Source organism: Flexivirga meconopsidis, from assembly GCF_026162425.1.
GTDB classification, from domain to species: Bacteria; Actinomycetota; Actinomycetes; order Actinomycetales; family Dermatophilaceae; genus Flexivirga; species Flexivirga meconopsidis.
This window is the reverse complement of the sequence record NZ_JAOBQJ010000003.1, coordinates 226,627-283,241: the sequence shown is the minus strand read 5'-3', so window position 1 is coordinate 283,241 and position 56,615 is coordinate 226,627. Positions and strand designations below refer to the sequence as shown.

The following is a 56,615-nucleotide window of genomic DNA, read 5'->3' as shown; positions in this document are numbered from 1 at the left end:
TCATCTTCTTGTCGACGCCGTTGCACCGGCACACAGTTGCTGCCGACGGCATCGTGGTCGGGTTGTCGCTGATCGGCACAGCTGCCGTGGTGGCAGCCGGCACGAGCAGCAGTGCCGGGTCGACGGGTATCACCGTGGCGCGCTCGTAGCTGAGCGTCAGCTCTGCCGCGACCTTCGGCGCACCGACACACACCGCGGCCACCACTCGACCACCGTCCACGGTGACCTGGACGGACCGGCCGCCTTGAGGGTCGTGCAGGCTGACCGTGCGGGCACCGGGCATCGGGAGGGACGTCTCACCGACCGTCAGGACGTCCAACCCCACTGCCTTCAGCTTCACGATCATCGGATCTGCTTGCCGGGCAGGAGGATCCGGCTGGCCGAGCAAGGATCGGGCAAGTCGGTCGGCCTGCTCCCAACCCGGCGCGAGCAGACCGGGACAGCCGTCGGCTGTCTCGGCGCAGTCACCGATCGCGGCCATCGATGGATCGGCTGGGCTGCAAAGGTCGTCACCGACCACGATGCCGTCACGCACCGGCAGCCCTGCCTCCGCGGCGAGCGCGGTGCGAGGTTGCACACCGGCGCTGGCGACGACCAGATCGGTCCGGTGCTCGGTGCCGTCGGACAACAGGACTGAGCTGAGCCGGTCCTGCTCGTGATGCGCGGTCGTGTCCTCGATGCCGGTGTGCACGTGAATCCCCAGCTGTGACAGCTGATCTCGCACGACGGTCGCCGCATCGGCGGGGAGTTGCCGGTCCATGAGGTGCTCGCCGCGGTGCACGAGTGCCACCTCGAGACCGCGGGTGCGCAAAGCACAGGCCAACTCAATGCCGAGCAGGCCACCGCCGACGACCGTGACGTGCCGCAGGTGCGCGGTCGCGGCGAGCAGCTCGCGACAGTCGTCGAGGTCGCGCAACGCGCGCACTCCTTGTGGCTGCGAGGTGTTCACCGGAATGCGTGGTTCAGCGCCGGTCGCGAAGACGACGCGGTCGTAGGGGTGGACGCTGCCGTCGTCGGCATACACCAGCCGCGCGGTCCGATCGATGCGAACTGCGGTGACACCGCGGCATACCCGGAGTGTGATGCCGTCGTGGATCGTCGGATCGGGCAGGGTCAGCCCGCCGAGGTCGGTCCGTCCGGCGAGCACTTCGCCGAGCAGGAGCCGGTTGTAGGGACGGTGCGGTTCCGCGCCGAGGACGGTGATGCCGAGTTGCGTGTGTTCGGTTGCGTCCCGGCCTATTTGGTCCAGCAGCCGAGCGGCGACCATGCCGTGTCCAATCACCACGATGCGCTGCGTGCACGTGCTCATGCGGGAACGACCTGGACGGCGCAGACCTTGAACTCCGGCATGCCGGAGATCGGGTCGGTGGCGGGATTGGTGAGCAGATTGACGCTCTGCTCACCGGGGAAGTGGAACGGCACGAAGACGCAATCCGGTCGGATGTCGGTCGAGAGCCGGGCGGGTGCGGTCACTGTGCCACGGGATGAGGTGACGCGCAGATCGGCGCCCTCCTCGACACCGAGCCGTTCGGCCAGCACGGGATGCACCTGCACGAATGCCCTCGGTTCGCCGCGCATGAGCTCCGGCACCAGCCGGGTCTGCGCGCCCGATTGGTAGTGCTGCAGCAGACGCCCGGTGATGAGATGGACCGGTGCGTCCGGCCGCAGGTCGTCGTCGACCGGTCGGGGCGTGACCGCGACCATGCGAGCACGCCCGTTGGGCGTCGCGAAGCGGTCGAGGAACAGGCGCGGGGTGCCAGGATGGTCGAGGTCCGGGCACGGCCAGAACACCGGCTCGCCGCCGTCCAATCGGCCGTGGGCGACGCCGCCGTAGTCGGCCACTCCCCCGCTGCTGGCGCGGGCGAGCTCGTCCATCACCCGGTCCGGATCGGTCTCGAAATGGGCTGGCGATCCGAGCAGTTGGGCTAGGTCGTGCCAGATCTGCAACTCGTCACGAACCTCAGGGGGTGACGCTGCAGCACGTCGTCGGCGCAGCACCCGACCTTCCAACGAGGTCATCGTGCCCTCTTCCTCGGCCCATTGCGGCACCGGTAGCACCACATCGGCCAGTTGCGCCGTCTCTGACAACACGAAGTCGGCGACCACCAGCAGGTCCAGTGCGGCGAGACGCTCCCGCACGTGGCCGGCGTCCGGGCCGCTGACGGCGGGGTTTGCGCCGTGCACGAACAGCACGCTCGGGCCACCGGGCAGGCCGAGGGCATCGAGCAGTTCGACGGCCGGAAGCCCCGCTCCTGGCAGGGCCTCCTCCTCCACGCCCCACACCGCCGCGACGTGTGCTCGCGCCGCCGGGTCGTCGATCTTGCGATATCCCGGCAGCTGGTCGGCCTTCTGACCGTGCTCTCGGCCACCCTGACCGTTGCCCTGTCCGGTCACGCACCCGTAGCCGGATCCGACTCGTCCGACGAGTCCGAGCGCGAGCGCCAGGTTGATAGCCGCGGTGACCGTGTCGGTGCCATGAGCGTGCTGCTCCGCGCCGCGACCGGTGAGCAGGTAGGCGCCGGCACCTCCGTTGCCGGGCGCCGCCGCGGCGAAAAGTCTTGCAGCCGCTCGTAGTTCGTCAGTCGGTATGCCGGTGACCCGCTCGACCCGTTCGGGCCACCAGAGAGCACAACTCGCCTTCACCTCCGCCCAACCGTCGACACGACCGGCCAGATAGCCCTCGTCCGTGTCGCCCGCCGCGACCAGTAGGTGCAGCAGGCCGAGCAGCACGACGATGTCCGCGCCCGGCAGCGGCTGCAGATGTATGCCGCCGCCGTCCTCGGTCAGCGCAGCCGTTGCCGATCGCCGCGGATCGACGACGATGAGTCCGCCGCGCCGGCGCACGCCCGCCAGATGCTGCACGGATGGCGGCATCGTCTCGGCGAGGTTGCTGCCGACCAGCAGCACGCTGGCCGCGCCACCGAGATCGGCGAGTGGGAACGGCAGACCCCGGTCCAACCCGAAGGCCCGACCGCCGGCGGCCGCGGCGGACGACATGCAGAACCGGCCGTTGTAGTCGATCCGAGAAGTGCCGAGCGCGGCGCGGGCGAATTTGCCTATGGTGTAGGACTTTTCGTTGGTGAGCCCACCTCCGCCGAAGACCGCGACCGCATCCTTTCCGGCAGCCTGCTGCGCAGCGCGGACTCCGGCCACGATGCGCTCGTAGGCCTGCTCCCAGCTCGCCTGGGTCAACGCGCCGTGAGCGTCCCGCACCAACGGCGTGGTGAGCCGGTCGGGGCTAGTCAACACCGTGGCAGATGTCCAGCCCTTCTGGCAGAGGCCACCACGATTGGTCGGGAAGTCGCGAGGAGCTACCTCGACCCCGCCGCCAGTCGTTGGCGTGAGCGTCATCGCGCATTGCAATGCGCAGTAGGGGCAATGGGTTTCGACAGGCATCAGATGCGTGCACCCCTGAGGTAGGCGCGCTTGCCGCCGTAGACGGCCCAGGTGACCAGCGCCATCACGGCATACAGCACGACGAGGAGCCACAGCGCCGGGATGATCGTGCCGGTGGGGTGCGCCGCGTCGATGCTGTGCGACTTCGCGATTGAGAACGCCTGCGGGATCACGAAGCCGCCGAAGGCACCGATCGCTCCGACGATCCCGATGGCACCCGCCGCGACCTTCCGAGCCGTATGGCGGGCAGCCACGCTCGAATCGGTTGCGGTTGCTGCGAATACGGCCGGGATCATCCGGTAGATGGACCCGTTGCCGATGCCGGTGAAGACGAACATCCACAGGAAGGTCACCATGAACCAACCGAAGCTCTTCGCCTGCAACGCTTCGATCACGCCCAGCGCACCGACGCCCATCGCCAGGAACGACACGACCGTGACCAGCCAGCCGCTCAGCCGATCGGCAACGACACCGCCGAGCGGTCGGGACAGCGACCCCACGAACGCGCCGAGGAAGGCGAGGGTGACTCCGGCGCCGAGGATCACGTAGCTGCCCCTGCCCGGGAATGCGTCGTTCATGATCTTCGGGAACGCGCCGGCGAAGCCGATGAACGAGCCGAACGTGCCGAAGTAGATGAAGGACAACACCCAGGTGTGTGTGGCGCGCACTGCCGCGGCATACGTGCCTGGCTCGGAGCGTGCCTCACTGAGGTTGTCCATCCGGCGCCACGCCCAGACCGCCGCGATCAGCACGAGGGGGACGAAGAGCCACCCGGCGACCGGCAGGTTGGGGCGGCCGGTCGAGTAGGCCGCGCCCAGGGTGATCACGACCGGCACTGCGAACTGCACCGCCGCCGTGCCGATGTTGCCGCCGGCTGCGTTGATGCCCAACGCTTTTCCCTTCTCCGCGTCGCGGTAGAAGAAGGAGATGTTGGTCATCGACGAGGCGAAATTGCCACCGCCGAAACCGGCGAGCGCCGCCATCGTCAGAAGGATGGGGAAGCCTGCGTGCATCCCGATCGCGAGCGCGAGACCGATCGTCGGCATCAGCAGGAGCAACGCAGAGACGATCGTCCAGTTGCGGCCGCCGAAGCGGGGAACAGCGAGCGAGTAAGGAATCCGCAACGCTGCCCCGACCAAGGTCGGGATCGACAGCAGCCAGAACTGCTGGCTGTCGGTGAGCGCCGATGCGCCGGTGTAGCCGTACCTGGGCAGCTGGGGCACGACGATGCTCCACAGCGCGAAGACGCCGAAGCCGAGGAACTCGGCGTAGACCGAGGCGGTCAGATTGCGGCGGGCCGTGCGGCGACCGGCCGTCTCCCACTGGCCGCGGTGCTCCGGGTCCCAGCCGCTGATCCAGCGGCCCGGGCCGTGCACCAGACCGTGGTCGGTGGGCGGTGCCAGCGTGCGCGTTTGCGCCGTCGCAGCCATGTGGTCCTCCGTGAGGCAGGCGCCCGCCGGGTGACGGGCTCTTGCCGGACGAAGGTAGGAACGACGTGTTTCGGCGGGTGTCGCGCCCGTGTTACCTGGACGTCACCGCTGCCTCACGGCTGTGCCGCGCGGCGTGTGAGACGTCGGGCAGCAGGGGCGTTGACCTGCGCAAACGCGGCAGGTCAGGCCAGTCCGAGCTCCGACAGGCCGTATGCCGTGAGATAGGTCACGCCTTCGGCCTCGATGCGCTCGCGCGCGCCGGTGTCGCGGTCGGCGATGACCGCGACGGCGACCACTTCACCGCCCGCCTCGCGCACGGCCTTCACCGCTTCGAGCGCGGATCCGCCTGTCGTGGAAGTGTCTTCGACGACGACGACGCGCCGGCCCTTGATCGACGGGCCTTCGATGCGCTGCTGCAATCCGTGCGCCTTGCCCGCCTTGCGCACTACGAACGCGTCCAGGGAGCGACCGTCGGCCGCGGCGGCGTGCAACATCGAGGTGGCAACCGGGTCCGCGCCCATGGTCAGGCCGCCGGCCGCGTCATACGACAGGTCCTTGGTGAGGTCGAGCATCACCTGACCGACGAGCGGCGCGGCGACTCCGGAGAGGGTGATGCGGCGCAGATCGACGTAGTAATCGGCCTCTTTGCCCGAGGAGAGCGTCACCCGCTGGTGCACGACCGCCTGCTGCTTGATCAGCTCGAGCAGGGTGTCGCGGATGGTCTGGATCGCGTTGTCGGTCATGGCTGCATCATGTCCTTCCATTACTTGGGACGGTGCCGGCGGACCAGCTTGCCGGTGCGCACGATCGGCCGTGGCAGCACCCGCAACGCCCCGGCAGCGAGCTTGTACTGGATGCCCGGGATCGACACGACCTTGCCCTTGTCGACGTCGTCCAAGCACTCTTTCACCAGCGAATCCGCCTGCAACCACATGAAATCGGGTGCGCCCTGGCCCTTGATGCCGGCTCGGTCGTGAAACTCGGTGCGGGTGAAACCCGGGCACAGCGCGGTGACGGTGACCCCGCTGCCCTTGAGCTCGCCGGCGAGCGACTCGGAGAAGACCGTGACGTAGGACTTGGCCGCCGAGTAGGTGCCGGACGCGAGGAAACCGGCGACCGACGAGACGTTGATGATCGCGCCGTGGCCACGTTCGCGCATGGCGGTGGCGGCGGCGTGGGAGAGCACGACGACGGACCGGACGAGCACGGCGAGCAACTCCTCCTCGTCGCGAATGTCGTTCTGCAGGAACGACTTCTTCAATCCGTATCCGGCGTTGTTGACCAGCAGGTCGACCGGTCGCGCCGGGTCGGCAAGCCGGTCGGCCACCAGTTGCACGTCGAGTCGCTCGCTGAGATCGGCCGGCAGGACCTCGACCGCGACGTTGTGTCGCTGCTCAAGCTGCGCCTTCAGCTCCTCGAGTCGTTGCTTGTTGCGTGCGACAACCACCAGGTCGTGTCCGCGGGACGCGAGTTCGGTGGCGAAGGTCTTGCCGATGCCGGCGCTCGCGCCGGTGACGAGTGCGGTGGCCATAGGGATTTCTCCGCCCATCTGTCGGGTCAGCGTAGATACGCCCGGGAGTCTATGCGGAAACGTCGTCGAATCCCTCGCGGTGCGCGACCACCGAGGCGATGTGCTGCTCCGCCCAGTCGCGCAGCACGTCGATCGGCTCGCGCAGGGACCGGCCGAGGTCGGTGAGTTCGTATTCGACGTGCGGCGGCACACTCGGGCCCCCGATCCGGTCGTCCAGCGCGGTGAAGCGCATCGGACCATCGGCCAGGGCGCTGACGACCAGCACGGTCCACTTGTCTCCGACTCGGTCGAGCACCGCCGGACGCGGGTTCACCGTCGCCAACTAAAGCCACGTAGGTTGGGGCCGTGCGCATCGCGACCTGGAACGTCAACTCCATCCGCTCTCGCATCGACCGCGTCGTCGAGGTGCTGCAGCGGCACGACTTGGACGTGCTGCTGCTACAGGAGACCAAGTGCCGCGACGACCAGTTCCCGGTGCTGCCGCTCAGCGCTGCCGGCTATGACGTCGCGATGCACGGCCTCAACCAGTGGAACGGCGTCGCGATCGTCTCCCGCGCCGGGCTGGACGACGTCGAGGTCGGTTTCCCCAACATGCCGATGTATGGCGACCCGGCAGTCGCCGAGGCGCGCGCGATCGGCGCAACGGTCGACGGCATGCGGGTGTGGTCGCTCTACGTGCCCAACGGTCGCGAGGTCGGACACCCGCACTACGCCTACAAACTCGATTGGCTGGCCAAGCTGCGGGACGCCGCGGCGGGCTGGCTGGCCGAGCAGGACGACGCGCAGATCCTGCTCGCGGGCGACTGGAACATCGCGCCGACCGACGAAGACGTCTGGAGCGTGGAGTTTTTCGAGGGCAAGACCCACGTCACCGCGCCGGAGCGAGCGGCATTCCGCGCGGTCGTCGACGCCGGCTTCGCCGACCTGGTCCGGCCTTACACACCCGGCCCTGGCGTCTACACCTACTGGGATTACACGCAATTGCGCTTCCCGAAGCGACAGGGCATGCGCATCGACTTCGCGCTCGGCTCCCCCGCGCTGGCCGAGCGCGTGACACACGCCGAGATCGACCGCGAGGAGCGCAAGGGCAAGGGCGCCTCCGATCACGCCCCGGTGCTGGTCACGCTGGACTGACCAGGTGGAGGTCGTTGGCGGCCCGGCGCCGGGGGTGTTCTGGGCACCCTCGGCGACCGACCCGTCGGCTCCTCCCCCGCCGGTGGTGTTGCTCGGTCACGGTGGCAGCGGTCACAAGCTGTCGGCGCGCAACCTGGACCTCGCCAATCGCCTTGCGCGAGAGGGCGTTGCGTCATACGCGATCGACGGGCCATTGCATGGCGAACGCGCGGCCGCACCCGGGTCCGGCGACTACCAGACCCGGCTGGCGCGCACCGGCATGGACGTCGTGCTCGACCGGATGACCGGCGACTGGCTGACCGGGCTCGACCTGCTGGCCGCACGCGGCAGCATCGACCCCGACCGAGTCGGCGTCGTGGGGCTCTCGATGGGTGCGCGGTTCGGCATACCTCTTGCGGCTGCCCTCGAACAGCGCTTGCGTTGCGCGGTTTTCGGCAAATTCGGCCTGCGTGCAGCTCCACCGTCTTTGGCAGCTCTCGACACCCCACGGCGGCACGCGGAAGCCGCCACGCGGATCACCGCACCGGTCCTGTTGCACGTGCAGCAGGACGACGAGATCTTTCCGCTGGAGGGTCAGCTGGCACTGTTCGAGTGCTTCGGGGGCAGCGGCAAACGCGCGATCCAGGCCGCCGGACGGCACGCGACGCCGATCGCCGAGTCCGAGATCGCCGACTGGATCAAATGGCTCGCTCGGGAAATGCTGACTCCATAGGCTGGCGAGCATGAGTCCCGTGCAGCTGATCCGTTCGTCGGCGCTGTCCGACACCGCCCCCTACGCGTATGCCGCGACAACCGAAACTGCTTCTCGTCCAGTCTATTTCGCCGGTGCGTGCCCTCTCGATGCGGACGGCGCAACAGTGGCGATCGGTGACGTGGCCGGTCAGGCGCGGCAGTGCGTCGCCAATCTGTTGACGGCGATGCAGGACGCCGGTGCCACCCTGCAGGACGTCATTTACACCAGAGTCCTGGTCGCGACGACTTCTCGTGACGATCTGGTCAGCGCTTGGGACGTGGTGGCGAAGGCGTTCGGTGACCACGACGTGCCCAGCACGCTCACCGGCGTGAGCGTGCTCGGCTATCCGGACCAGCTGGTGGAGCTGGAGGCAGTCGCGGCGCTACCTGCCTGAGCTTCACCAGGGGACGGGGCCGTCGGCATCGACGAACGTCCCGCTCTCCGCTTCTGCCGGCAGTGTCGCTGCCCGTATGACGATCTCGGCCGCCTGCGCAGCAGTGAGCGGCGCCTGGCTGCGGTTCATCGGGGTGAGGTCGGTCTGCACGAACCCCGGACAGACCGAGGTGACCTTGATGGGCGTCTGCACCAGTTGCTTCGCCAACGCGATCGTCACGTTGTTCAGCGCGGCCTTCGACGCCTGGTAGGCCGGCATCGTCAGCGCGTAGTAGGGCGAGCTCGGATCGGTCTGATCGGTCAGCGAGCCCATGATCGTGCTGACATTAACGATGCGGCCGGCATCGCCAGCTCGTAGTAGCGGCAGAAATGCCTCGGTGACCGAGACGGCGCCGAAGAGGTTTGTTTCGAACGTCTCTCGGAACAGCCGCACGTCGATAACTTCCGCGGCATCGCCACGGGCTTCCGGCAAGACACCTGCGTTGTTCACTAGAACGTCGAGTCGACCGTGCGCCTGCCCGATTCGATCGGCAGCAGCAGTGACCTCCGTCGCATCCGTCACATCCAACTGGACTGCACCGGCCGAACCTGCTTGCTTCACAATGTCGTCCGCGACGCACTGACCCGTCGCACGGTTCCGCGACCCGATCACAACGTGATGACCGGCAGCAGCTAGACCCCGCGCCACCTCCATCCCGATGCCCCGATTTCCCCCGGTTACCAACGCAACTCGCACAGCAGCCTCTCCGTGGCCGGCCGACCCGGCACCAACTAGCGACGATGGAACCCGATCCGACGGCGGAGCGCTGGCACGAATGCGACGTGACGCTCCGGAAGGATTCAACCGCGCTGCGAGCGCCACTTCTCCAACAGCGCGCACAACCCGCAACCGTTTCGACTTATGCACGCCCCCACCCCCAACAGCACGCACAACCCGCAACCGTTTCGACTTATGCACGCCCCCTGCCCCCAACAGCACGCACAACCCGCAACCGTTTCGACTTATGCACGCCCCCTGCCCCAGCAGCGCGCACAACCCGCAACCGTTTCGACTTATGCACGCCCCGTCCGACTCAGCCGCGCTGCGAGCGCCACTTCTCCAGCAGCGCGGGCATCTCCACCTGCAAGAACGCGAAGAAGTCGGCCATCTGCGCAAGTCGCTCGCCGGCAGGAGTGTCCGCGCCGAGTTGCACCGCGCCGTCGGACATCACCTCGTGCCACCGGTCAATCACCGATCCACGGTGCAGCAGGCCTTCGTACCAGATGTCGTCGGCGACGCTGAATTCGTCGCGGCGGCTGCCCAATGGCCGCGAGCGCTCGACCATGTGCACCTGCTCGAGATAGCGCACCGCCCCGGAGATCGCGCCGGCGCTGGCATGCAGCGACTCCTGCAGGTCGGCGGCGGTCAGGCGTCCTTCGTCCGTCGAGACGAGAGCGGCGAAGACCCGGGCCGCCATACGGTTCATGCCGGCCCTCGTGAGTTCGTCACCGAGTGTCTCGACGAAGGCACGGCGCGCTGCAGCCGGTGCGGGCGATCGGCGGCTGCGAGGCGTCATACCTGCGGAGGATAGGTCATGTTTTGCTAGTTTTCTATGTTTCACAAATTACTGAAACTTAGCTACAGTCGGGAGTATGACGACAGCAATCGACGTGCAGGGCCTCGTCAAGAGATTCGGCCGCACCACCGCCCTGGACGGCCTCGACCTCCAGGTGAGCACCGGCGAGGTGCACGGCTTCCTCGGACCCAACGGCGCGGGGAAGTCCACGACCATCCGCACCCTGCTCGGGGTGAGTCGGGCGGACGGTGGGACCGCTACCCTGCTCGGCGGCGACCCGTGGCGGGACGCCGCCTCCCTCCACCGACGCCTGGCCTACGTCCCCGGCGATGTGAACCTCTGGCCGAGCTTGAGTGGTGGAGAGGTGATCGACGTGCTCGGTCGGATGCACGGCAGCCTCGATCGCGACCGCCGAGCACAGCTGATCGAGCGATTCGAGCTCGATACACGCAAGAAGAGCCGGACCTACAGCAAGGGGAACCGGCAGAAGGTCGCACTGGTCGCCGCCTTCTCCTCCGATGCCGATCTGCTCATCCTCGACGAACCCACGAGTGGCCTGGATCCGTTGATGGAGAAGGCTTTCAGCGACACGCTCGCCGAGGAGAAGGAGCTCGGCCGCACGGTGCTGCTCTCCAGCCACATCCTCTCCGAGGTCGAGCGGCTCTGCGATCGGGTGACGATCATCCGGGCCGGTCGGACGATCGATTCCGGCACGCTCAGCGACTTGCGCCACCTCGGGCGCTCGAAGGTCGAGGCGGTCGTGCGCAAATCCCCGGACGAGCAAGCACTCCGCGGCCTCGTCGGGGTGCACGAGCTCAGCACCGCACCCGTCGACGACGGCACTCAGGTCGCGGCTCAGGCCGACCCGACCGCAGTCGGACCGCTCGTGCAACAACTCGGCGCGCTCGGCCTTGAGAGTCTCACCTGCACACCACCCAGCTTGGAAGACCTCTTCCTCACCTACTACGAGTCGGATTCGACACGATGACAACCGGTTTGCTGCCCTACTTGCGACTCGAGCTGCGCCGCGACCGCATCTGGTGGCCACTCTGGACGGCGATCCTGATCGCGATGCCCACCGCCACGGTCGGCACCTACGAAACCGTCTACCCGACCGCCGCCGAACAGGCGTCGGCCACCGCGACGGTGAACGCCAACCCCTCCCTGCTCGCGCTCTACGGACCGGCCTTCGACCTGTCCAACGCGGGGGGCTTTCAGGCCTGGAGGGTCCTCGGATTCACCTGCCTGCTCGCTGGATTCGTCGGTGGCTTCACCCTGCTGCGGCACACCCGCGCCGAGGAGGAAGCCGGGCGCACCGAGTTGCTGCGTGCGGGCGTGCTCGGCCGCCATACTGCGCTCGCGACAACGGCCCTCGCCAGCCTCGGCTGGTCCATCGTGATCTCCGTCATCACGGCGGGATTGCTTGCGGCACAGGGACTTTCACTGAGTGGCTCGTTAATCACCGGAATGGGTGCGGCCGGTTGCCTACTGTTCTTCGCCGGCGTCGGCGCCGTGGCCGCGCAGGTCTTCGAACGCGTCGGTCCGGCACGCGGCGTGGTCGGTGCGACGCTTGGCGCGGCATACCTGCTGCGGGCGATCGGCGACAGCAACGCGCGTTTGGGCTTCCTGTCCTGGTTGTCCCCCATCGGCATCGCCCAGCAGGCCGGACCGTATGCCGACGAACGGCCGCTCGTGCTCCTGCTTTTCGTGCCGACGACCGCGATCCTTTTCGTCATCGCACTCGCGCTGGAGTCGCGGCGTGACCTCGGCGCCGGTGTGGTGCAGCCGCGGCTCGGCCCGGCCACTGGCAACCTCTCCGGCCTCGCCGGACTGACCGCCCGCTTGCAGCGCGGATCGCTGATCTCGTGGATGATCGGGGCGCTCGTCGCCGGCATCACCCTCGGCGCCATCACCTCCGGCCTGCTCGACCTGCTCAAGGACTCCGGCTCCGCGGTGGACATGCTGCGCCGGATGGGCGGTGGCTCAACTCTGCTCGACGTCTATTTCGCCGCGATCATCCCGATCGCCGCCGTCGTGCTGGCCGCACACGGCGTCCTGGCACTCGGCGTGCTCAGCCGCGAGGAGGCGACGGGCCGGGCGGAACAGCTGCTGGCGGCTGCCGTACGACGAGAGCAGCTCATCCTCGGGCATCTCACCTGGGCGCTCCTCGGGGCCGTCGCCCTGCTGATGCTCTTCGGCGCCGGCCTCGCCGGTGCCTACGTGCTCGCCGGTGGCGCACGCAACGACGTCGGCGCCATCCTCGTGTCGTCGATCGGCGCGCTGCCGGCGGTGTGGACCGTCATCGGCGTCGCCGCACTGGGAGTCGGTCTCGGCGGCGCGTGGAGCCGCCTCGGTCTCATCGTGCTCGGCGTGCTGGTCGCACTCCAGTGGTTTGGTGCGGTGATCTCCTTGCCTGACTGGCTGCTCGACCTCTCGCCGTTCCGGCAGCTGCCTCCGGTGGGCGGCGCGTCCACCGACGATCTGCTGCCGCTCGGCCTTCTCCTGGTGGTCGCGGCGCTGCTCACGACGGTGGCGGTCGCGCTGTTCAGGCGCCGCGATGTCACCCCTGAGGGCTAGAGTCACGGCACACGACAAAACAGCCAGGGGGCATCACATGTCGTATGACGAGCCACACCCGACACAGGCACACGCGCCGGTCGCGCCGACGCAGCATCTTCCGCAACAGCCACCCAAGCAGCACGAGCCCTACCCGCAGCCTTACCCGCCGCACGCCGTCGCGCCATACAACGGCCCGCAGCAGCAGCAGGGCTGGCCGCAGCAGCAGTACCCGCCACCGGCATACCTGCCCGCACCGATGGTGTCGACGGCCCGGCCGCCGGTGTCGACCGGTCTGGTGGTGTTCGCCTGGATCCTCGCGGTCATCACCTTCTTCTACCTGCTGCCCTGGGCGGTCGCGGTCACCCGCAACCGGTCCAACATGGGCGCGATCTTCCTGCTCAACTTCCTGTTGGGCTGGTCGTTCATCGGCTGGGTCGTCTCGCTGGTGATGGCGTGCGGTGCCGACCAGCAGACCAACGTCCTGGTGGTCAACCAGGCGCCATACGGGCCGCCGCCTCGCTGAGGGCGGCTCTCCCGCAGTCAACCCGCCGCGAAGTAACGTTGGCGTCATGAGTGCGCGCGTCGACCACGACCTGGTCATCGTCGGGTCCGGTTTTTCCGGCATCGGCATGGCAATCGCCGCCCAGCGATCCGGACGGGACTACGTCATCCTGGAGAAGGCCGACGAGATCGGCGGCACCTGGCGGGACAACCGCTATCCGGGCTGCGCGTGCGATGTCCCGAGCCACCTCTACTCCTTCTCGTTCGAACCCAACCCCTACTGGTCACGCGCCTACGCGACCTCCGACGAGATCCAGGACTACCTGCTCTACTGCGTCGAGAAGTACGGCCTGCGTGACAGCATCCGGTTGCGCAGCACCGTCCAGCGGATGACGTTTGACGAGGGTCTTGGCGCATGGCACGTAACCGTCGGCACCCCGGACGGCGACAGCTATCAGCTAGTCGCCGGCGCCGTCGTGCTCGGGGTGGGCGCACTGCACGACCCGGTGCTGCCCGACATACCCGGCATCGAGTCCTTCCAGGGCGAGGTGATGCACACCGCCGCCTGGGATCCCGGCGCCACCATGATCGACAGACGCGTCGGCATCATCGGCACCGGATGCAGTGGGGTGCAAGCGATTCCGCACCTGGCTGAGGATGCCAAACACCTGACGGTCTTCCAGCGCACACCGATCTGGGTGCTGCCGAAGGTCGACCCGGCCTATCCGGAGTGGCTGGTCGACGCCTACGAGAAGCGCCCGTGGCTGATGAAGGCCCACCGGGCAAAGATCAAGGCGGCGAACGAGCTGCGCGTGCTCGCCTTCACCAAACAACCGCTCCTGCTGAAGGCAGCCTCGAAAGCCGCTCTGGCACATATGCGTTCGGCGGTGAAGGATCCGCAGCTACGGGCCAAGCTGACGCCGGACTACACGATGGGCTGCAAGCGCATCACGATGTCCAACACCTACTTCCCGGCGCTGGCCCGTGACAATGTCTCGGTCGAGACCTCGTCGATCACCGGCGCGGACGCGACCGGGGTGACCACGGCCGACGGCGCACACCATGACCTCGACGTGCTCGTGCTGGCAACGGGTTTCGACGTCAGCGGCTCCTACCGGCACCTCAATGTGACCGGCCTCGCGGGGCACACCCTGGAGGCCGATTGGGATGCCGGCATCGAGTCCTACTACGGCGTCACCGTGCCGCACTACCCCAACCTGTTCCTCCTGCTCGGCCCGAACACCGGGCTCGGGCACACCTCGGTGGTGCTGATGATCGAGGCGCAGATCGGATTGGTGACAAAGCTGCTCGACGCCCGCGACCACCGCGGCGCGACCGCCGTCACGGTGCGGCCGCAGGTGGTGCCGGCACACATGGCGCAGCTCGATGAGCGCAGCAAGGCGACCGTCTGGCAGTCCGGTGGCTGCACCAGCTGGTATCTCGACGAGGAGGGTCGCAACCGCACCCTCTGGCCGGGCTCGGTCGTGGAATACGAGCGCAAGCTCGCCGGGCCCGAACTCGTCGACTACGAGTTCACCGGCGCGCTGGACGGCTGATCGTCAATCGTCGAGCGCGACGTCCCCGATGCCGCGCGCCGCGGGCTCGTCGGCCACCTCGCTCACCTGGCGACCGAGCAGCAACGCCACAGCAGCCGCGACGAGCGCGACGATCGCCGCGCCGAGGAAGACCGTCTGCACCTGCACGATGCCCGCAGCAGTCACCGTCTCCTCGCTCGGGTTGCTGAGCGACTGCACCCGCGCATAGAAGCGGTGCAGCCCGATCGCGGTCAGCAGCGCGAGGCCGACGACCATGCCGATCATCCGGGCGACGACCACCAATGACGAGGCGACACCGTGCGCGGAGCGCGGCGCGTCATACAGAGCGGCGTCGTTGACCGGTGCGATCGCGACGCCGACACCAAGACCTGCGAGCGCGAGCATCGTGGACGGAAGCGGCCAGGAGTCAAGGGTATTCGCGCCCCAGGTGGACATCTGGAAGAGCGCCAGCGCGCTGATCAGCAGCCCCGGCGCCGCGACGTATGCCGGGCCGAGCCGCCGCAGCAGCCAGCCCCCGAGGAGCGCACCGACCGGCACGGCCACCAGGAAGCGCAGCAGGATCAGGGCCGCCTCCGTCTGCGAGGAGGTGACGGTCAGCCGGGCAAGCACCGGGATGTCCACGACGATCGCGACGATCGCGGTGCCGACGCACAGTGACACCAGCAGCGCCGGACGGACCCGACCGACGACCACGCCACGCGCGATCAGCGGCGAGGCTGCCGTCCGTTGCCGCCACGCGTAGAGCGCGGCGGCGATCACCGCGACCGGCAGCAGCCAGTAGCCCATCGGCCCCACGACCTGCTTCTCCGGGTTGGACGCGGCGAAGGTCAGCACCAGGGCGCCGAGCGCCAGCGCGATCAGCAGGGCGCCCAGCACGTCGATGCGGCGCACCGTGCGCCACCAGTAGCGCACCGAGAGGGCGATCAGGACGGCCAGCGCGATCAGACCCCACACGCCGATCTGGGTCATCAGGCGGGCGGAGCTGTCGCCATACGGGACGAACGGACCGCCCCACCGGATCGAGGTGGTCAACGAGTCGGGGGCCCACAGGGCGAGGCCGAGCAGCACGAAGGCAGCAAGGGCGGCGACCGCAGTGAGCAGGGACCACCACCACGGCACGCGTGGACCGTCATCGGCGGAGGGCGCTCCGTGGCCGCCGACGACGAGGATCGCCGCGGCGAGCGCCAGCCCGGCAAAAGTGTTGAGCCAGAAGATCATTCGCCAGTCGCCGATCGCCAGGACCAGCGCGCCGAGCAGCGGGCCGATGACGCTGCCGATCTCCTGGACGGCACCGACCACCCCGAGTGGCGTGCCGCGCTTGCCCGGTGGCCAGAGATCGGCGACGAGTGCCAGCGTGGCGGGCACCAGACCGCCGCCGCCGACCCCCTGCAGGAACCGCCCGGCCACCATGACCGACAGGTCGACCGAGATCGCGGTGACCGCCGAACCGACGACGAAGAGCAACAGGCAGCCGATCAGGATCCGTTGTCGTGCAACGAGATCCGCGAGTCGCCCAATGAGCGGTAGCACGGCGATGTAGCCGAGCAGAAAGCCGGAGATGATCGGCGTCGCCTTCTGCAGCGCATCGACGCCGAGGCCGACACCGCTCATCATGTCCTGCAGCGCGAGCACCACGACATACGTGTCGGCGGCGGCGAGCGCCACGGCGACAGACGCGGTCGCCAGCAGCGCGCGCGGGCGTGCGGAAGTTGGTGATTGCATCGGCGGGGTCCCCGAGATCGTCGATCAGGACGGCGGCGTGACCGTGACCTTCTCGCCGTACTTCGTCAGGTCGACGGTGTATGACGTGTCGGTCGACTGGCTGTAGAACTGCCCGGTCAAGGTGGCGGAACGCAACTCGCCGCTCTCGGTGATCAGGTAGGTCGTGTCGTAGGTTTCGGCCTCGACGCCGATGGTGAGGTTCTTCTTCACGACGCTGCCCGGCAGCGATCCGGTGACCGTCTGCACGACGTCGCTGCCGCTGCGCTTCTTGGCACCGAACTTCGGGTTCTGCGTCGCGGTGAGCAGTGACGAGAAGCCGCCCTCGGTGGCGAAGATCTGCGCCGGGTCGGGCGCGCCGAACTGCTTGGGGTCCACCGGCGACATCTTGGAGTTGAGCGGGGTCTTGGCCCAGACCTTGCCGTTCACTGCCACCACCGGCACGTCGACGGCACCGGCGACCGGCACCTGCACCTTGATGCTGCCCTTGAACGCGGGTGCGTGGGAACCGTCGCCCTCACCGCTGAGCAGTCCGGTCGCCTTGTCGGGGACCTTTTGCGAGGTCAGCTTGAAGTGCACACCGGCGGTCTCGTCGAGGGTCTTCTTCGCAGTGGCGAGCATGGCCGACGGAGTCGCCGCCGACGCACTGGCGCCGTCCGACTTCTTCTTGCTGCCGGCACTACACCCGGTGAGCGCGAGGGAGGCGGCGACCGCGAGGGACCCGGTGACGGTGAGAGTGCGTCGCATGCAGGGCAACCTATCTTCCAGATGGCGTCGGGTGGTGGGGCCGTCCGTATAGACGCCGAAGATTCACATGCGGTTCCGGCGGCTCATCAGTCGAGACCCGCGGCCGTGCGGGCCTTGGCCACCCAGCGTGGCTCGGCACCGTAGCGCTGGGACGAGATCAGCCGGCCGTGCGCGCAGTCCTCGACGAGGGTCGTCATCCGCCGGTCGCGGGTCGCGGGTTGTTTGGCGCCCAGCACCCAGTGCGTCGCGACCTTGCGGTATCCCGGCGTCGCCGCTGCCCAGAAGGCGGCTGCCCGGCCGTCCGCGGTCAACTGCTGCTGGTATGCCGCAGGCAACTCGTCCGCCGGGCGCTCGTAGGAGTAAGTGCCCGAACGCTCCGGCCTGCGCCGGGCGTAGGCATCGAGACCGGCCTGCGTCATACGGCCTTGGGAGCGCAGCTCCTCGACGGCCGCGATGTTGACCGCGCTCCAGGTGCTGCCGCGTCGTCGTGGGGTCCAACGTTGGCGCCTGCTGTCGTCGTCGATGCGCTCGGACTTGGAGTCGATCCAGCCGAAGCAGAGGGCTTCGCGGACCGCGTCGGCCCATTCCAGGCCACGGTCTGCGACGTGCTTCTTGTGCAGGCCCATCCAGATCTCGTCCTCGCCGGCGTGGTGCAGTGCGAGCCAGGCCCGCCATTCCGCCGCGTCGGCGAAGAAGACCGCGGGCCGGTCGGGTGTGCCGCCCGGACGGCCGGGCGGAGTCGGGCTCACCATGCGACCGATCATCTCGCAATATGGTCGGGTGCGGATTGCTGTTCCCTCCGCTCGCCGTGTCGGCCAGAATGTCGGGATGACGGCACTACAGGTGAAGAACGTGACGACCGACGACGGCGCGCGACTGGCGGTGTACGTCCGGGAGCCGGCCTGCGACGCGGGCGGCACGGTCGTCCTCGGCCACGGGTGGATCCTGGACCACCGCTCCTGGTTACCTGTCGTCGACCGGCTCGACCCGTCGTTGCGGGTGGTGCTCTGGGACCAGCGCGGACACGGTCGATCCACGCTCGCCGGCGGCGGTCACAAGGTCGGCAACGAGTCCATCGAGCGGCTCGGCCGGGACCTGTCGGCCGTCATCGGTCAGGTCGTGCCGGACGGTGAGAAGGTCGTGCTCGGCGGCCATTCCATGGGCGGCATGACGATCATGGCGTATGCCGGGGTCGCCCCCGACGAGTTCGCCGACCGGGTGCGCGGCGTCGCGCTCGTGTCGACCGCCGCCGGCGGGCTACGCGGCACCGGCCGGGCGGGTGAGGCCGGTCTGATGTCGGCGCTACGGCACGTGCCACTGCGGTTGGGGCGTGCGATGACCGAAAAGGGGCAGCGCAGAACGGCGTTCGGCAAGGGCGCGCGTCCGGAGGACGTGCGCGATGCGACGCGCATCGTCCGCGGCACCCGCGCGAGCGTGCTCGGCGGCTTCTACGGCGCGCTCATGCGACACGACGAGATCGCCTCGCTGCCGGCGCTGCGGTCGGTGCCCGTGCGCATCCTGGTCGGCACTCGCGACTTGTTGACCCCGCCCAAGCTCGCCGACCGGCTGGCGCAAGAGCTCCCGGACGCGGAGCTGACAAAGTTTGACGGCCTCGGTCACATGCTCACCTGGGAGGCCAGCGACGACGTTGCGGCGACGGTCACTACGCTCTCACGATGAGCCAGATTGCAGCGCGGACAGTCCAGTCGATGCGTTCGGAAGCCGATCGACTGCTGGACTTCGGCCGCCGGTCGCAGACAGACCGCGGCTTCGGCTGGTTGGACGACGACGGCGCGCTGTCCTCGCGCCCGCTCGAGCTGTGGATCACCTGCCGTATGACGCACGTCGCGGCACTCGGACTACTCACCGGCAGAGCCGAATTCGCCGACATGGTCGATCACGGAGTGACCTCGCTGCTCGACCATTTCCGGGACGGCGAGCACGACGGCTGGTTTGCCACGATCGACGGGTCGACGGGTGCGGCCACCGACTCGGACAAACTCGCTTATGCCCATGCCTTCGTGCTGCTCGCCGCCAGTAGTGCGGTGGCGGCCGGTCGGCCGCGGGCGCAGGAGCTGCTCGCTGCCGCCCGCGCGGTGCATGACGAGCGCTTCTGGATCGACTCGAAACACCTTGTCCACGAACGCTTTTCCGCCGACTGGTCGGACGGCGAGCCCTACCTGGGTGTCAACGCTGCAATGCACACGGTCGAGGCGTTCCTTGCCGTGCACGACGTCACCGGGGACACCTCATATCTGGATCGCGCGGAAGCCACCACGCAGCAAGTGATCTCCTGGGCCGCCCAGCGCGACTGGCGCATCCCGGAGCACTTCGACCTCGATGCCAATCCGCTGCCCGACTACAACCGCGACAAGCCGGCAGATCCGTTCCGGCCGTTCGGCGCGACCGTCGGACACGCGCTGGAGTGGTCGCGGCTGGCCCTCTCGGTGCGGGCCGCCCGGCGTGCGGGAGCCCCGTCATACGACGGTGGGCTGGTGGGCGCCGCAACGCAATTGGCCGATCGAGCGGTCGCCGACGGCTGGGCCGTCGACGGTGCGGACGGCTTCGTCTACACGACCGATTGGTCCGGCAAGCCGGTCGTGCACGCCCGCATGCACTGGGTGCTCTGCGAGGCGGTCGGCGCGGCATACGCGTTGGGCATCGCGACCGGCGAGCAGCGCTGGGACGACGCGGTGACGCAGTGGTGGGACTACGCCGATCGCTACCTGATCGATCACGAAAAGGGTTCGTGGCACCACGAACTCGACGCCCGCAATGCCCCCGCCCACGACACGTGGGTCGGCAAACCCGACGTCTACCACGCCTTTCAGGCCTGCCTCCTCGTCGGCGACCAGTTGCCCCTCGCGCCGTCCTTCGCGACCGCGCTCGCCACCCGCACCCCCTAACCGCCGAGAGGCTCACTTATCGGCGAGGGGCCCACTTATTTCACCGTCTGGCGCGGCCGATAACTAGGCCTGCGGGCGATAAGTGAGCCTGTCGGCGAGCGAACCAAGCGCCTGTGGATAGCCGAACGCGCGCGGGACAGGACAGTGCCACGCTCAGACAGCATGACCACCGACGCCCAAGAGTCGCCGCGACCGGATCTCGAGAGCTGGCGGGCGGAACGATCCGCTCACGTCCATACGCTGCGACGCGGCATCCGCCTGACCTCGGCTTCGAGCCTCGCGGCAGTGCACCCAGCCGACCCGAGCGTTCGGCTCGGCCGGCGCATTCGCCGCGGCGTGCACCTGCCGGCAGTGGCCGAAAGCCGGTCCGTGGACGAAGAACTAATCACGATGGCCATCGCGGTCGACACGGCCGCGGCCGGATCACCGGTGTTCGCGCATGGCACCGCGGCTGCGCTGTGGGGGCTCCCCTCGATCGGCTCCCCACCTACCCGCGTCGAGTATGTCGTGAAGCCTGGATCTCGCGGCCGCAGCCCGCAGGTGACGCGTCGCCGGACGACTCTCCCGGTCTCCCAGGATGACATCGGCGGCTTGTCGGTGACCACGATCGAGCGCACGATTGTCGACCACGCGCGGCATTCCTCGTTGGAGTCGGCTATCGCCATGTGCGACAGCGCAATTCATCACCGACTCACGAGCCGGGCACAGCTTGTGGACGAGGCGGAGCGCCTCCCGCGAGGTGCCCGCGGTCGACGGATGGCAATCCTTGCGGTCCACCTCGCCGACGGCCGGTCGGAGTCGGTCCTTGAGTCGCTCAGTCGTGCTCGGATGTTTCAGCTCGGCATGCCACTCCCCGAGCTCCAGGTCGACTTCTGGGACGACGCGGGGTTTATCGGGCGCACGGACTTCTACCTGCCGCAGCTTCGGATCATCGGCGAGTGCGACGGCGCGGTGAAGTATGCGGTGAGTGCGCAGCAGTCGAGCAAGCAGGTCGTCGATGCGCTGTTGCGTGAGAAGAGCCGCGAGACCCGCCTGCGACGACATGGCGACGTGCGGGACGTTTTCCGCTGGGGCTGGGCGGAGGCGTTCGATCCGAGCAGATTCTTCGACATTCTCGTGGCTGCCGGCATACACCCCGTTGCGGAGGGCGGCTGGCCGTTGCCACCGGGCCCGCTCCCGTCGAACGCCTACTTCGCCGACAGGCTCAGATAATGGCGAGAGGCTCAGTTATTCGACGACTTCTTGCGTCGAATAACTGAGCCTCTGGGCGATAAGTGAGCCTGTCGGCGAGGGGGCGTCAGATGGTGGCCGCGGCCTCCGCCGGGGACTCGAGCTTGAGACCGTCGCCGTCGGGGTTCTTCTCGACGGTCACGATCTGGCCGTCGCGCACCTCACCGCCGAGCAGCGCGCGTGCGAGCCGGTCGCCGATCTCCTTCTGCACCAGGCGGCGCAGCGGCCGAGCGCCGTATGCCGGGTCGTACCCCTCGTCGGCCAGCCATTGCTTGGCCGGGTCGGTCACGTTGAGCGTGATCCGGCGGTCGGCCAGGCGCATCGCGATCGCGTCGACCTGCAGGTCGACGATGCGCGTCAGCTCGTCCTTGCTCAGCGGGTCGAAGATGATGACCTCGTCGAGCCGGTTGAGGAACTCCGGCTTGAACGACTTGCGCACCACGCCCATCACCGCCTCCTGCTTCTCCTTGACATCCATGGTCGGGTCGACCAGGAATTGCGAGCCCAGGTTGGAGGTCATGATCAGGATGACGTTGCGGAAGTCGACCGTGCGGCCCTGCCCGTCGGTGAGCCGTCCGTCGTCGAGCACCTGCAGCAGGATGTCGAAGGTCTCCGGGTGTGCCTTCTCCACCTCGTCGAGCAGCACCACGCAGTAGGGCCGGCGGCGTACCGCCTCGGTCAGCTGACCGCCCTCCTCGTAGCCGACGTAGCCGGGCGGCGAACCGATCAGCCGCGCGACGGCGTGCCGCTCGGAGTATTCGGACATGTCGATGCGTACGACGGCTCGCGGGTCGTCGAAGAGGAAGTCCGCCACTGCCTTGGCCAGCTCCGTCTTGCCGACGCCAGTCGGCCCGAGGAAGAGGAACGAGCCTGCCGGACGATCAGGGTCGGCGACGCCGGCGCGGGTGCGACGCACCGCGTCCGCGACCGACTGCACGGCCTGTTTCTGACCGATGACATGCTCGCCGATCCAGTCCTCCATGCGCAGCAGCTTCTCGGTCTCGCCTTCGAGCAGCCGGCCGGCCGGGATGCCGGTCCACGAGGAGATCACGTCCGCGATGTCGTCCGGGCCGACCTCTTCCTTGACCATCGGTGCTTCGCCACCCGCGGTCGACGACGTCGACTCAGCGGCTTGGGCCTCTTCGAGTTGCTTCTCGAGCGCGGGCAGCTCGCCATACAGGATCTTGGAGGCGCCGGCGTAGTCGCCGTCACGCTCCAATTTGTCTGCCTGCGTGCGGAGTTCGTCGATCTTGCTCTTGATGTCACCGACCTTGTTGAGGCCGGCCTTCTCCTGCTCCCATCGAGCGTTGAGCGCCGACAGCTCCTCTTGCTTGTCGGCCAGGTCAGAGCGCAGTTTGGCGAGCCGATCCTTGGAGGCCGCGTCGGTTTCGTTCTCCAGGTGCAGCTCTTCCATCTTCAACCGGTCGACCGAACGACGCAGCTCGTCGATCTCGACCGGGGAGGAGTCGATCTCCATCCGCAGCCGCGACGCGGCCTCGTCGATCAGGTCGATCGCCTTGTCCGGCAGCTGCCGCGAGGTGATGTAACGGTCCGAAAGCGAAGCGGCCGCAACGAGAGCCGCATCCGAGACGGCAACCTTGTGGTGCGCCTCGTAGCGCTCCTTGAGCCCGCGCAGGATCGCGATGGTGTCCTCGACGGAGGGCTCACCGACATACACCTGCTGGAAGCGCCGCTCGAGTGCCGGGTCCTTCTCGATGTACTCGCGATACTCGTCGAGCGTGGTGGCACCGACCAGTCGCAGCTCACCGCGGGCCAGCATCGGCTTGAGCATGTTGCCGGCGTCCATGCTGGAGTCGCCACTCGCGCCGGCGCCGACGACGGTGTGCAGCTCGTCGATGAAGGTGATGATCTGGCCCTCGGATGCCTTGATCTCCTCAAGCACGGCCTTCAGCCGCTCCTCGAACTCACCGCGGTACTTCGCACCGGCGACCATCGCGCCCAGGTCGAGTGACACCAAACGCTTGTCGCGCAAGGATTCTGGGACGTCGCCGGCGACGATGCGCTGTGCGAGGCCCTCGACGACGGCGGTCTTACCGACGCCCGGCTCGCCGATCAGCACCGGGTTGTTCTTGGTACGCCGAGACAGCACTTGTACGACGCGACGAATCTCGGAGTCGCGGCCGATCACCGGGTCGAGCTTGCCTTCACGCGCAACCGCGGTCAGGTCGGTGCCGTACTTCTCCAGGGCGTCGAACGCGCCCTCGGGCTCGGCGCTGTTGACCTTGCCACCGCCACGCGTCTGCGGGATTGCAGCGGCGATGGCTTCGGCGTCGAGACCGAACTCGCCGGTCCGCGCGAGCGCGAGCAGCAGATGGTCGGTGGACACGAACGTGTCGCCCATCGACGCCATCGCCTGCCGCGCCTGCTCCAAGACGTTGGCAAGCGCACGGGACATGCTCGGTTGGGCCACGGACTGCCCCTGGACACTCGGCAGTGCGCGAATCGCCTTCTCGGCAGTGGCCCGCACGGCCTGCGGCGTGGTGCCGATGGCTTCCAGCAGCGGGCCGGTGGTCGTGTCGGTCTGGTCGACCAGCGCGAGCAACAGATGCGCCGGCTCCACTTGCGGGTTGCCGTTCTTGGTCGCCTGTTGCACGGCGCCGGACAGCGCCTCCTGGGCCTTGGTGGTCAGCTGCAGATCCACGTCTGATCGGTCTCCTTCTTCTCGAACGTCCTGCTTGGAAAACTCCGGTGACGTATGCCGATCGCGGGGCCGCTCGACTGCCCGGCTCCCGCCACCCTTCCGCCTTACCCGGCGGCTGGCAAGGGATCCGCGACAACACACGTCTCTATCCGTTCAACGGTCGTAAAGTTGAGTCTATTCCGCTCAACTTTCGCGTTTCGCCCGTTCGGGGGATTGCGTCATACCGCGGGCGGGGGCAGGTTGGGTTCATGAGCCAAGAAACCAAGATCTCGACCTCGCGGACCATCGACGCACCGGCGGCACAGATCTTCGACGTGCTCACCAATCCCGACAACCATGTCCGACTGGATGGCTCGGGCTTCGTGCGCAGCGCCGACCGTCCGCAGCGCATCCAGGCGACCGGTGATGTCTTCACCATGAACATGGAGGGCGACCACATGGGCGGCGAGTATCAGACCGACAACCACGTCACCGGCTATGCCAAGGACAAGTTGCTGGCCTGGCAGACCGCACCGGCCGGCACGCAGCCGCCCGGCTGGGAGTGGGTGTGGGAGCTCGAGCCCCAGGGACCCGACCAGACCCTGGTGACGCAGACATACGACTGGAGCAAGGTGACCGACAAGGACCTGCTCAGCAAGAACCTCTTTCCGCTGGTCAGCAAGGAGCAGATGGACGACACACTCGGCAAGCTTGCCGAGCTCGTCTCTTCCTGAATCACGACGCGAAAACGCCCGGACCCCTTTTAAGGTCCGGGCGTTTTCGCCTCTTCGTCGCGGGCGGGACTCACCGCCCGCTGGTCAGGGTGAGCTGGCCGCGGTCCCGCCGCGCCGGACGTAGCGGCCGGCCCACGGCCGCCACCTGATTACTCAGATGACACGGGCACCAGCCACCGCGGGTGACCGGCCCACGACCGCCGCGGGGCGGCTGGGTGCTGCCGTGGAGTTCGGGACCGTTCGGCCCCTGCACCCAGTGGGCCTGATCGTGGGTCCATGGCGCCCGGAGTATGGCGATTCGTTCCTGCGCCTCCTGCTGTTGGTTCCAGGTGTCGCGCAGGGCGGTCACGATGCGTTGGAACACCGAATCATGTTGTGTCGGCTGCGAACCGGTGTGATCCAGGCCACGAAGGTCCTGGCGCACCCGGGCCGCGTCGCGGTCGATCGGGTCGGGACTGGTGAAGGTGTGTGCGCTGGTCATGTGTTCCATCGTGGCGGCCGCGACCCGAAAGCACCAGCGAATGTTTCTTCACAACCATGCAGTGTCGCTGTATGTTCAGATCATGATGGATGTTCACCGTTTGCGAGTCTTCCGGTCGGTCGTCGCCAGTGGTTCGGTGCAGGCTGCTGCGACACATCTCGGCTACACGCCGTCAGCTGTGAGCCAGCACATCAATCAGTTGCAGCGTGAGACTGGCCTGACGCTCTTCGAGAAGGCCGGCCGTGGCATCAGCCCAACTCCGGTCGGCAGGCTGCTGGCCGATCGCAGCGACGACGCGATCGGGGCTCTGGCCAGGCTCGACGATGTCGTGACCGACCTGCGTGACGGGCGGACCGGCAACCTGTCCATCGCCTGCTTCGCCTCAGCCGGCGAGGAATGGGTGCCCAAACTGGTCTCCAAACTGCAGCGCGAGTTTCGGGACGTGCTCATCACCGTCGACCTCAACGAACTCACCGAGGACGTCAAGCCGATGTGTGACCTGGACATCCGCACCGAGGCGATCGGTGAAACTCCTGTTGCGCCAGCGGGATACACCCGCCACGCGCTCATCACCGAGCCGTACGTCGTGGTCATGCACTCGCGTAACCCGCTGGCCCAGAAGGACGCGATCTGTCTCGCCGACCTGGCCGACGAGCCGTGGATCGACGAGAGCATCGAAGGGCAGACCTGCGGGCGCATCCTGCGCCAGGCGCTCGACCAGGTCGGCATCCGACCGCGGCTGGTCGCCCGCTGCCAGGATCACCACACGACGTTCGCGCTGGCCGCGGCCGGGATCGGCGTGACCCTGGTCCCCGCACTCACCCTCGGTTCGCTGCCGCGCACGGCGAGAGCGGTGCCACTGCGTGATCCCGAGGTGCGGCGGGGCATCGCGGTCAATGTCCGCGACGCGGCGAGCAACAACCCGGTGACCTGCCGCGCGCTGGAGTTGCTGCGCGAGATCGCCGCGGGCTGAGGAAGATTCAGACCTTCCGCACCCACTCCACCAGGCGCTCGACGATCTCGAACCCCAGCGCGACGTTGATGTCGATCATGTGCGGGTTGTCCTCCGCGTTCTCGGTCACGACGTAGGGCCTACCTGGTCTCTCTTGTTGGAGAAGCTGAAGATTCGCGGCCTTCGTCGCCATACCGAGACGGTGGCCGCGATGCTCGCGGTGCACGAACGTGCCTTCCTGATGCACCAGCCCTGCTGGGTCGTCGTCGAGAACGAGGTCGGACTGCGCCGCGACCACTCCCGACCGGCGATGAATCGCGAGGGCAGACAGGCGCGTTCGACCCTGTTCCTCCTCCCGGGCGTAGGTGCGGCGCAGCCGGTCGGGGGTAATGTCCTCCGCCTCGAAGTCGAAATCGCCGGACGGCGCGTCGACGGCGAGCAGACTCATCAGCTCGGCCAGCCCAGGCAGGAACACGTCCGGCACACGGCCGACGAACGTGCGGACCTCATAATCCGACTCGTAGGACGGAGCAGCCGTAGCAGCGAGCCGACCCAGCTTCTCCTCGGACACCGGCAGGCGCAGATGCCGCACCGCCTCCACCCAGCCGAGCTCGAACCCGTGCGCACGGGCGAACCGGCTGTAGGGATGGGATGCGAAATCGCCTGGAGGTACATACGACTCGACCCAGACCTCATGCCGCTGGAGTTGCCGCACGCGGTCCACGAGGTGCTCGACCAAAGCGGTGCCCGCACCGCGCCGACGCCCCTGCGGGTGGACGGTCAGGTCGGCATACACCTTGTCAATGTTGTCGGCCAGCGGGACCCACAGCAGCAGCGTGCCCGTCAGCAGGTCACCGTCGAAGACTCCGTAGAGCTCCTGCCGCTCCTCCTGGTCGGGCCGACGCCGCTCGATGAGCCACGACCCGAACGCCGGCGGGCGAAACCACGGACGGTCCGCCGACCCGACCTCGACCCCGAGGTCGAACGCCGATCGCATCTCGCCGTCGTCGGCGACGTCCAGGAGCCGGATCACCCGATCACAGTAGGCAATCCCCGACCCGGACGGCGAACGGATTTCGGTCAGCCGCCGGTGGACCGGTCGTCGTCCAGCCACCCGTCGTGCTCCTCCGCCAGCGCGGAGAAGCGCTCCGACAGTGCGCGTGCCACCGCGCCCGCGGGGTCGTCCACGGTGTCCTGCACGACATGCACGACCCAGTTGACATCCTCCGCGTCGTCCTCGCCGGCCAAAGCCTCCGACAGCACGCGCACCGAGCCGAAGTCGTCGTCCGCGAGCTCTTCGGCGACTTCCTCCGCGGCGTCGCGTTCGGGAAAGACCATCAAGTACTCGATCACGCCTCCTACTCTGCCAGCTGGACTCGTGCCGTTGCAGCACGTCACCCACCCGTTGCGCGCCCGTCGCCGTTCGGCAACGGGACGTTCGCGCAGCGGTGACGCTCTCGTCATACTCTCGGCGCGCAATGGCTGGCCTGTTCGTCGCCGTCGGCGACTCCTACACCGAGGGTGTCGGGGACCCGAATGTCCTCTACCCCAACGGAGTTCGCGGCTGGGCGGACCGGATGGCTCGCCAGCTCGGCCGGCACGACGACGAGTGGCGCTATGCCAACCTGGCGATCCGCAGCAAAGTGCTCGACGAAGTCGTCGATGAGCAGGTGGATGCAGCGATCGCGCTGCGCCCGACGCACCTGTCGTTCTATGCCGGCGGCAACGACATCCTCTCCGTGCGGGTCAACATGGGCTCGGTGATGGAGCGATACGAGGCTGCGCTACGCCGACTGCAGGCCAGCGGTGCCCAGTTGATCGTCTTCACCGCGTTCGACCCGACCGCGACGCCGTTGCTGGAGCCGGTGCGACGGAGACTCATCTACTTCAACCAGACCGTGCGCGACCTGGCGAGGGAGTACGGCGCGGTGCTGGTCGACCATGCGGAGTACGCCGAGTTCTACGACCGGCGGATGTGGAGCGCGGACCGCATCCATATGTCGAAGGCCGGCCACAAACGACTCGCCGGCCACGTGCTCCAGGAGCTCGGCATACCGCACACGCTGAAGATCCCGGAGTTGCCGCCGTTCCGGCCGCGCCCATGGAGGCAGGCCCTGCAGGAGGAATCACTCTGGGTGCGCGACGAGGTGATCCCGTTGTTCCGGCGGCGGATCAGCGGCGTGCGGGAGGGTGACTCCCTGCTGCCCAAGTGGCCCGAGCCGGTGCACCCGGCCGACGGCATGAAGCGCCTGGCGCGTGAGCGCGCGGGCGACGCGATGCAGGTGCACGCCGAGGCGTTGGCGCACCAGGGCCGCGCCTGAGCATCGTCAACCCGCACGCACCAGCCATTTCGTGGCATGCTCGGACGTTCTGCGCCCGAGTCGCACATTCCGCGTCGAGCAGGCGCCGGTGCGCCGGTCGCGCCATGATGAGTGGATACCGATTACTACTGGAGGTGCTCGTGGCCGTCACCGATGAGGCGATCACCAAGATCAAGCAGATGATCGTCACCGGCGAGCTCAGCCCCGGTAGCAAGCTGCCCCGGGAGGCCGACCTCGCCGAACGGCTGGGCCTGTCCCGCAACTCACTGCGCGAGGCAGTCAAGGCGCTCTCGCTGATCCACGTGCTGGACGTCCGGCAGGGCGACGGCACCTATGTCACCAGCCTGGAGCCCAATCTGCTGATGGGTGCGATGGAATTCGTGGTGGACTTCCACCAGGACGACACCGTGCTGAACTTCCTGGAGGTGCGGCGCATCCTCGAGCCTGCGGCCACTGCGGCGGCGGCGAGGGCCATGTCCGACGAGGATCTTGCCGCGTTGCAGGAGCACCTCGATGCGCTACCGGCGGATCCGTCGGTGGACGAGCTCGTGCAGGCCGACCTGGAGTTCCACCGACGCATCGTCGCCGGCTCCGGCAACCCGGTGCTGGCGTCGCTGCTCGACAGCATCGCCGGGCCGACGCACCGCGCGCGCATCTGGCGCGGCCTGACCCAGCAGCGCGCCACCGAACGCACCAACCGCGAGCATCGGCAGATCCTCGAGGCCATGCGAGCGCGTCAGCCGGACGTCGCCCATGCTGCGGCCACTTTGCACATCGCGGGTGTTGAGGAGTGGTTGCGCCAGGCTGCGGCAGCCGGTAACGAAACCGACTGACATCCGGAGCTATTCGGCAGTGGATCCCGGGATGAAGGTGATCCGCCAGTCCACGTCGGCGGCGGCCAGCCAGTATGACGGCCACGGCTGCGGCCCGCAGGAGGCCGATCCGATGCCCTGGTGCGCGATGTCGACATGCACGTGCATGCGGGTTTCGTCGACCACCAGCTCATCGGTGTGCTCGGCCCGGTCCAGAGCCACCGTCGACCAGGGCCGGACGGTCAGCATCATCGCCGGGTCGAGGTGCAGTTGCAGAGCCTGGTCACCCGCCGCGAGCCGCGCCCAGGTGACATCCAGCCGCGCGCCGTTCTCCTGCGGCCTGATGTATGGCGCCTGTAGGTCATCCACGGCGGAGCGAAACCGACCGGGCACGACGCCCGCTCGGGTGTCCGGGTAGGCCTCGCCCGGGCCCAGGCCGTCCCACTCCACGTCGGTGAAGGACGCCGGCAGGGTGAAGTCGAGGCCGATCCTGGGCCAAGGCTGCTGCCATGCGCCCTCCGGCCGGACCGTCACGTCGAGGTCGACGCGGTTACCGTCACTGGTCCAGCGGTAACTCACGGCGAGCGCGTCTCGGGAGTCGGCGGCCGCGACCCGGGAGCGGACGGTCACCGCGTCGTCGGCGACGTCCACCCCGTCCACCCGGTGCTCCAGCCGGTCGAGTCCCGCGGCTCGCCATCGCTCGGTCAACGACCGCTTGTCACCCCTGCGTTGGCCGATCCGGTCCGGAGCGTCGTCGTTGTCGGTCGGCGCTCGCCACAGGTCGACGTGCAGATCACCCACTGCAACGTTGCCGATGGACTGGACCGCACCCTGTCGACTCAGCTGCAGCGGGCCGAGCGTGATCGTCGTGCCCTCGACGACGGGTGTCGCCCCGGTGGCCGGAGCGGCAGGGGTGGCAGCAGAGACGACGGCGGCCGCCGATGCGACGGCGTGACCGGCAGGGGCCCAGGCAGCGTCGTCGGCGAGCACGGCGCGGACAGTCAGGACCCGATCGGTGCGCGGGTCCGGGGCCGCACTATCGGGCAGGGGGATCCTCAGCGCACCGGCCTCCCCGGGGCGCACGGCAGGCATCGGCAGCCTCCCGTCGGCAACCTGATGCCCGCCCTCGGACACCTCCCATCGGACGGTCAAATGTCCGAGATCAATTGTGTGGTAGCGATTTTCGACATTGACCGTGCCGTCGGTGTCGACGGCCATCGCGACAGGGGAGATCTGCGCGGCATACTCGATCAGGCCGGGAGTGGGCGTCCGATCCGGATGCACCAACCCGTCGATGACAAAGTTGCTGTCGTGCAATGGCTCGCCGAAGTCGCCGCCGTAGGCATAGCGCTCGACGCCCCTCGCGCCGCGCTGCGGGATGCCGTGCTCGATCCACTCCCAGATGAAACCGCCCTGGGCGCGCGGGTTGTCTCGGAAGAACTGCTGATACTCGGCGAGGCCGCCCGGGCCGTTGCCCATCGCGTGACCGTATTCGCTGAGCAGGTAGGGCATTCGGGCGACTCGGTCGCGCGCTTCCTCGGTGCGGGTCATCGGGACGTCACCGGCGAGTATTCCTGCGGCGACTGCAAGTTCGTCATACATCCGGCCGAAGACGTCAACGTAGTCGGCTTCGCGGCAACCGACATCATGGATCGGCCGGCGCGGATCGCGACCCTTGGCCCACTGCGCCATCGCGCGTAGGTTGGCGCCCTGCCCGCTCTCGTTCCCGAGCGACCAGATGATGACGCTCGGATGGTTCTTGTCGCGTTCGACCATCCGCTTCATACGATCGAGCAGCGCCGCACGCCATGCGGGCGCGTCCCCGGCGGGGTTTCCCTGCCACTCGGCGCCACCATCCCTGGACTCCTCGAAGCCGTGCGTCTCGAGATCGCCTTCATCGATGACCCACAACCCGTATTCGTCGCACAGGTCCAGGAAATGCGGATGCGGCGGATAGTGCGACGTCCGAACGGCATTCACATTGTGCCTTTTCATGAGCAGCACATCGGTGAGCATGGTCTCGGCATCGAGGGAACGGCCGTCGCGTGGGTGAAACTCATGTCGGTTGACGCCCTGAAAGACCAGCCGGCGTCCGTTTGCCAGCAGCACCCCGTCCTCGATCTGGATGCGTCGGAATCCGGTGCGTATGACGGCGCTTTCGCTTGTCGTGCGCAGCTCCACGTCATACAGCACGGGTTCCTCGGCGCTCCACGGCTGCACGGCTCCGATGTCGTGCCACCGGCCGGGGGCTAACCCGCGCAGTCCGAGAGCCGGCAGGTTGACCTCGACGTGCGACGCGACGTCGACGCGCAGCCAACCGTGTCCGGTCGTCGGATCCCAGTCACCCTGCACGAACGCGTCGTCGATGCCACCCGGCGGACGGCTCAGGAGAGTGACACTGCGGAACAACCCGGGCAGCCACCACATGTCCTGGTCCTCGAGGTAGCTGCCGGAGGACCACTGGTGCACTTGGACGGCCAGCACGTTGCGGCCTGACCGGAGCACCTCGGTGACATCAAACTCGCTCGGCAGCCGACTGCCTCGGGTGAAGCCGATTTCGTTGCCGTTGAGCCAGATCCGACCGAATGACTCGATCCCGTCGAAGCGCAGCACCGAGCGGCTCCCGGACGGCCAGTCGGTGGGCAGGTCGAACTCACGTCGGTAGTCGCCGCGAGGGTTGGTCGACGGCACACGTGGCGGATCGATGGGGAACGGATAGCGCACGTTGGTGTAGGCAGGGGCACCGTAACCGCGCAAGACCCACGTCGACGGCACCTCGAGCCGGTCCCACACCGAGTCGTCGAAGTCGGTCGCGGCGAACGCCGAGTCCTCCTGACCGCCGCGCTCGTCGAAGCGAAAGGTCCACTGTCCGTCGAGTGAGAGGGTCGGTGCATCGGTGGCAATCGTCGCTCGGGCGGGCAGCACGCGCGGGTCAGGGTCGATGCTGACGAGGTCCGGGTCGGTCACGAAGAATCCCTTGATCCGGTCGGTGGATATGGTTCAGGCAGTCTCACCCAGGCGATAAACGCCGGCCGCGGTGTCACCCAGCGCCGCGTGCGCGTCGGCCTGCTCCAGGAGCTGGGTGACCGTTTGCCAGGACCGTGACGTGGACCCAGCGAGATCGGCCAGTGGCCAGTCGGATCCCTGCAGCATCCGTTGGGGACCAAATGCCTCCACGAGAGTGTCGATCACCGGCTTGAGATCGTCGGATGTCCAGCGTTGCCAGTCGGCTTCGGTCACCAGACCGCTGACCTTGACTGCGACGTTGGGCCGATCGGCAAGGTCGGTGATCCAGCTGCGCCACGGGCCCAGATCTCCGGATGCAATCGGCGGCTTGCCCGCGTGGTCGAGGACGAACGACGTGTCCGGGCACGACTCGACGAGTCGGCAACCGGCTTTCCACTGCGGCTCGCGGAGCAGCAGGTCGTAGACCAGGCCGGCCGCCCCGACTGTGCGCACACCGCGCACGACCTCGTCGCGATCGGCCCACCCCGGGTCGGGCTCGTCCTGGATCTGATGTCGTATGCCGACCAGCAGGTGCCCGCCCGGCGAGTCCTGCATCGCCACGAGCCGCTCCTCGAGATCCGGCGCGGTCAAGTCTGCCCAGCCGACGACACCTGCTATGAGACCGTCGGAAGCAGCTGCAATAGAAAGAAATTCACCGGTCTCGGCCGGGTCGGACAGGGTTTGCACCAGAACCGTGCGAGCGACCCCGAGCTGGATCATGGTCGCGCGCAACTGACCCAACCCATACCGCTTGCGGACCGGTGCAAGGTCGGTGCCGTCCAGGAATGGGTAATGCCTGCGCCCCGGGTCCCAGAGATGGTGGTGTGCGTCGACGCGGGTCATCAGGTCGCCTCCAACAGTCTCTCCGGCAGCAGCTTGTCCCGCACCAGCCTCGACCACAACTCGTCCGGCATCTCCGTGGCGAGGTATGACGCGTTGGCCAGCACCTCGTCCGGGGAGCGCATGCCGAGCACGACGCTCACCACGGCCGGGTGCAGCATCGGCAGGTGCACGGCGACTGCCGGCAGGCTTACCTCGAACTCTCGGCAGACTGCGGCGATGCGACGAGCCTTGTCCAGCAACGCTTTCGGCGCGGGAAAGTAGTCGTAGGTCGCATCGTCGGGTGGGGTCGGCTCGGCCAGGATGCCCGAGTTGAACACCCCCGCCGAGACAACGCCTACGTGGTGCTCGGCCGCCGCCGGCAACAGGTCCTCCAGAGCACCCTGCTCCAGCAACGTGAAGCGACCGGCGCACATCACCACGTCGATGTCGGTCCGTTGCACGAACCGGGTCAGCATCGCCGACTGATTCATCCCGACGCCGATGGCATCGACCAGCCCCTCGTCCCGCAACGCGACGAGAGCCGGGATCGACTCGGTCATCGCTTGTTCCTCGACCTCGTCCGGATCGTGCAAGAGCGCGATAGCGACGCGGTCGACGCCGAGTCGCTCGAAACTCGCCTCCAGGCTGCGTCGGATGCCGGATGCCGAATAGTCGCGGACACGGCGGAATCTCGCCTCGATCGCGAAGCCCTCGTCATCAGGCAGGTATGGCGGGGCGAGCGGCTCCAGCAGCCTGCCGACCTTGGTGGACACGACAACTCCCGGCTGGTGTGCGAGCCATCGGCCGACGCGCTGCTCGGACAGGCCAAGGCCGTAATGCGGTGCACTGTCTACATATTCGATGCCGACATCGGCTACGGCAGCACACGTGAGATCAGCGTCCTCGTCCGTCACGGGTGTGTAGAGGTTGCCGAGCGCAGCCGCGCCGAAACCGAGGCGGGTGAGCTGCACGTTCGGGCGGCGCGGCAAGGATGCGCGATGCTGCGTCATACGTCCGGAAGCGACCAGACCTGGGCGATGCCGCGGTCGTCGCCGGAGTAGTCGTCCTCCACCTCGAGCAGCTCACTCATCCGCGCTTGCCACGGCACGTTGGCCGGGTGGTCGCGCAGAAATGCGCGCATGTGCGCGTAGTCGTCGCATTCGATGACGTGGAAGAGTTCCTGGCCGTCACGCCAGATGCGCCAGCTGTGCACCCCCGCCTGCCGCAACGCATCGACCAGCTCGGCCGGGATGGCGTCATGTGCTGCCTTGTATTCAGCCTCCTTGCCCTGAGCAACCCTGGTGTGCAAAGCAATCCGGTCCATGCGTCCCTCCTCCGACCGGGCGGACGCGCAGGCCGTGCATGCCGCCGTCCACGGCGAGCACTGTGCCGGTGGTGGAGACGTTGGCCGGGTCGGCCAGGTAGGCGACCGCACGTCCCACGTCGCCGGGCTGCACGAGCCGTCCGGTGGGCTGCCGTGCCTCGAGCGCGGCACGTTCGGCGCGAGGATCGTCGGCCTTGTCCAGCAGGCGACCGACCCAGGGCGTGTCGACGGTGCCGGGATTGACACAGTTCACCCGAATGCCGTCCCGGACGTAGTCGGCGGCCATGGCGAGCGTGAGTGCCTGCACCGCACCCTTGCTCGCGCTGTAAAGGGCTCGCTGCGGCAGCCCCGCCCACGCCGCGATTGAGCAGGTGTTCACCACCGAGGCGGCATCGGACTGCTGCAGCAGGGGCATCGCAGCCCGCGTCATCCGCACGATGCCGAGCACGTTGACGTCGAGCACCCGGTGCCACTCATCGTCGTCGTTGTCGGTGACTGCACCCTGAGCACCGATGCCGGCGTTGTTGACCAGGACGTCGAGCCCACCGAGCTGATCCGCCGCCTCCTGCACCGCGGCCCGCACCGATGCATCGTCCGAGACATCGCAGCGCACTCCCACGGCGCCCTCGGGTGCGCCGGAAGGGTCCAGGTCGAGCACGGCGACCTGGGCACCGCGGGCCAGCAACTCCTGTGCGACCGCCTTGCCGATGCCACTTGCGCCGCCGGTCACCAGCGCACGGATCGTGTTGTAGTCGGTCATCGGTCATCCTCCTCGGCGATCGTGCGCCATACGGGTCCGTTCGGATATTCGTAGTCGTGCAAGGCATCGTCGCGCATTTGCGACGAGAAGCCAGGCGTGGTCGGTGCCACGTAATGGCCGTCGTTGATGACCGCCGGCACGACGAACTCCTCGTGCAGGTGGTCGACGTACTCGATGACCCGGTCCTGCGTGGTCCCCGTCAGCGCCACGAAGTCGAACATCGACAGGTGCTGCACCAGCTCGCACAATCCGACGCCGCCGGCATGCGGACAGACCGGCACCCCGAACTTCGCGGCGAGCAGCAGGATCGCGAGATTCTCGTTGACGCCCGCGACCCGCGCAGCATCGAGCTGCAGGATGTCGATGGCTCCGGCCTGCAGCATCTGCTTGAAAATGACTCTGTTCTGGGCGTGTTCGCCGGTTGCGACCTTAATCGGCGCAACACCCTGCCTAATGCGAGCATGGCCCAGCACGTCGTCGGGGCTGGTGGGCTCCTCAATCCAGTACGGATCGGAGGGGGCCAGCGCGCGGACCCACTCGATCGCTTCGTCGACGTCCCACCGCTGGTTGGCGTCGATCGCGACGCGGACGTCGGCGCCTACGGCTGCCCGGGCGATCTGCATCCGGCGGATGTCGTCCTCGAGGTTGTCGCCGACCTTCAGCTTGATCTGTCGGAAACCGTCGGCGACTGCCTCCTTGGCCAGGCGCTCCAGCTTGTCGTCGGAGTAGCCGAGCCAACCGGGGGTCGTGGTGTACGCCGGGTATCCGCGCTCCAGGAGCTGCTGTTCACGCTCGGCACGCCCCGGCTCGGCCGCGCGCAGCATCTCCAGAGCCTCGTCCGGCGTGAGGGCATCGGACAAATATCGGAAGTCGACCAGGGAGACAAGCTCCTCCGGTGTCATCCGCGAAAGCAGTTGCCACAGCGGCATACCCGCGCGTTTGGCCCGAAGATCCCAGAGCGCGTTCAGCACCGCGGAGATCGCCATGTGCATGACGCCCTTCTCCGGCCCGAGCCAACGGAGTTGGCTGTCCCCGATCAGCTCACGCGACGTGCCGCCGAGGTCGTCCAGCAGTGCGTCGACCTTCCGGCCGAGCAACATCGGCCGCAGCGCGTCGATCGCGGCGACCGCAACCTCATTGCCGCGACCGATGGTGAAGACGAAGCCGTGCCCGGTAAGTCCGTCTGGTGCATCGGTCTCGATGATCACGTATGCCGCGGAATAGTCCGGGTCGGGGTTCATCGCGTCGGAGCCGTCCAGCTCGCGCGATGTCGGGAAGCGAATGTCGAGCGTTCGCAACGCGCTGATGGTCGCGGTCACGGTTGCACCTCGTTGCGTTGGTCGGTCAGGAAGAGTTCGATGACCGGCAAGGCGACCGATGGCGCCCGCATCGGCAACTCGAGGGTGAGAGTGCCGGCTGGCTGACCGCCTGGTTGCGTGGTCAGCCCCTCCGTCCCGGCCTCGTGCACGACTCTGTTGATCTCCGATCCGTCGTGCAAGAGCTGGGCATAGGAGACCTTCCCGGCGAGGTCTGGCAGATGCAGGTGACCCATCGGCCAGGCGAATACGTGCACGTAGAGGCGATTTCCGGCCTGCGTGTAGTGGCAGTCCGCAGGCGCAACGTAGGCGCTGGGCCCGGCGCCGATGATCGCGCGCTCGTGCAGCCGCATCCAGTCGCCCACCTCACGCAGGATGTGTCGGTCCGTCGGGTCGAACTCGCCCCGACCGTTTGGCCCGACATTGAGCAGCATGTTGCCACCGTTGCTCACGCTGTTCGCGAGCATCCGCACAATCAGGTCGGGCGACTTGTGATCGTGGTTGTCGCGGTCATATCCCCAACTGCCGTTCGTCGTCTGGCAGGCTTCCCACGGCACTTCCTCACCATCGCGCAACATCGGCGAAACCGGCTGATACTGCTCAGGAGTCACGATGTCAGCGGGTATGTCGAGTCGGTCGTTGACAACGATGCCAGGCTGCAGTTGCCGGGTCAGTGCCAGCAACTCCTCGGACCGCCAGTCGGCCCTCCCCTTGCCACCTTCCGGGTGGCCCGGGTAGGAGAAGTCGTAGAACAGGTAGTCGATGCGGCCATAGTCGGTCAGCAGTTCCCGCACCTGGGCGTGCAGATAATCCACGTAGCGACCGAAATCGCGCCCCGCATTGGCCTCGCGCGCCGCGGAGTCACCCCGCTGCGGGTGATAACCGTCGACGGTGAAATCCGGGTGATGCCAATCGATCAGCGAGTGATAGAAGCCGACGCGCAGGCCCGCCTCGCGGGCAGCCTCGGCATACGCCCGCACCAGATCCTTGCCGTATGGCGTGTTGGTGATCTTGTAGTCGGTGTTGCTCGCGTCCCACAGACAGAAGCCGTCGTGGTGCTTGGTGGTCAGCACGACATACCGCATTCCCGCGGCTTTGGCCTGTGCCGCCCAGTCGGCCGGGTCTGCGAGGTCGGGGTCGAAATGATCGAAATAGCGCTGGTATTCGGCTGTTGTCAGCTCTTCGCGGTTCTTGACCCACTCGTGTCGGGCGGCCGCCGAATAGAGACCGAAATGGATGAACATGCCGAACCGGTCGTGCTCGAACCACGGAGCGATCGAGGTGGACAAGAAGACGTCTCCTTCTGTGTTGGATGGGAGTCGATGCGGGCTCATCGCCCGCCGAGGCCGGATGTCGCGATGCCCCGCAGAAGGTGCCGCTGGAGCAGGATGAGCAGCAGGATGGTCGGTGCCATCGACACGACCGATGCGGCCATGATGAGGTTCCAGAACGTGCCCTGCTGGCCGACGAACAGACTGAGCCCCAGCGGGACCGTCGACATCGTGTCGGTGCTGTCGATGATGATCAGCGGCCACAGATAGCTGTTCCAGTAGGCGATGAAGGTGAACACCGCCAGCACCGCGATCGACGAACGCGACAGCGGCAGGATGACGCTCCAGAAGGTGCGCCACACGCCGGCGCCGTCGAGTCGAGCGGCCTCATCCAGCTCCCGCGGCACGGTGAGGAAGAACTGCCGCAGCAGAAACGTGCCGAATGCGGTGAAAGCCCACGGGAAGATGAGGGATTGGAAGCTGTCGATCCAGCCGAACCACTGCATCAACAGGAACATCGGGACGACCAGCACCTCCTGAGGGATCATCAGGGTCGCGAGGAAGAGCAAGAACACCGAGTCCCGCCCGGCCCAGCGCAGCCGGGCGAAGGCGTAGGCCGACAGGCTCGAGGCAACCAGCACGACGACCGTGCCGATGGCGGCCACCAGAAAGCTGTTGAGGATGTACCGCTGGAACGGCATGAAGCTGAAGACGTCCGCGTAGTTCTGCCAGCGGATGCTCGAGCCGAGTAGCTGCGGCGGCGACGTGAAGACCTCGTCTGCCGGCTTCAGCGACGTCGCGACCATGAGGATGAGCGGCGCGGCGAAGATCAGCGCGACCAGGTAGAGCGCGACGTGCGAAACCACCGAACGCGCCGACCAGGCACGGATTTTCGCCGATCTGACCTCAGACGTCATAGCTCACCCACCGGCGTTGTGCGCGGAACTGCACCGCGGTCAGACCGAGCACGATGACCAGCAGGACCCAACTCGCGGCGGACGCCAAGCCAAGGGAGAAGCTGGAGAACCCGGCCTGATAGATGTACATGACCAGCGTTTCGGTCGCCGTGCCCGGACCGCCACCGGTGAGCAGGAACGGCTGGACGAAGACCTGCATCGAGGTGATGACGGTCATGGTGGTGGCGAAGAAGATCGCCGGCGAAATCATCGGCAGCACTACGGAGAAGAACGTCCGGACCGGTCCTGCACCGTCGATCCGAGCAGCCTCGGTGACCGACTCGGGCACAGCCTCGATGGCGGCCGAGAAGACGATCATGTTGTAGCCGAAGCCTTGCCACACGCTCATCACTACAACGGCGACCATCGCCCACGATGCATCGCCGAGGAAGTTTGGCGCGTGTGATCCGGTGAGCCATTCCCACGTGCCGTCGATGCTGCCACCCGGCTGGTAGAGCAGCCGCCATACGACCGCATTGGCGACCATCGGGGTGATGACCGGGAGGAAGAACAACACCCGTAGGAACTGCCGCCCGCGGATCCGCGGTGACATCCACGCCGCGAGCACCATCGAGACCACGATGTTGAGCGGCACGTAAAGCACAACGAACACAAGGGTGTTGCGCACGGCGGCGCGAAAGACCGGGTCTCCTGCGAGGGAGCGGAAGTTGTCGAGCCCGATGAAGGAGCGCGAGCCGAACGCCGGCCAGTCGAAGAACGCCATGACGAGCGCCATCGCGATCGGCAGGAGCGTGAAGACCGCCAGTCCGATAAGGCTCGGGCTGAGGAAGCTTGCCACTGTCGGGTATGGCGTCCCGGCCTCGCGGCCGGATCGAAGCGGCGTCGCAGGCCGCTTTGCGCGCGGCTCGCGTGTCTGCGTTACGTGCGCCATCACCGGTCACCTGCCGCCTGCACGTCCTGGAGCACCTGCTGCGGACTGGATGAGCCGTTGAACGCCCCGACCCCGAACTGGTAGAGCAGGTTGCTGACGTTCGCCCAGTCGGCCGTCGTGCGCAGCGGGGTGGCGGTGGCGCTTGCGGCCCGGATCGTCTGCTCGGCGCCGTCGATCTTCACATTGTCGAACCACGCGGATTGTGCCGCTGTGCGGGCGGGGAGCGCCCGTCCCTGCTTCGCGAGGTAGGTCAGCGTCTCGGTGGAGGTCATGGCGGCGATCGCCCGGAACGCCTTCTCGGGGTCCGTGCAGTTCTTCGAAATGCCGAATCCTGAACCGGCAGAAAGAGTTCGGGAGCCATTCGGACCGGCCGGGATCGGCGCCATACCGACCTTGAACTTGGCCTGGTCACGCACGCTCAGCACGTCCCAGGGTCCGTCGACCGCCATGGCAGCGTTTCCGTTGATGAACTCCGCCGTGGCGAAGGCGAGGTCGACGCCGGCCAGGGGAGGTGCGACCTTCTCCTTCCGGACCAGGTCCGAATACCACGCGAAACCGCGCTTCATCGCGGGTGTGGTCAGCTGCAGCTGCCCGTCCTTCGCCGGCAAGCCGCCGGTCTTGCTGTAGATCATCGGCAGCATGTAGACATCGCCGGGCGCAGCGACGAAGCCGTACTTCCCGCCGGCCGTCAGTTTGCGCGCCGCGGACGTGAAGTCGTCCATCGTCCACCCTGCCTTCGGCTCGGCGACTCCAGCCGCGGCGAAGCGGTCCTTGTTGTAGAGCATCACCAGCGGGCCGACGTCATACGCGATCGCGTAGGTCTTGCCATCGGCGGTCAGACCCTGCTGGACGGATTTGTCGAACGCACCGATGTCGAAGCCCGTTTTGGCAATCAGGTCGTCCAGCGGGAGCAGCCCCGGTGTGAACGCTCCGATGCGCAGACTCTGCATCGACACAATGCAGGCCGCGTTGTCCGCCGACATTTGGGTGCCGACCTTGGTGAAGTAGTTCGCGAACGGCGCCATCCGCAACTCCAGCGTGGTGCCGGTGCTGGTGCGCACCTGATTGATCACCTGTTGCCAGACCGCCAGGTCGGCGCTGCCCCCGCCCCACATCGACCAGGTCACCCGGTTGTCGTGCACCTGGCCGTTGGCGTTCGTCGAGCAGCCGGCGACCGCGGAGCCGGCGACACAGGCCAGCACTGCTATGGCGGCAGTACGACGAGTCCTCGGTTGCACCAGCTCTCCCAAAGATCGGATCTCTCACGATGTTGGAAAGCTAACACTTGAAGCAACCGCTGTCCACGAAACGGGAAAGCTCGTACTGCTCCGCATAATTCGGGAGTCCCTGCCCGGATAGGTCCCACCCGTTACCGTCCGTACATCCGATCACTTTGCCCGGAAGACGTGTCGTGCGCTCTCTGCCGAGACTTCCTCGCAGTTGTATGACCGCAGCGGCGATTCGCGGCACAGTCAATGCAGCCGACGAGCCGACGGCCTGCGCATCCTGCGGGTTTCAGCCGCGCTGGCGCCACACCACGAGGGCTCGTTCCGCACGGCTGGCGGGGACACGCTCACCCGGGCGGAGGGCGGTGATCTGACCGTCCGGACCGGCGGCGAAGACCCGGGCGCCGCGGTCGTCCCGCATCCGCTCGACCTGGTCCATAAGCTCGCCGACACGGGACTGCAACGCGTCGATCTGGTGCTCCAGCTCCAGGATGCGGCGGATGCCGGCGAGCGAAACACCCTCCTCCTGGGAGAGCCGCTGCACCTCCCGCAACAACTCCAGGTCACGCACCGAGTAACGACGACCACCGCCCCGGGCCCGTGACGGAGTCACGATCCCGAGGCGGTCGTACTGACGCAGGGTCTGCGCGTGGATGCCGGCGAGCTTCGCCGCCGCCGAGATTGCGTAGACCGGCGCGTCGTCGGATGTGCTTGCACCCGATCTCGTTGTCATGACGCAGCTTTCGCCGTCATCTCCGCTCGTGGATCGGTGCCTTGCTGGCGGTCGTGCGCGGCCAACTTCTCAACGGCCTCGCGCGTCTCATCGGTGAGCTCTTCCGGGACGACCACCTGGACGGTGGCGATCAGGTCGCCGGTGCCCGACTTGGTCTTGATGCCGCGTCCCTTGACCCGCAGCTTGCGCCCCGACGGGGTGCCCGGCTTGATCTTCACCTTGACGCCCTTGCCGTCCATCGTCGGCACGGTCACCGTGGCACCCAGCGCCGCCTCGGCGAAGGTGACGGGCAGCTCCACCGTCAGGTTGTCACCCTCCCTGCCGTACACCGGGTGCGGCAGCACCGTCACGTGCAACAGCAGGTCGCCCGGCTGGCCACCGTTGGGGCTGGGCTGCCCTTTGCCGCGCAACCGGATTGTCTGACCATCCTTGACACCAGCCGGGATTCGGGTCTTGATGACCTGTCCGTCGGCTGCGCGCAGCTCGACGGTCTCGCCCGCCGCGGCATCTCGGAAGCTCAGCGTCGTGCGTGCCTCGAGGTCGGCGCCCTTGCGGGGGCCGGCGGCATACCCGCCGTAGCCCCCGCCATACGGCGAGCCGTATGACGCGCCGCCCCCGCCGCCGAAGGCGCCGAGAATGTCGTCGAGGTTGATCTGCTCGCCCGCACCTGGTCCGCCGGTCGAGAAGCGGACGTTCTGGCCGCCGCCACCGAACATCGAACCGAAGAGATCCTCAAAGCCGCCACCGGCACCGGCGCCGCCAGGGCCGCCGGCAGTGAATCGGGCACCGCCGCTAACCATCTGACGCAGCTGGTCGTACTCCTGGCGTTTGTCCGGGTCGGACAGCACCGAGTTCGCCTCGCCGATGTCCTTGAACTTCTGCTCCGCGGCTTCGTCGCCAGGGTTCTGGTCGGGGTGCCACTTGCGTGCCAGCTTGCGATAGGCCTTCTTGATGTCGGCCTCGGAGGCGTCCTGAGGGACGCCGAGAATGTTGTAGAAGTCCTTCTCCAGCCAGTCCTGACTAGCCATGCACTCGCTCCTTCATGAAAGTCGTTGATCGAGTGGGGAATTCACGTAAAGCAACTCCCCCACTCGATCAATTCGACTTGGGGCTGCCTCAGGACGGATCCGCGACGGCAACGCGAGCCGGACGGATGATGCGCTCACCCAGCCGGTAGCCCGGCTGCATGACCTGGACGACGGTGGTCCCCTCGGAGCCCTCCGGCACCTCGGCCTCGATGTGCATGAGTGCCTCGTGCTGGGCCGGATCGAAGGCCTCGCCCACCTCACCGAACGGCGTGAGTCCGAGCTTGGTCAGCGCGGACTGCAGCTTGTCGGCGATCTTCTCGAAGGGCGTGCCGTCGAGGTCCCCGTGCTGGCGGGACAAGTAGATGTCGTCGAGCACCGGCAGGATCCCCTCGACCACACGTGCGGTCGCAGCATCCTTGTTGGCTTCGCGGTCCCGATCGACCCGTCGCTTGTAGTTGACGTATTCGGCCTGCAGACGCTGCAGGTCGGCGAGCCGTTCGGCCGCGAGGACGGAGTCCGGGTGCTCACCCTCACCCGCGCCCGGGGCGCCGGCATCGCTGCCGGCCTCCGTGGACTGCGTTGCGTCTGAGGGGGATTCGCGCAACTCACCGTTCTCGTCGATGCGCCGCTTGTCGCGGATCACCGGACCGGTCTGCTCCTCTTCCTCGGGGCGCCGCCCGCCGGGCTCCTCCGCAGAGGAGCCCGGGCGGGGACCCTGGGTCGGGTCGGTCATGATCGGGGCCCCCGCAAAGCATCGGAGCGAGGAACGAGCGGAGAGCTTTGTGGGGTGATCACTTCTTGTCATCCTCGTCGTCGACAACCTCGGCGTCCACGACGTCGTCGTCCCCGGACGAGGCCGACGGGCCCGACGAGTCCGCGCCACCGGCAGCGCCGGCGCCTGCGGCGTCGCCACCCTCGGTGCCACCCTGGGCCTGCTCCTGCGCGTAGAGCGCAGCACCCATCTTCTGGGACGCGTCGTTGACCTTGGTGGTCTTGGCGGAAAGGTCCTCGGCAGAGGTGTTCTCGTCCTTCAAGGCGTCCTTGAGCTCGGTGAGAGCACCCTCGACCTCGCTCTTGGAGTCGGCCGGCACCTTGTCGCCATTGTCTGCGAGGAACTTCTCGGTGGAGTAGACCAACTGCTCGGCGGTGTTACGCGCCTCGGTCTGCTCGCGCCGCTTCTTGTCCTCGGCCGCGTGCTCCTCGGCCTCCTTGACCATCCGGTCGATCTCTTCCTTGGCGAGTGCCGAGCCACCGGAGATCGTCATCGACTGCTCCTTGCTCGTGCCGCGGTCCTTGGCGGACACGTGCACGATGCCGTTGGCGTCGATGTCGAAGGTGACCTCGATCTGCGGCACGCCGCGCGGAGCAGGGGCGATGCCGGACAGCTCGAAGTTGCCGAGCGGCTTGTTGTCCTTGGCGAGCTCGCGCTCACCCTGGAAAACCTGGATCTCCACGGACGGCTGGTTGTCCTCGGCGGTCGAGAACACCTCCGAACGCTTGGTCGGGATCGCGGTGTTGCGCTCGATCAGCTTGGTGAACAGGCCACCCTTGGTCTCGATGCCGAGCGACAGCGGGGTGACGTCGATGAGCAGCACGTCCTTGCGCTCACCGGTCAGCACGCCCGCCTGCAACGCAGCACCGACCGCGACGACCTCGTCCGGGTTGACGCCCTTGTTGGGCTCCTTGCCGGTGAGGTCCTTCACGACCTGGGTGACTGCCGGCATACGGGTTGAACCACCAACCAGGACAACGTGATCGATGTCCTTGATGGTGACACCGGCGTCCTTCATCACCTGCTCGAACGGGCCCTTGGTGCGAGCCAACAGGTCATCGCTGATGTCCTCGAACATGGCCCGGGTGACGGTCTCGTCCAGGTGGACCGGGCCGTTCTCGCCCATCGAGAGATACTGCAGGCTGATGTTGGTCGAGGTCGCGCCCGACAGTTCCTTCTTGGCCTGCTCCGCGGCGTCCTGCAGACGCTGCATGGCGATCTTGTCGTTTGCCAGGTCGATGCCGGTCTTGTTCTTCACCTGCTGGACCAGGTGGTTCACGATCCGCTGGTCCCAGTCGTCACCACCGAGCTTGTTGTCACCGCTGGTCGCCTTGACCTGGATGGTCGAGAAGCCGTCCTCGGCGTCCTTGCCCACCTCAAGGAGAGACACGTCGAAGGTGCCGCCGCCAAGGTCGAAGACGAGGATGAGCTCGTCCTCCTTGCCCTTGTCGAGGCCGTAGGCGAGCGCCGCTGCGGTCGGCTCGTTGATGATGCGCAGCACGTTGAGCCCCGCGATCTCGCCGGCCTCCTTGGTGGCCTGGCGCTCCGCGTCGTCGAAGTATGCCGGGACGGTGATGACCGCGTCGGTCACCGGCTCGCCGAGGTAAGACTCGGCGTCGCGCTTCAGCTTCTGCAGAATGCGCGCCGAGATCTCCTGCGGCGTGTACTCCTTGCCGTCGACGTCCTTCTTCCAGTCGGTGCCCATGTGGCGCTTGACCGAGCGGACGGTGCGGTCGACGTTGGTGACCGCCTGGCGCTTGGCGATGTCGCCCGAGAGGACGTCACCGTTCTTGGCGAACGCCACGACGGACGGCGTAGTGCGGCCGCCCTCTGCGTTGGCGATGATTTCCGGGTCGTTGCCCTCGAGGACTGCGACCGCAGAGTTGGTGGTGCCGAGGTCGATGCCTACCGCACGTCCCATATCGATGTCTCCCTTGGTTCTCGGTTTTCGGTCTTGGTATGTCGGATGCCACTTCGCCGGGACGGTCTCCGTCGCCAGGGGCGAAGGTTGACTGCATCCGACTCAACTCTTGTCTCGGCGGCTTGTCAAACCCTTCGGCAAAAGTTGCGCTTACTAGGCTCAACTTTGGGGTGGGCCGGATCATTCCCGGCTCGGCGGACAATTTGTTCGGATCCGGTGTCTGTGATGTCCAGGGAGGTTGTCTCGACTCCCGCCGGTGAGTCGCGCTGACAGGTGAAGGCCTCCGGCTGTGAAGTGGAGCTGTCTAGTTCACCGCTTCACAGACCAGGAGGCCTGCATGTCCCACGTTAACGCGACCCTGACCTCACGCACTCGTTTGCGCCTCGCGCGGCTGATCGTCGACGACAGGTGGACCTACGCCGCGGCAGCGAAGATGTTCATGGTCGCGTCGAAGACCGCGAAGAAGTGAGCCGACCGCTACCGGTCCGAAGGGCCAGCCGGAATGGTCGACCGCAGTTCGCGGCCACGGCGCTGCCCAAACAAGACCCCTGAGCACGTGAAGCGCCAGATTGTGCGGCTGCGGTGGCGCAAGCGCCTGGGCCCGGTCCAGATCGCCGGCCGCACCGGCGTGCCGGCCTCGACGGTTCACGCTGTGCTGACCCGGTGCCGGATCAACCGCCTCTGCAGCATCGACCGCGTCACCGGCGAACCGCTGCGGCGTTACGAGCATCCCACCCCGGGTCCTTGATCCACGTCGATGTCACCAAGTTCGGCAACATCCCTGACGGCGGCGGCTGGCGCTACGTCGACAAGCAGCAGGGCGACAAAAACAAGGCCACCACCGCATTGCGCACCGGGCGTACCACCACAGGCCACCCCAACATCGGCACAGCCTTCGTACACACCGTGATCGACGACCACTCCCGCGTCGCCTACGCCGAGATCCAGCGTGCCGAGAAGAAAGAAACCGCGATCTTCGACAATCACCATCGAGCCCACTCCGCAATCGCAGGACGCTCACCCATCAGCCGACTGACCAACGTGCCTGGACATCACAGTTAGTTGACCGGATTACGCCCCTGCTGATGGCGCGACTACCGGCGCCTCGGAGCGGTGCCCAGTCCCATCCGAAGGAATCTGTCACGGGCCCTACGGAAAACTGGTCGTTTGATCCCACCCGGGAGTGCGCGGTACGCGGTCCATGCGAGACAAGTAGCCGCGCATATCGCAGCGCTGACACCGTTAGAGACAACGCTGAACGCCGCACAGACGACTAGCAGGTCGATACCGTACGACACGTTGAGCATCAGACCCACCGGTACAGGTCCGGCTGGGGAGGCGATCATGGCCCCCATCGTCAACGGTGGGCGGTACGTTCTGCGCACGATTGCCGCGGTTGCTGCAAGGCCGACTGCGATACCGACGTCCGCCTTTGTGCCGCCACCCACTGCGCTTAGTAGGCCGGTCCCGACGGCGGCCACTGCCGGTACGGCCAGCAGCGCAACGGTAATTTTTGTCGGATGCTGGGGAAACACTCGCCACAGTGCACTGGACCCAAGCCAGGTGCGCAACTTTGATCCTGCTGTGGACGCGACGACGTATGTGACCGCCGCGCAGCAGAACGCACCCATACTGGGGCCGAATATTGAGCCAACAACCCATACTCCCGGCACTAGCGCCAGCCGCGATGCCACAACGGTCCAACGCCGGACGCATCCGGTGAGGTCGCGGACAACGAAGCCGAGCAGAGTGGGCCCGACGTTCGCTCGCATGGCGAAGGACGCGTGCTGCCGCAACAGCTGTCGGTCGGAGCGGATGGTCAGAAGTTCCGCATCGAGCATGATCGCTGACCCGGAGACCGCCGCCGACAGGTCTCCACCTGGAATAAGGCGCGACACTGGAATGCGACGCAACCAGTTGCGTGTTTGGGTCAGCGACCACCCATAGATCAGCAGGACGATCACGCCCACGGTGGCGACGATGACAGTCCCTGGAGGCGGCAACTCAAGCCCTGTGCGGCGTCTGATTCCGATCGTCGCGAGGACGCAAGCCGCTACCAGCAGAGCACCGGCGAGGTTTCGGGTGCGCCCGGGCGTCAGCCAGCGCTGCTGGCCGAACAACGCTAACTGATGGAGTGCTAGCCCTGCCGCTGCTCCGACCAGTGGGGCCAAAATCCCAGCGGTGAGCGTTACTCCCGTGGGCATCGCGGCTATGAGCACGACGACGCCCCCCAACGCGCCGAGCGCCGCACAGATCGTGCTGGTCAACCAGAAGTTCCGGCGTAGCACCCGAGCCCGGTCAATAGGGGTTGGGAGGACCCACCGGACATAATCACGCCCGGCGAACGCGGGACCGAGCGCACGACATAACTGCAGTATCCCGGCCATCCACGCGACAGTCAGCATCCACGGAAACCAACCGGCAACGGGGACCAGAACGTCTGCCTTCAGCGCGAACCCTCGCGCTACCGACGAGACCAACATCGCGCCGATGACCAGTACGCCAACGGCGACGATATAGGTGTCGCCCGAGGCGGGATCTTGCTGGGAGCGGGCTTCTCGGTCGGCCTGGCCGCTCTTCAGAGCGTCGACCCCGTTCACCTCCCAGTCACTGAAACCGGGATCACTCGTGCTCCGCTCGCCTGCTGAAGTTCTGGATCGTGGCTTGCCATTAACACGCTGCGATCAGCTTCAGCGCATACGCGTAAGTACCGCCCGAGCCACTCACGCCCTTCCCCGTCGAGACGCTGTTCCGGCTCATCTAGAATCAGCACGTCCCAGGGACGGACAAGGGCTTGGGCAAGCCCGAATCGGCGGGTCTGGCCTGAACTCAATGTGCCCGGCAGCCGGTCCGCCAGCTGAATTAGTCCAAGGTCGAGCAGAGCCGCTTCAACCGCTTTGTCTTCTACACCATGCGCTTGAGCGAACATGATCAGATGTTCACGCACGGTCATGTCGGAGAACCACGCCCAGTCATCGAGCAGCGCGCAGACACGACGGCGCGTCTCGGGGTCTCGCTCATCAAGGGTCTGGCCATCAAGTGAGATGTCGCCCGAGTCGCGATCTTCTGCACCGACGATGCAACGCAAAGTCGTCGTCTTGCCTGCGCCGTTCATGCCCGTGAGCGCCACAACCTCACCGGCGTCAACTCTCAGTGACAGGTCTTCGACGATGAGCACGCCGCCGAACGACTTATACAGGTGATTAACGATCAACATGCGACTCCTCACCATCGGAGCCGGGAAACGCACTCAATTCGTTTGCGGCGTTGATGGCAGCGAACAGCGCAGGAAGGTTGAACCCCGTACGGGCTTCGTATCTCCCGGACGACGTCCTCATCGCGGGTCCAGTGTCGGCGAACACGATGTTCCCTCGCTTCCGGAGGCCACTCAACTTCTCTTCAATGAGGAGGTTCGAACCGGGAAAAGCGCTGGCGATTCCAATGGGTTTGTCTGTCATTTGCAGCGCCATCATCGCAGGCGTGTCACACACGCCGTTCGCCAATCTCATTGCCGAGTTCAGAGTTGCGGGGAACACGCCAAAGCATTCTGACATCTGCTCGAAATGACGATACCCGCGCACAAAAACGGGGTCGGCCCAGTCGTCACGCGCAAGCGCTCCCGTAGTGAGTTGGCGGATAGCTTCGAGTGTCACGAACCGTTCGGCAGAACGAGTGACAACGACATTGGCCTGAACGCCAACGGTGTGGTCATTGCTGGCGTTTCATCCCCTGTCACGTAACCTTCATCAACCTGGGCGAAAAGGTCATTGGTAATCTCTTCCAGATTCATGACTGCGCAAACCTCCATTTGCGTCGATTTTTTGTGTGCCAATTTGGCGCTGTCACGGTAATTCGTTCGGCTGTCGAATTCAAGAAGGAATTGATGAGTCGCTAAGCCCCAAACGGCTGGTCGAACGTGATAGTGTTCGGCCGCTGCAGCGAACCAGCGCCTCTGCAAAGTCGCGTTTCGCAGATGGCAGTAGGTTGGCGACGTAATCTCTGCGCCTGGCACGATGCCGGAGCGCGGCGCGCAGATGATCGGATCCAGCAGGCGGCATCGATGCTGGCCGAGACCCGTCCGAAGGTGAGTTCATGACCTGCCGGCCGGTCGAGTCCGAGCCGGTCGGCACCTTGGCGCCCCGGCCGCGGCACGAGCCCATTCGCCAATCGCGACGGACGAACGCCTCACTGGTCAGCGGATGCCGCACTCCTCGCAGGTCACCTGGGTCGGGGACCCGGTTCAGCGGCTCTCAACGATGCCGCACTGTGCATTGGGGCGGCCGAGACACGGCCAGTTGGGAGAATACGACGGAATACATGGACTGTTCGCTTGGACAAGATCCATGGATTTGGCAAATGCCGGAGCCGCATACGACAGTTCCGCCGGGGAACCTACAGAGCGGCCCACCGGGGGACACCGGCTGCGTTGTCGGCCCCGTGGGGTTCAGACAGGTGCGCAGCGGTCGCTCAGCACCACCGGTCTAGCGGGTTCAGACGGATCCTCAGTCCCGCGCCGTTACGCCACATGATGCCGGCACGAGACCGCGGCCGCAGCCGTGCTTCGGTACGCATGGCGTCGCGGAAGGTGTCGCCGAACCTGTCGCGCGGATGACGGGCGTGGATCGTCCGAAGATTGTCGGCCGGCAACTGATCGGCCCTGGATCCGACAACGTCGCAGTGCGCGCCGGCGTGGAGGAGAAACGCGACCGCTCGGCTGGGCGGGACCCGCGCATCCATGTGGTGGATGATCGCGTCGACGACCACCGTACGGTCAAGGTCGTCGACTCCCCAGGCTGCGAGCCGGTGTTCGGCGACCGCACTCCCGTGGACCGCGAAGCAGCCGACAGTGGCAGGGAAGGGGTGTGCCGCGGTGAGTCCGACGTCGTGGAGCAGGCAGGCCAGGTACAGCTGCTCGGGGTCGTAGACAAGCTGATCGAGCTGGGCGAATAGGTCGCCGAGGTACCAGCACCGCATGCAGTGCTCAAGAAGCGGCGACGGGTATACCTCCCGCGCAAACTCCATCGCGGCCCGAGCGAGCGCACTGTCCGGCGGCGTCCTCATCTGGAGCGCCGGCGCCTCGCGGTTCGGACCCGGCAAGGCTCTGAGCAAGCCGGGGAGGTCGGCCAGCTGGGACAGTGCCAGCTGCCGCAGGAAGCCGAGGCGCCGCCCGAAAGTCGAGTCACCCGTGCATGATTCGAGTGACGCGCCTTCGCAAGCACTCATCGAACCAGGTCCGGCGCGACACGAAGGCCCCGCCATACTTCCATGGCGGTGCGCTGACCTGCGCGGATCGCGCCGTTCATCGAGCCGAAGGTGGTATCCGCGGTCTCGCTGCCTGCCCAGTGGATCGGGCCGACAGGCTCTCGCAGGTGCGGACCGAGCGTCGTCCAGCCCCCAGGCGGCATCATCCCGAAGTAGCCACCGCCCGCCCACTCATCGTCGTTCCAGATCTTCTCGTGAAAGTCGATCGGCTCGCCCGCCGCGCTCCCGAAGAGCCGCACCATGGATGCGATGACCTCCTGGCGCCGTTGCTGCGGCTCCAGCAGAGCGTAGGCACGTGCGTTGTCACCGGCGATGAACCCGACGAGAACACCGAGGTCCGAGCCGTCGGGCGCGTTGTCGAACGTGCAGGTCAACAGGCCGTCGTCACTGGCGGCCTGCCCCGACAGCGCATCGTCCCGCCAGAACGGCCGCGGATACACCGCGACGACCTTGGCGATCGAGCCCATCGTCATACGTTGGGCGAGCTGGGCCGGGGCGGCGGGTAACGCTGGCGAGAACGCCATCCGTCCCGCCATGACCGGGCTGGTCGCGACGATGAGGCGCTCGGCCTCGATCTGCCGATCGTCGGTCTCCACCCGCGCCGGCCGAAAGTCGCCGACTGCTGCGGGGCCGTAGTCGATCCGACGCACCGCCTGGTTGAGCATGATGCGGTCGCCCAATTGATCGGCCATCGCCTGCGCCAATCGCTGCGACCCGCCGGCAATCCGTTCCTCCTGCGCCCCGTGACGCGTGGACATCGTTGCGAGAAAACCGGATTCGGACGCCGCACGGGTCAGGACGTGCAGGAGGGAAGCCTCTTCCGGCTCGGCCGCCATCACCGACCGGCACCAGATGGTGAGAATCGAACGCACGAACCGGGTCCGGGTATGACGTGCCATCCACGAGGCGAGAGTTTGACCGTCCCAATGTGCCGCGTGCGCTGCGGTCCACGGCCGAGCGGGATCGACCTTGCTCGTCATCCGTTCCAACCGAGCCATCGCCACGGCCAGATCAAGCATCGAGATCGGGTCGGCGATGGGGATCTTGCCCCGGTAGGGACGTGGCCTGCCACGACGCCACAAGATCCGGCGCCCGTCGTCGAAGGTCGGGTAGGTGGCTATCCCGTGCTCCCGGGCGATCGCGACGAGTGCGTCGTGTCCTGGTCCGATCCACTGGCCGCCCAACTCGACCGCACTGCCGTCGGGCAGTGCCACATTGAGCACCCGACCGCCGACCCGGTCGCGCGATTCGAGGACGAGTACGTCGATGCCGCGCCGGACGAGCTCACGCGCGGCCGCCAATCCCGAGAAACCGGCGCCGACCACCACGACCTGGGTCCGCATCGAGTTGCCCATCACTTCACTCCCATCAGGCGGCGCCGAGCGAAGGTCAGCGCCGTCACGGGCTGGGACGCCGCGAGCCCGAGCAGAACGGCCGGCGAGGTCTCCGAACGCGGGTTGAGGAATCCGGTCAGCAACTGATCCTCGACGAGTCCGGCGGAGTTGAACGTCCAGATCTCGGTGCCCATGGGACGCGCCCGACCTCTGGTCCGGCCCTGCCAACGATTGACGACTCGGTTCTCGCCGACCGCGACGAGTTCCTTCTCCACCAGCAGTCCGCGATCGCTCATGAACCCGCACAGAAGGCGCCATCGTTGGGCAATCGCGACAAGCCCGCGGTCCTCTGTGGCGAGCCCGTCGATGACGCATCGCCACCGAGCGTCCGAGGCGAAGATGTTGCCGATCGACTCCACGTCGCGTTCGTTGGTCATGCGCTCTGCCTCGGCGACGAAGGCAACCGGATCGGCCGCCGGCGACGATAATTGCGTTGTCATGAATTTAGTTCCCGTCATTGATGATTCACGAGGGTTCAGTTACCGCGAAGTGATCCCGGTAGCGACCAGGAGTCGTGCCGAGCTGACGTGCAAACGCACGATGCAGGATCTCGACACTGCCGAAACCAACTCGCTCCGCGATCACCGGCATCGTGAGCAATGTCGTCGTGAGCAGTCGCTTGGCGGCCTCGACCCGGAGTTGCTGGACATAGGCGCCCGGCGTGATTGCCGTCTCACGGACGAAGGCCCGGGCGAACGTTCGTGTGCTCATCCGGGCGCGTTCGGCGAGCAGCTCGACGGTGACTCGCTGATGGAAGTGGTCGGCCAACCATTGCTGAGTCTCAGCGATCGGACTGCTCCTGGCGCTCTGATGTCGCAGTTGGGTGCTGAACTGTGCTTGCCCTCCCGGGCGCCGGGCGAACACCACGAGCGCACCGGCCACCGCGTGACTCAGTTCGGCCCCGAAGTCCTCCTCCACCATCGCGAGCGCGAGATCGATCCCCGCCGTAACGCCCGCCGATGTCCATCGGTTGCCGTCCTTGGCGAAGATCCGGTCCGCGTCGACCGAGACGTCCGGGTAGGCGCGGGCGAGCCGACCGCCATACGCCCAGTGCGTCGTCGCACAATGACCGTCGAGCAGGCCCGCGGCAGCGAGGGCGAACGCGCCGGTGCACACTGACCCGGTGCGCCTTGCGTGACCGGAAAGGTCCGAAAGGCCCTTCATCGCAACGGTATTCGCGGAGAACGCCTCGACGCCCGGACCCCCAACAACGATCAGCGTGTCGGTCGACGCTCGGAGGTCCGGGTCGGACAGGGCCGCGGCGACGCTGACCTGCACTCCGCTGTCGCTCCGCACCGGCTCGCCGTCGTGCGACGCCGTGACGAGGCGATATCCAGGCTCGGCTCTGAGGCTCGTCGCCATCTGAAAGACGTCGAGTGGCCCGGCGAGATCGAGGAGCACGAAGTCGTCGAATAGAACGAAGGCGACCTGGCGCTCTTCCGTGGCATGGTTCACGCGTTCATGGTCCGTCGACGACCGGGTGGCAGCAATGACCTATTCATGACGATTCGTGCCAATGGTCTACCGAGGAGGAGCCGTATGACGCTCACCATCCGTCGCCGGAGCGAAGGTCCTGAAGTCGTCGCCGCGATGCGTGCCACCGATTTCAGCTCGTCCTGGCCGACTTTTATGCAGCACGACCCTGTCGGCGAGCTCTATGACGGGGAGGTCGACGCAGTCGCCGACTACGCTCTGCTCGCCACCGACGACGGCGAACCGGTTGCCAAGGCATACTCGACGCCGTTTGCGTTCGGGATCGACGGTCGGCCGAGCTGCCCGAGGACGGGTGGACCAAGTGATCCGCTGGCAGCATGAGGATCGAGTACTGGTCGCTGCCGCAATGTCGCGAGTGCGCTCGAGATCGTCGTCCGCCCGGGACTGCAACGCAGCGGCATTGCCTCGGCCCTGGCGAAAACGTTGCGGGAAAACACTTTTCGGCTCGGGCATGGGATTCTGTATGCGCCGCTCCGCCCCTCACAGAAGGCAGCCGAATCGGAAACATCGATGAGCGAGTATGCCTTCCGCACCCGATACCACGGGCTGCCTATCAGTCGTGGTTGCGTATTCATGTGCATGCCGGCGGCCGCATCGTCAAGAAGCGTCCGGTCTCGATGATAATCGCGGAAACTCTTGAAAATTGGCGGAACTGGACCGGCTTATCGTTCGACAGCGACGGTCCGGCGACCGCCGCAAGTGCGCTCACCCCCGGTGCACGTGTCCCAGGCGCAGGGAACGGCTGTGGATGTCGAGCCGAACGTTTGGGTCGAACGCCGACGCTGAAGAGCCAAGGTTACCTGTGCCGTCCGTCGAGGCGGCGAACGACACAGGTCCCCCCAACTGTTTACTCGATCAGTGCCCAACCCACATCGCCATCGGTCGCGCCGGGCACTTGTACTTCACTGGCGCCTGGCGCTCCAGCGGGCATCCACGGACCGACAAACTGCCGGCCGTCGGACAGTTGCACCACGACTCGGTATTGGCCGGTGCCAGCGGTGCATCGGGCCCACGCAGTCGTCTGTAGACCGTATATCCCTTTCGCGCACTGCTCCGGAAATGCCTGTGCGCTCTGCACCGGACCAAGCGCGAGCAGGCCACCGGCAATCATCGTCGCCAGGGTAGCGTGCCGTGCTGATTTGAGTGCCTTCCATTCCCCGGATCCCCCTCGGATCATTGGTTCCCCTTTTGCCCTTCGACCCTCACAAACCGGACGGCCCGAGTCAAGGGGCCATGCGCACATTCGGTCCGCAATCACATGACTCACAGTGTGATTCGAGACGAATCGGGCTGTCAGTCGCCGAAGTGTGATCCTCGATCGCGAAAGTCATTGTGTAGTCGGGAGGTTCGCTGCCAGCCGCATCGTCAAGGTGCGTCCCTTCTCGATGACGATCGCGAACACCACTGACAACTGGCGCAATTGAACCGGCCCTTCCGTTTGGCGACGACGGTCCGGTGCTCGTCCCCGGGGCGCTCAACCCGGTGCACGTCTCACAGGCGCAGGGGATCGCCGTGTATGTCGAACCCAACGTCTGGATCGAGCACCGTCGCCACTGACCAGTGCCCGCCGGTGCGAGTGCGGTGGTGATCCACAGGGACTGTGCACATCACTGCGGGTTGTCGGTGGTCGACTGTATGATGATCACCACGACGAAAACCAATGCGGCGGAAGGAGATTCGAGCCCATGTCTCTCGATTCTGCCGTGTCGCTGCCGGATCGTCCGGAGGTGCCGGACGGGGCATCGCGGGTGCCGGTTGAGCCGGGTCGTGGGCCGGTCGTGCTGGAGAAGCTGCAGGCGGTTGCGGCGTTGCTGGATGAGGTGCCAGGGGTGGTGCATCAGCTCGGCGACGGGCAGTTGGAGTTGTTGACGCAAGTGTTGTTGCGGCTGCACGGGCGGTCGGCTCAGGTTGCTGCGGTGGTCACCGCGGATGCGGTGGACCGGGGGTCGGTCGCGGGCTCGACGGCGGCGAACACCACCCAGTGGGTGTGCCGGCACGCCGCAACCGCCGGGGTGCCGGTTGAACCAGCGGAGGCGAAATCGATCGCGGTGGTGGCGGAGGCGTGCCGGGAACCGGAGAACGCGGTGATCGCGGCCGCGGTGCGGCAGGGGTCGTGCACGGTGTCGACGGCGCGGGCGGCGTTGACTAACGCGGACAAGGTGGCGCCGGTGGTGCCGTTCGCGGACCGGGGTGAGGTGTTGTCGTGGTTCCTGCAACTCGATCCGTCGCTCGGGGTCAAGGGTGTGCAGGCGTTGACCCGGAAGATCCTGGCGACCTTCGCATCGGAGGCGTTGTCGGCGCAGGACGCGAAACTCGAGCAGGTCGAAACCCTGACCTGGGGCACCACGGCCACGGGGATGACGCGGTTGGTGGCCGAGTTGGCGCCGGCGAATGCGGCGGTGGTGAAGGCCGCGATCGCCGCCGGCTCCGCACCCCGACCCGCCAGCCCGGGCGAGACCGACGGGTCCACTCCCGCCGAACCGGGCGACACGACCGGTGCGGCCGAGCCCGGCGGGAGCGACACCAGCACGACCGTGCGGGATGACCGCACCCCAGGCAAACGCCGCGCCGACGCGTTGATCGAATTGGTGACCGCGGGCGCGAGAGTCGCCGCCGGCGAGGCGGCACCCGTCGGGTCCGCGGCCACGATCCTGCTGACGATGAACCTCAAGTCGTTGACCGAAGGGATCGGCGGGGCAACCACCCCCGCGGGTGACGTCCTCGACGCGGGAGCGGCCCGGCGGGCCGCGTGTGACGCGGACCTGATCCCCGCAGTGCTCGGCGGACCCAGTCAACCGTTGGATGTGGGTAGGCGAGAACGCTTGGTGACCAAGGGGTTACGCGCGGCCGTGCTCATACGCGACGGCGGGTGCACCTTCCCCGGCTGCGACCGGCCACCCGGTTTCTGCGAAGTCCACCACGTGATCCCGTGGTGGGCCGGCGGCGAAACCAGCATCACCAACTCAGCGATGCTCTGCTGCCGACATCACCAGGAAGTCCACCGCCGAGGGTTCACCGCACGAGTGCGCGCCGACGGTGTGATCTGGGACCTCACCGACGGCCGCATGCCAGGCCACGCACACTCGGCGGCCTGATCCCAGCCATG

General features: G+C 66.9%; 54 protein-coding genes and 1 pseudogene (2 of these 55 only partly in view). 19 read left to right on the top strand and 36 right to left on the bottom strand.

The annotated features are described in order from the left end of the window. The 6 genes from N2M23_RS11085 to N2M23_RS11060 form a co-directional block, all read right to left on the bottom strand. Positions 1-1,309, bottom strand: partial view of an FAD-dependent oxidoreductase gene (locus N2M23_RS11085; RefSeq protein WP_265445530.1) — the 5' portion only. It extends 230 nt beyond the left edge of the window; only the first 1,309 of its 1,539 coding nucleotides appear in the window; it begins with the start codon at positions 1,307-1,309; its stop codon lies off the left edge, out of view. Continuing rightward, positions 1,306-3,396: a molybdopterin oxidoreductase family protein gene (locus tag N2M23_RS11080; protein ID WP_265445528.1), complete on the bottom strand. Its 2,091-nt coding sequence runs from the start codon at positions 3,394-3,396 to the stop codon at positions 1,306-1,308. Before N2M23_RS11080 ends, N2M23_RS11085 begins: the two co-directional genes overlap by 4 nt. Next, a complete protein-coding gene (locus N2M23_RS11075; protein WP_265445526.1) occupies positions 3,396-4,826 on the bottom strand; it encodes an MFS transporter in 1,431 nt (476 codons plus the stop codon). Before N2M23_RS11075 ends, N2M23_RS11080 begins: the two co-directional genes overlap by 1 nt. A gap of 182 nt (positions 4,827-5,008) precedes the next feature. Further along, positions 5,009-5,569 carry an orotate phosphoribosyltransferase gene (gene pyrE / locus N2M23_RS11070; RefSeq protein ID WP_265445525.1) on the bottom strand — a complete coding sequence of 187 codons (561 nt, stop codon included), beginning with the start codon at positions 5,567-5,569 and terminating at the stop codon, positions 5,009-5,011. Positions 5,570-5,589: 20 nt separating this feature from the next. Continuing rightward, entirely contained in the window at positions 5,590-6,357 is a 768-nt protein-coding gene (locus tag N2M23_RS11065) for an SDR family NAD(P)-dependent oxidoreductase (RefSeq protein WP_265445524.1), read from the bottom strand. Between the two features lie 49 nt (positions 6,358-6,406). Then, the gene (locus N2M23_RS11060; protein WP_341870595.1) at positions 6,407-6,670 is read right to left on the bottom strand and encodes a winged helix-turn-helix transcriptional regulator; all 264 of its coding nucleotides are present in this window, start codon (positions 6,668-6,670) and stop codon (positions 6,407-6,409) included. Between the two features lie 32 nt (positions 6,671-6,702). Between N2M23_RS11060 and N2M23_RS11055 the strand changes: the two genes are divergently transcribed. Genes N2M23_RS11055 through N2M23_RS11045 form a run of 3 tightly spaced genes read left to right on the top strand, consistent with a single transcriptional unit; the run spans position 6,703 to position 8,618 of the window. Next, positions 6,703-7,491 (top strand): exodeoxyribonuclease III, encoded by a 789-nt coding sequence (locus N2M23_RS11055; RefSeq protein WP_265445520.1) that lies wholly within the window; start codon positions 6,703-6,705, stop codon positions 7,489-7,491. 4 nt (positions 7,492-7,495) lie between these two features. Beyond that, positions 7,496-8,203, top strand: a complete 708-nt coding sequence (locus tag N2M23_RS11050) for a dienelactone hydrolase family protein (protein ID WP_265445518.1) — start codon at positions 7,496-7,498, stop codon at positions 8,201-8,203. Positions 8,204-8,213: 10 nt separating this feature from the next. Further along, positions 8,214-8,618: a RidA family protein gene (locus N2M23_RS11045; protein ID WP_265445517.1), complete on the top strand. Its 405-nt coding sequence runs from the start codon at positions 8,214-8,216 to the stop codon at positions 8,616-8,618. A 3-nt stretch (positions 8,619-8,621) separates the two neighbouring features. Here N2M23_RS11045 and N2M23_RS11040 read toward each other — a convergent pair whose 3' ends face one another. Continuing rightward, positions 8,622-9,353, bottom strand: coding sequence for an SDR family oxidoreductase (locus tag N2M23_RS11040; protein ID WP_265446161.1), 732 nt, complete (start codon positions 9,351-9,353; stop codon positions 8,622-8,624). Between the two features lie 337 nt (positions 9,354-9,690). After that, the gene (locus N2M23_RS11035; RefSeq protein WP_265445515.1) at positions 9,691-10,173 is read right to left on the bottom strand and encodes a GbsR/MarR family transcriptional regulator; all 483 of its coding nucleotides are present in this window, start codon (positions 10,171-10,173) and stop codon (positions 9,691-9,693) included. 76 nt (positions 10,174-10,249) lie between these two features. On the opposite strand from N2M23_RS11035, the gene N2M23_RS11030 reads away from it, so the two are divergent. Genes N2M23_RS11030 through N2M23_RS11015 form a run of 4 tightly spaced genes read left to right on the top strand, consistent with a single transcriptional unit; the run spans position 10,250 to position 14,789 of the window. Continuing rightward, positions 10,250-11,161 (top strand): ABC transporter ATP-binding protein, encoded by a 912-nt coding sequence (locus N2M23_RS11030; RefSeq protein ID WP_265445513.1) that lies wholly within the window; start codon positions 10,250-10,252, stop codon positions 11,159-11,161. Further along, positions 11,158-12,750, top strand: a complete 1,593-nt coding sequence (locus N2M23_RS11025) for an ABC transporter permease (protein ID WP_265445512.1) — start codon at positions 11,158-11,160, stop codon at positions 12,748-12,750. Before N2M23_RS11030 ends, N2M23_RS11025 begins: the two co-directional genes overlap by 4 nt. A 37-nt stretch (positions 12,751-12,787) precedes the next feature. Continuing rightward, entirely contained in the window at positions 12,788-13,255 is a 468-nt protein-coding gene (locus N2M23_RS11020; protein ID WP_265445510.1) for a superinfection immunity protein, read from the top strand. A gap of 46 nt (positions 13,256-13,301) precedes the next feature. Beyond that, positions 13,302-14,789: a flavin-containing monooxygenase gene (locus N2M23_RS11015; RefSeq protein ID WP_265445508.1), complete on the top strand. Its 1,488-nt coding sequence runs from the start codon at positions 13,302-13,304 to the stop codon at positions 14,787-14,789. A 3-nt stretch (positions 14,790-14,792) separates the two neighbouring features. Here the strand turns inward: N2M23_RS11015 and N2M23_RS11010 are convergent, their stop codons facing one another. The 3 genes from N2M23_RS11010 to N2M23_RS11000 form a co-directional block, all read right to left on the bottom strand. After that, complete coding sequence (locus tag N2M23_RS11010; protein WP_265445507.1) at positions 14,793-16,511, bottom strand: MFS transporter; 1,719 nt, start codon at positions 16,509-16,511, stop codon at positions 14,793-14,795. A gap of 24 nt (positions 16,512-16,535) precedes the next feature. Further along, complete coding sequence (locus N2M23_RS11005; RefSeq protein ID WP_265445505.1) at positions 16,536-17,255, bottom strand: LppX_LprAFG lipoprotein; 720 nt, start codon at positions 17,253-17,255, stop codon at positions 16,536-16,538. 86 nt (positions 17,256-17,341) lie between these two features. Beyond that, positions 17,342-18,007 carry a YdeI/OmpD-associated family protein gene (locus tag N2M23_RS11000; RefSeq protein ID WP_265445504.1) on the bottom strand — a complete coding sequence of 222 codons (666 nt, stop codon included), beginning with the start codon at positions 18,005-18,007 and terminating at the stop codon, positions 17,342-17,344. 76 nt (positions 18,008-18,083) lie between these two features. Between N2M23_RS11000 and N2M23_RS10995 the strand changes: the two genes are divergently transcribed. From N2M23_RS10995 to N2M23_RS10985, 3 genes are all read left to right on the top strand, one after another. Continuing rightward, positions 18,084-18,935, top strand: coding sequence for an alpha/beta fold hydrolase (locus tag N2M23_RS10995; protein WP_265445503.1), 852 nt, complete (start codon positions 18,084-18,086; stop codon positions 18,933-18,935). Then, complete coding sequence (locus N2M23_RS10990) at positions 18,932-20,161, top strand: AGE family epimerase/isomerase (protein WP_265445501.1); 1,230 nt, start codon at positions 18,932-18,934, stop codon at positions 20,159-20,161. Before N2M23_RS10995 ends, N2M23_RS10990 begins: the two co-directional genes overlap by 4 nt. 162 nt (positions 20,162-20,323) lie before the next feature. Next, positions 20,324-21,373: a hypothetical protein gene (locus N2M23_RS10985; RefSeq protein ID WP_265445499.1), complete on the top strand. Its 1,050-nt coding sequence runs from the start codon at positions 20,324-20,326 to the stop codon at positions 21,371-21,373. Positions 21,374-21,458: 85 nt separating this feature from the next. Here the strand turns inward: N2M23_RS10985 and clpB are convergent, their stop codons facing one another. After that, the gene (gene clpB, locus N2M23_RS10980) at positions 21,459-24,053 is read right to left on the bottom strand and encodes an ATP-dependent chaperone ClpB (RefSeq protein WP_265445498.1); all 2,595 of its coding nucleotides are present in this window, start codon (positions 24,051-24,053) and stop codon (positions 21,459-21,461) included. A gap of 248 nt (positions 24,054-24,301) precedes the next feature. Here clpB and N2M23_RS10975 point away from each other — a divergent pair, with 248 nt between their 5' ends. After that, positions 24,302-24,766 carry an SRPBCC family protein gene (locus N2M23_RS10975; RefSeq protein ID WP_265445497.1) on the top strand — a complete coding sequence of 155 codons (465 nt, stop codon included), beginning with the start codon at positions 24,302-24,304 and terminating at the stop codon, positions 24,764-24,766. 70 nt (positions 24,767-24,836) lie between these two features. On the opposite strand, the gene N2M23_RS10970 is transcribed toward N2M23_RS10975, so the two are convergent. Then, entirely contained in the window at positions 24,837-25,247 is a 411-nt protein-coding gene (locus N2M23_RS10970; protein ID WP_265445496.1) for a hypothetical protein, read from the bottom strand. 82 nt (positions 25,248-25,329) lie between these two features. Between N2M23_RS10970 and N2M23_RS10965 the strand changes: the two genes are divergently transcribed. After that, on the top strand, positions 25,330-26,220 hold the full coding sequence (locus tag N2M23_RS10965; protein ID WP_265445494.1) for a LysR family transcriptional regulator: 891 nt from the start codon (positions 25,330-25,332) through the stop codon (positions 26,218-26,220). A gap of 7 nt (positions 26,221-26,227) precedes the next feature. On the opposite strand, the gene N2M23_RS10960 is transcribed toward N2M23_RS10965, so the two are convergent. Both N2M23_RS10960 and N2M23_RS10955 read right to left on the bottom strand, forming a co-directional pair. Continuing rightward, on the bottom strand, positions 26,228-27,232 hold the full coding sequence (locus N2M23_RS10960; protein ID WP_265445493.1) for a GNAT family N-acetyltransferase: 1,005 nt from the start codon (positions 27,230-27,232) through the stop codon (positions 26,228-26,230). Between the two features lie 47 nt (positions 27,233-27,279). Beyond that, positions 27,280-27,552 carry a ribonuclease E inhibitor RraB gene (locus tag N2M23_RS10955; protein ID WP_265445492.1) on the bottom strand — a complete coding sequence of 91 codons (273 nt, stop codon included), beginning with the start codon at positions 27,550-27,552 and terminating at the stop codon, positions 27,280-27,282. 125 nt (positions 27,553-27,677) lie between these two features. Here N2M23_RS10955 and N2M23_RS10950 point away from each other — a divergent pair, with 125 nt between their 5' ends. After that, positions 27,678-28,520 carry an SGNH/GDSL hydrolase family protein gene (locus N2M23_RS10950; RefSeq protein WP_265445490.1) on the top strand — a complete coding sequence of 281 codons (843 nt, stop codon included), beginning with the start codon at positions 27,678-27,680 and terminating at the stop codon, positions 28,518-28,520. Between the two features lie 140 nt (positions 28,521-28,660). After that, positions 28,661-29,353 (top strand): FadR/GntR family transcriptional regulator, encoded by a 693-nt coding sequence (locus N2M23_RS10945; protein WP_265445489.1) that lies wholly within the window; start codon positions 28,661-28,663, stop codon positions 29,351-29,353. A 9-nt stretch (positions 29,354-29,362) separates the two neighbouring features. On the opposite strand, the gene N2M23_RS10940 is transcribed toward N2M23_RS10945, so the two are convergent. The 14 genes from N2M23_RS10940 to dnaK all read right to left on the bottom strand — a co-directional run bounded on the left by N2M23_RS10940 (position 29,363) and on the right by dnaK (position 45,359). Further along, a complete protein-coding gene (locus tag N2M23_RS10940; RefSeq protein WP_265445488.1) occupies positions 29,363-32,299 on the bottom strand; it encodes a glycoside hydrolase family 2 TIM barrel-domain containing protein in 2,937 nt (978 codons plus the stop codon). A gap of 33 nt (positions 32,300-32,332) precedes the next feature. Further along, positions 32,333-33,181, bottom strand: coding sequence for an amidohydrolase family protein (locus tag N2M23_RS10935; RefSeq protein ID WP_265445487.1), 849 nt, complete (start codon positions 33,179-33,181; stop codon positions 32,333-32,335). Further along, on the bottom strand, positions 33,181-34,170 hold the full coding sequence (locus N2M23_RS10930) for an aldo/keto reductase (protein ID WP_265445486.1): 990 nt from the start codon (positions 34,168-34,170) through the stop codon (positions 33,181-33,183). Before N2M23_RS10930 ends, N2M23_RS10935 begins: the two co-directional genes overlap by 1 nt. Further along, the gene (locus tag N2M23_RS10925; protein ID WP_279672150.1) at positions 34,167-34,484 is read right to left on the bottom strand and encodes an L-rhamnose mutarotase; all 318 of its coding nucleotides are present in this window, start codon (positions 34,482-34,484) and stop codon (positions 34,167-34,169) included. Before N2M23_RS10925 ends, N2M23_RS10930 begins: the two co-directional genes overlap by 4 nt. Then, complete coding sequence (locus N2M23_RS10920) at positions 34,435-35,244, bottom strand: SDR family NAD(P)-dependent oxidoreductase (protein WP_265445485.1); 810 nt, start codon at positions 35,242-35,244, stop codon at positions 34,435-34,437. The genes N2M23_RS10925 and N2M23_RS10920 overlap by 50 nt, the downstream gene beginning before the upstream one ends. Continuing rightward, positions 35,241-36,563, bottom strand: coding sequence for an L-fuconate dehydratase (locus N2M23_RS10915; protein WP_265445484.1), 1,323 nt, complete (start codon positions 36,561-36,563; stop codon positions 35,241-35,243). The genes N2M23_RS10920 and N2M23_RS10915 overlap by 4 nt, the downstream gene beginning before the upstream one ends. Beyond that, entirely contained in the window at positions 36,560-37,804 is a 1,245-nt protein-coding gene (locus N2M23_RS10910; protein WP_425270237.1) for an alpha-L-fucosidase, read from the bottom strand. The genes N2M23_RS10915 and N2M23_RS10910 overlap by 4 nt, the downstream gene beginning before the upstream one ends. 86 nt (positions 37,805-37,890) lie before the next feature. Further along, positions 37,891-38,748: a carbohydrate ABC transporter permease gene (locus N2M23_RS10905; RefSeq protein ID WP_265445482.1), complete on the bottom strand. Its 858-nt coding sequence runs from the start codon at positions 38,746-38,748 to the stop codon at positions 37,891-37,893. After that, positions 38,738-39,679 carry a carbohydrate ABC transporter permease gene (locus tag N2M23_RS10900; protein WP_265445480.1) on the bottom strand — a complete coding sequence of 314 codons (942 nt, stop codon included), beginning with the start codon at positions 39,677-39,679 and terminating at the stop codon, positions 38,738-38,740. Before N2M23_RS10900 ends, N2M23_RS10905 begins: the two co-directional genes overlap by 11 nt. Next, positions 39,679-40,917: an ABC transporter substrate-binding protein gene (locus N2M23_RS10895; RefSeq protein WP_265445478.1), complete on the bottom strand. Its 1,239-nt coding sequence runs from the start codon at positions 40,915-40,917 to the stop codon at positions 39,679-39,681. The genes N2M23_RS10900 and N2M23_RS10895 overlap by 1 nt, the downstream gene beginning before the upstream one ends. 277 nt (positions 40,918-41,194) lie before the next feature. Then, positions 41,195-41,638, bottom strand: a complete 444-nt coding sequence (locus N2M23_RS10890) for a heat shock protein transcriptional repressor HspR (RefSeq protein ID WP_265445477.1) — start codon at positions 41,636-41,638, stop codon at positions 41,195-41,197. After that, positions 41,635-42,666, bottom strand: a complete 1,032-nt coding sequence (locus tag N2M23_RS10885) for a DnaJ C-terminal domain-containing protein (RefSeq protein WP_265445475.1) — start codon at positions 42,664-42,666, stop codon at positions 41,635-41,637. Before N2M23_RS10885 ends, N2M23_RS10890 begins: the two co-directional genes overlap by 4 nt. An 88-nt stretch (positions 42,667-42,754) precedes the next feature. Then, on the bottom strand, positions 42,755-43,399 hold the full coding sequence (locus N2M23_RS10880; protein WP_265445474.1) for a nucleotide exchange factor GrpE: 645 nt from the start codon (positions 43,397-43,399) through the stop codon (positions 42,755-42,757). Positions 43,400-43,457: 58 nt separating this feature from the next. Beyond that, positions 43,458-45,359 carry a molecular chaperone DnaK gene (gene dnaK / locus N2M23_RS10875; protein WP_265445473.1) on the bottom strand — a complete coding sequence of 634 codons (1,902 nt, stop codon included), beginning with the start codon at positions 45,357-45,359 and terminating at the stop codon, positions 43,458-43,460. Positions 45,360-45,696: 337 nt separating this feature from the next. Between dnaK and N2M23_RS10870 the strand changes: the two are divergent. Then, positions 45,697-46,334 (top strand): annotated as a pseudogene (locus N2M23_RS10870) (leucine zipper domain-containing protein); the annotation flags it as partial. A 119-nt stretch (positions 46,335-46,453) separates the two neighbouring features. Here N2M23_RS10870 and N2M23_RS21135 read toward each other — a convergent pair. From N2M23_RS21135 to N2M23_RS10855, 4 genes are all read right to left on the bottom strand, one after another. Further along, the gene (locus N2M23_RS21135) at positions 46,454-47,764 is read right to left on the bottom strand and encodes a DUF6297 family protein (RefSeq protein WP_425270236.1); all 1,311 of its coding nucleotides are present in this window, start codon (positions 47,762-47,764) and stop codon (positions 46,454-46,456) included. Positions 47,765-47,955: 191 nt separating this feature from the next. Beyond that, a complete protein-coding gene (locus N2M23_RS10865; protein ID WP_265445471.1) occupies positions 47,956-48,576 on the bottom strand; it encodes an ABC transporter ATP-binding protein in 621 nt (206 codons plus the stop codon). Then, positions 48,563-49,012, bottom strand: a complete 450-nt coding sequence (locus N2M23_RS10860) for a hypothetical protein (RefSeq protein WP_265445470.1) — start codon at positions 49,010-49,012, stop codon at positions 48,563-48,565. Before N2M23_RS10860 ends, N2M23_RS10865 begins: the two co-directional genes overlap by 14 nt. Then, positions 49,009-49,149 (bottom strand): hypothetical protein, encoded by a 141-nt coding sequence (locus N2M23_RS10855; RefSeq protein WP_265445468.1) that lies wholly within the window; start codon positions 49,147-49,149, stop codon positions 49,009-49,011. The genes N2M23_RS10860 and N2M23_RS10855 overlap by 4 nt, the downstream gene beginning before the upstream one ends. 827 nt (positions 49,150-49,976) lie before the next feature. Here N2M23_RS10855 and N2M23_RS10850 point away from each other — a divergent pair. Beyond that, complete coding sequence (locus N2M23_RS10850) at positions 49,977-50,309, top strand: hypothetical protein (protein WP_265445466.1); 333 nt, start codon at positions 49,977-49,979, stop codon at positions 50,307-50,309. Positions 50,310-50,578: 269 nt separating this feature from the next. Here N2M23_RS10850 and N2M23_RS10845 read toward each other — a convergent pair whose 3' ends face one another. The 3 genes from N2M23_RS10845 to N2M23_RS20980 are packed head-to-tail and all read right to left on the bottom strand — an operon-like array spanning position 50,579 to position 53,470. Beyond that, positions 50,579-51,976, bottom strand: a complete 1,398-nt coding sequence (locus tag N2M23_RS10845; protein ID WP_279672145.1) for a flavin monoamine oxidase family protein — start codon at positions 51,974-51,976, stop codon at positions 50,579-50,581. Next, positions 51,976-52,455 (bottom strand): DUF1348 family protein, encoded by a 480-nt coding sequence (locus N2M23_RS10840; RefSeq protein ID WP_265445464.1) that lies wholly within the window; start codon positions 52,453-52,455, stop codon positions 51,976-51,978. Before N2M23_RS10840 ends, N2M23_RS10845 begins: the two co-directional genes overlap by 1 nt. Before the next feature lie 25 nt (positions 52,456-52,480). Further along, positions 52,481-53,470, bottom strand: coding sequence for a GlxA family transcriptional regulator (locus N2M23_RS20980; protein ID WP_265445462.1), 990 nt, complete (start codon positions 53,468-53,470; stop codon positions 52,481-52,483). An 84-nt stretch (positions 53,471-53,554) separates the two neighbouring features. On the opposite strand from N2M23_RS20980, the gene N2M23_RS10830 reads away from it, so the two are divergent. The 3 genes from N2M23_RS10830 to N2M23_RS10820 all read left to right on the top strand — a co-directional run. Continuing rightward, positions 53,555-53,830, top strand: a complete 276-nt coding sequence (locus tag N2M23_RS10830; protein WP_265445461.1) for a hypothetical protein — start codon at positions 53,555-53,557, stop codon at positions 53,828-53,830. 1,364 nt (positions 53,831-55,194) lie between these two features. Then, the gene (locus tag N2M23_RS10825) at positions 55,195-56,604 is read left to right on the top strand and encodes an HNH endonuclease signature motif containing protein (RefSeq protein WP_265445459.1); all 1,410 of its coding nucleotides are present in this window, start codon (positions 55,195-55,197) and stop codon (positions 56,602-56,604) included. Positions 56,605-56,612: 8 nt separating this feature from the next. Continuing rightward, a protein-coding gene (locus tag N2M23_RS10820) for an NUDIX domain-containing protein (protein ID WP_265445458.1) crosses the window boundary here: on the top strand, positions 56,613-56,615 show its beginning. 417 nt of this gene lie beyond the right edge of the window; 3 of the gene's 420 nt are visible here — the first part of the coding sequence; it begins with the start codon at positions 56,613-56,615; its stop codon lies off the right edge, out of view.

What these genes read in the sequence shown, in the direction of transcription:
- N2M23_RS11080 (WP_265445528.1), bottom strand. Translation starts at nt 3,396, where the DNA reads ATGCCTGTCGAAACCCATTGCCCCTACTGCGCATTGCAATGCGCGATG.
- N2M23_RS11075 (WP_265445526.1), bottom strand. Translation starts at nt 4,826, where the DNA reads ATGGCTGCGACGGCGCAAACGCGCACGCTGGCACCGCCCACCGACCAC.
- pyrE (WP_265445525.1), bottom strand. Translation starts at nt 5,569, where the DNA reads ATGACCGACAACGCGATCCAGACCATCCGCGACACCCTGCTCGAGCTG.
- N2M23_RS11065 (WP_265445524.1), bottom strand. Translation starts at nt 6,357, where the DNA reads ATGGCCACCGCACTCGTCACCGGCGCGAGCGCCGGCATCGGCAAGACC.
- N2M23_RS11045 (WP_265445517.1), top strand. Translation starts at nt 8,214, where the DNA reads ATGAGTCCCGTGCAGCTGATCCGTTCGTCGGCGCTGTCCGACACCGCC.
- N2M23_RS11035 (WP_265445515.1), bottom strand. Translation starts at nt 10,173, where the DNA reads ATGACGCCTCGCAGCCGCCGATCGCCCGCACCGGCTGCAGCGCGCCGT.
- N2M23_RS11030 (WP_265445513.1), top strand. Translation starts at nt 10,250, where the DNA reads ATGACGACAGCAATCGACGTGCAGGGCCTCGTCAAGAGATTCGGCCGC.
- N2M23_RS11025 (WP_265445512.1), top strand. Translation starts at nt 11,158, where the DNA reads ATGACAACCGGTTTGCTGCCCTACTTGCGACTCGAGCTGCGCCGCGAC.
- N2M23_RS11020 (WP_265445510.1), top strand. Translation starts at nt 12,788, where the DNA reads ATGTCGTATGACGAGCCACACCCGACACAGGCACACGCGCCGGTCGCG.
- N2M23_RS11015 (WP_265445508.1), top strand. Translation starts at nt 13,302, where the DNA reads ATGAGTGCGCGCGTCGACCACGACCTGGTCATCGTCGGGTCCGGTTTT.
- N2M23_RS11010 (WP_265445507.1), bottom strand. Translation starts at nt 16,511, where the DNA reads ATGCAATCACCAACTTCCGCACGCCCGCGCGCGCTGCTGGCGACCGCG.
- N2M23_RS11005 (WP_265445505.1), bottom strand. Translation starts at nt 17,255, where the DNA reads ATGCGACGCACTCTCACCGTCACCGGGTCCCTCGCGGTCGCCGCCTCC.
- N2M23_RS11000 (WP_265445504.1), bottom strand. Translation starts at nt 18,007, where the DNA reads ATGGTGAGCCCGACTCCGCCCGGCCGTCCGGGCGGCACACCCGACCGG.
- N2M23_RS10995 (WP_265445503.1), top strand. Translation starts at nt 18,084, where the DNA reads ATGACGGCACTACAGGTGAAGAACGTGACGACCGACGACGGCGCGCGA.
- N2M23_RS10990 (WP_265445501.1), top strand. Translation starts at nt 18,932, where the DNA reads ATGAGCCAGATTGCAGCGCGGACAGTCCAGTCGATGCGTTCGGAAGCC.
- N2M23_RS10985 (WP_265445499.1), top strand. Translation starts at nt 20,324, where the DNA reads ATGACCACCGACGCCCAAGAGTCGCCGCGACCGGATCTCGAGAGCTGG.
- N2M23_RS10975 (WP_265445497.1), top strand. Translation starts at nt 24,302, where the DNA reads ATGAGCCAAGAAACCAAGATCTCGACCTCGCGGACCATCGACGCACCG.
- N2M23_RS10970 (WP_265445496.1), bottom strand. Translation starts at nt 25,247, where the DNA reads ATGACCAGCGCACACACCTTCACCAGTCCCGACCCGATCGACCGCGAC.
- N2M23_RS10965 (WP_265445494.1), top strand. Translation starts at nt 25,330, where the DNA reads ATGATGGATGTTCACCGTTTGCGAGTCTTCCGGTCGGTCGTCGCCAGT.
- N2M23_RS10950 (WP_265445490.1), top strand. Translation starts at nt 27,678, where the DNA reads ATGGCTGGCCTGTTCGTCGCCGTCGGCGACTCCTACACCGAGGGTGTC.
- N2M23_RS10935 (WP_265445487.1), bottom strand. Translation starts at nt 33,181, where the DNA reads ATGACCCGCGTCGACGCACACCACCATCTCTGGGACCCGGGGCGCAGG.
- N2M23_RS10930 (WP_265445486.1), bottom strand. Translation starts at nt 34,170, where the DNA reads ATGACGCAGCATCGCGCATCCTTGCCGCGCCGCCCGAACGTGCAGCTC.
- N2M23_RS10925 (WP_279672150.1), bottom strand. Translation starts at nt 34,484, where the DNA reads ATGGACCGGATTGCTTTGCACACCAGGGTTGCTCAGGGCAAGGAGGCT.
- N2M23_RS10920 (WP_265445485.1), bottom strand. Translation starts at nt 35,244, where the DNA reads ATGACCGACTACAACACGATCCGTGCGCTGGTGACCGGCGGCGCAAGT.
- N2M23_RS10910 (WP_425270237.1), bottom strand. Translation starts at nt 37,804, where the DNA reads ATGTTCATCCATTTCGGTCTCTATTCGGCGGCCGCCCGACACGAGTGG.
- N2M23_RS10905 (WP_265445482.1), bottom strand. Translation starts at nt 38,748, where the DNA reads ATGACGTCTGAGGTCAGATCGGCGAAAATCCGTGCCTGGTCGGCGCGT.
- N2M23_RS10900 (WP_265445480.1), bottom strand. Translation starts at nt 39,679, where the DNA reads ATGGCGCACGTAACGCAGACACGCGAGCCGCGCGCAAAGCGGCCTGCG.
- N2M23_RS10890 (WP_265445477.1), bottom strand. Translation starts at nt 41,638, where the DNA reads ATGACAACGAGATCGGGTGCAAGCACATCCGACGACGCGCCGGTCTAC.
- N2M23_RS10885 (WP_265445475.1), bottom strand. Translation starts at nt 42,666, where the DNA reads ATGGCTAGTCAGGACTGGCTGGAGAAGGACTTCTACAACATTCTCGGC.
- N2M23_RS10880 (WP_265445474.1), bottom strand. Translation starts at nt 43,399, where the DNA reads ATGACCGACCCGACCCAGGGTCCCCGCCCGGGCTCCTCTGCGGAGGAG.
- dnaK (WP_265445473.1), bottom strand. Translation starts at nt 45,359, where the DNA reads ATGGGACGTGCGGTAGGCATCGACCTCGGCACCACCAACTCTGCGGTC.
- N2M23_RS21135 (WP_425270236.1), bottom strand. Translation starts at nt 47,764, where the DNA reads ATGCTGACTGTCGCGTGGATGGCCGGGATACTGCAGTTATGTCGTGCG.
- N2M23_RS10865 (WP_265445471.1), bottom strand. Translation starts at nt 48,576, where the DNA reads ATGTTGATCGTTAATCACCTGTATAAGTCGTTCGGCGGCGTGCTCATC.
- N2M23_RS10855 (WP_265445468.1), bottom strand. Translation starts at nt 49,149, where the DNA reads ATGAATCTGGAAGAGATTACCAATGACCTTTTCGCCCAGGTTGATGAA.
- N2M23_RS10845 (WP_279672145.1), bottom strand. Translation starts at nt 51,976, where the DNA reads ATGGGCAACTCGATGCGGACCCAGGTCGTGGTGGTCGGCGCCGGTTTC.
- N2M23_RS10840 (WP_265445464.1), bottom strand. Translation starts at nt 52,455, where the DNA reads ATGACAACGCAATTATCGTCGCCGGCGGCCGATCCGGTTGCCTTCGTC.
- N2M23_RS10830 (WP_265445461.1), top strand. Translation starts at nt 53,555, where the DNA reads ATGACGCTCACCATCCGTCGCCGGAGCGAAGGTCCTGAAGTCGTCGCC.
- N2M23_RS10825 (WP_265445459.1), top strand. Translation starts at nt 55,195, where the DNA reads ATGTCTCTCGATTCTGCCGTGTCGCTGCCGGATCGTCCGGAGGTGCCG.